This window comes from Leptolyngbya sp. Cla-17, assembly GCF_016807185.1.
GTDB lineage: Bacteria > Cyanobacteriota > Cyanobacteriia > Leptolyngbyales > Leptolyngbyaceae > ULC077BIN1.
This window is the reverse complement of sequence record NZ_JAEVYN010000001.1, coordinates 1,036,546-1,094,216: the sequence shown is the minus strand read 5'-3', so window position 1 is coordinate 1,094,216 and position 57,671 is coordinate 1,036,546. Positions and strand designations below refer to the sequence as shown.

The 57,671-nt window shown below is 46.9% G+C and carries 55 protein-coding genes and 1 pseudogene (2 of these 56 only partly in view); 28 read left to right on the top strand and 28 right to left on the bottom strand.

All coding sequences use genetic code 11. From position 1 onward, the window contains the following. The 5 genes from JOY44_RS04980 to JOY44_RS04960 form a co-directional block, all read right to left on the bottom strand. Positions 1–1,659: the 5' portion of a GTPase family protein gene (locus tag JOY44_RS04980; protein ID WP_171572596.1), read on the bottom strand. It extends 255 nt beyond the left edge of the window; 1,659 of the gene's 1,914 nt are visible here — the first part of the coding sequence; it begins with the start codon at positions 1,657–1,659; its stop codon lies off the left edge, out of view. A gap of 90 nt (positions 1,660–1,749) precedes the next feature. Then, positions 1,750–1,905 (bottom strand): hypothetical protein, encoded by a 156-nt coding sequence (locus JOY44_RS04975; RefSeq protein WP_171572595.1) that lies wholly within the window; start codon positions 1,903–1,905, stop codon positions 1,750–1,752. A gap of 97 nt (positions 1,906–2,002) precedes the next feature. Beyond that, positions 2,003–2,509, bottom strand: a complete 507-nt coding sequence (locus JOY44_RS04970) for a hypothetical protein (RefSeq protein WP_171572594.1) — start codon at positions 2,507–2,509, stop codon at positions 2,003–2,005. A gap of 161 nt (positions 2,510–2,670) precedes the next feature. Then, on the bottom strand, positions 2,671–4,464 hold the full coding sequence (locus JOY44_RS04965; RefSeq protein ID WP_171572593.1) for a putative bifunctional diguanylate cyclase/phosphodiesterase: 1,794 nt from the start codon (positions 4,462–4,464) through the stop codon (positions 2,671–2,673). A 14-nt stretch (positions 4,465–4,478) separates the two neighbouring features. Further along, a complete protein-coding gene (locus JOY44_RS04960; protein WP_171572592.1) occupies positions 4,479–7,520 on the bottom strand; it encodes a response regulator in 3,042 nt (1,013 codons plus the stop codon). A 497-nt stretch (positions 7,521–8,017) separates the two neighbouring features. Between JOY44_RS04960 and JOY44_RS04955 the strand changes: the two genes are divergently transcribed. Together JOY44_RS04955 and JOY44_RS04950 are read left to right on the top strand one after the other, a co-directional pair. Continuing rightward, positions 8,018–8,764, top strand: coding sequence for a DUF561 domain-containing protein (locus JOY44_RS04955; RefSeq protein ID WP_171572591.1), 747 nt, complete (start codon positions 8,018–8,020; stop codon positions 8,762–8,764). Positions 8,765–8,812: 48 nt separating this feature from the next. Further along, positions 8,813–9,013 carry a hypothetical protein gene (locus JOY44_RS04950; protein ID WP_171572590.1) on the top strand — a complete coding sequence of 67 codons (201 nt, stop codon included), beginning with the start codon at positions 8,813–8,815 and terminating at the stop codon, positions 9,011–9,013. 108 nt (positions 9,014–9,121) lie between these two features. On the opposite strand, the gene JOY44_RS31275 is transcribed toward JOY44_RS04950, so the two are convergent. The 6 genes and pseudogenes from JOY44_RS31275 to crtR all read right to left on the bottom strand — a co-directional run bounded on the left by JOY44_RS31275 (position 9,122) and on the right by crtR (position 13,281). After that, a complete protein-coding gene (locus JOY44_RS31275) occupies positions 9,122–9,646 on the bottom strand; it encodes a hypothetical protein (RefSeq protein WP_242541716.1) in 525 nt (174 codons plus the stop codon). An 87-nt stretch (positions 9,647–9,733) separates the two neighbouring features. After that, positions 9,734–9,830, bottom strand: a pseudogene (locus tag JOY44_RS31270) (transposase); the annotation flags it as partial. Positions 9,831–10,072: 242 nt separating this feature from the next. After that, positions 10,073–10,950 (bottom strand): IS630 family transposase gene (locus JOY44_RS04935; RefSeq protein WP_242541715.1). Its coding sequence is split into 2 segments (ribosomal slippage): positions 10,073–10,618 and positions 10,621–10,950, totalling 876 coding nucleotides; the frame shifts between segments, so codons are not numbered across the junction. Between the two features lie 66 nt (positions 10,951–11,016). Next, a complete protein-coding gene (locus JOY44_RS04930; protein WP_171572589.1) occupies positions 11,017–11,319 on the bottom strand; it encodes a transposase in 303 nt (100 codons plus the stop codon). Positions 11,320–11,339: 20 nt separating this feature from the next. Then, entirely contained in the window at positions 11,340–11,756 is a 417-nt protein-coding gene (locus tag JOY44_RS04925; protein WP_171572588.1) for a helix-turn-helix domain-containing protein, read from the bottom strand. Between the two features lie 514 nt (positions 11,757–12,270). Beyond that, the gene (gene crtR, locus JOY44_RS04920) at positions 12,271–13,281 is read right to left on the bottom strand and encodes a beta-carotene hydroxylase (RefSeq protein WP_171572587.1); all 1,011 of its coding nucleotides are present in this window, start codon (positions 13,279–13,281) and stop codon (positions 12,271–12,273) included. A gap of 248 nt (positions 13,282–13,529) precedes the next feature. Between crtR and JOY44_RS04915 the strand changes: the two genes are divergently transcribed. The 4 genes from JOY44_RS04915 to JOY44_RS04900 all read left to right on the top strand — a co-directional run bounded on the left by JOY44_RS04915 (position 13,530) and on the right by JOY44_RS04900 (position 18,902). Beyond that, on the top strand, positions 13,530–14,369 hold the full coding sequence (locus JOY44_RS04915; protein ID WP_171572586.1) for a COP23 domain-containing protein: 840 nt from the start codon (positions 13,530–13,532) through the stop codon (positions 14,367–14,369). A gap of 188 nt (positions 14,370–14,557) precedes the next feature. Next, positions 14,558–15,529, top strand: coding sequence for a LysR family transcriptional regulator (locus tag JOY44_RS04910; protein WP_171572585.1), 972 nt, complete (start codon positions 14,558–14,560; stop codon positions 15,527–15,529). Positions 15,530–15,542: 13 nt separating this feature from the next. Then, positions 15,543–16,610, top strand: a complete 1,068-nt coding sequence (locus tag JOY44_RS04905; protein ID WP_171572584.1) for an anthranilate phosphoribosyltransferase family protein — start codon at positions 15,543–15,545, stop codon at positions 16,608–16,610. Between the two features lie 279 nt (positions 16,611–16,889). Further along, entirely contained in the window at positions 16,890–18,902 is a 2,013-nt protein-coding gene (locus JOY44_RS04900; protein ID WP_171572583.1) for a PAS domain S-box protein, read from the top strand. Between the two features lie 3 nt (positions 18,903–18,905). Here the strand turns inward: JOY44_RS04900 and JOY44_RS04895 are convergent, their stop codons facing one another. Continuing rightward, a complete protein-coding gene (locus JOY44_RS04895) occupies positions 18,906–20,207 on the bottom strand; it encodes an ABC transporter substrate-binding protein (RefSeq protein WP_171572582.1) in 1,302 nt (433 codons plus the stop codon). A gap of 342 nt (positions 20,208–20,549) precedes the next feature. Here JOY44_RS04895 and eno point away from each other — a divergent pair, with 342 nt between their 5' ends. The 6 genes from eno (at position 20,550) to JOY44_RS04865 (ending at position 25,072) form a co-directional block, all read left to right on the top strand. Continuing rightward, complete coding sequence (gene eno, locus JOY44_RS04890) at positions 20,550–21,824, top strand: phosphopyruvate hydratase (RefSeq protein ID WP_171572581.1); 1,275 nt, start codon at positions 20,550–20,552, stop codon at positions 21,822–21,824. A gap of 109 nt (positions 21,825–21,933) precedes the next feature. Next, on the top strand, positions 21,934–22,785 hold the full coding sequence (locus tag JOY44_RS04885; RefSeq protein ID WP_171572580.1) for a LolA family protein: 852 nt from the start codon (positions 21,934–21,936) through the stop codon (positions 22,783–22,785). Between the two features lie 79 nt (positions 22,786–22,864). Next, positions 22,865–23,296, top strand: coding sequence for a lactoylglutathione lyase (gene gloA, locus JOY44_RS04880; RefSeq protein WP_171572579.1), 432 nt, complete (start codon positions 22,865–22,867; stop codon positions 23,294–23,296). A 108-nt stretch (positions 23,297–23,404) separates the two neighbouring features. Then, the gene (locus JOY44_RS04875) at positions 23,405–24,145 is read left to right on the top strand and encodes a GvpL/GvpF family gas vesicle protein (RefSeq protein ID WP_171572578.1); all 741 of its coding nucleotides are present in this window, start codon (positions 23,405–23,407) and stop codon (positions 24,143–24,145) included. Positions 24,146–24,225: 80 nt separating this feature from the next. Beyond that, positions 24,226–24,468, top strand: coding sequence for a gas vesicle protein GvpG (locus JOY44_RS04870; protein ID WP_171572577.1), 243 nt, complete (start codon positions 24,226–24,228; stop codon positions 24,466–24,468). A 127-nt stretch (positions 24,469–24,595) separates the two neighbouring features. After that, positions 24,596–25,072, top strand: coding sequence for an orange carotenoid protein N-terminal domain-containing protein (locus tag JOY44_RS04865; RefSeq protein ID WP_171572576.1), 477 nt, complete (start codon positions 24,596–24,598; stop codon positions 25,070–25,072). 115 nt (positions 25,073–25,187) lie between these two features. Here JOY44_RS04865 and JOY44_RS04860 read toward each other — a convergent pair whose 3' ends face one another. Next, positions 25,188–25,610: a DUF6335 family protein gene (locus JOY44_RS04860; protein WP_171572575.1), complete on the bottom strand. Its 423-nt coding sequence runs from the start codon at positions 25,608–25,610 to the stop codon at positions 25,188–25,190. 487 nt (positions 25,611–26,097) lie between these two features. Here JOY44_RS04860 and JOY44_RS04855 point away from each other — a divergent pair, with 487 nt between their 5' ends. The 3 genes from JOY44_RS04855 to JOY44_RS04845 all read left to right on the top strand — a co-directional run bounded on the left by JOY44_RS04855 (position 26,098) and on the right by JOY44_RS04845 (position 28,671). Continuing rightward, complete coding sequence (locus tag JOY44_RS04855) at positions 26,098–26,991, top strand: hypothetical protein (RefSeq protein ID WP_171572574.1); 894 nt, start codon at positions 26,098–26,100, stop codon at positions 26,989–26,991. 338 nt (positions 26,992–27,329) lie between these two features. Beyond that, the gene (locus tag JOY44_RS04850) at positions 27,330–27,878 is read left to right on the top strand and encodes a rhodanese-like domain-containing protein (RefSeq protein ID WP_171572573.1); all 549 of its coding nucleotides are present in this window, start codon (positions 27,330–27,332) and stop codon (positions 27,876–27,878) included. Positions 27,879–28,101: 223 nt separating this feature from the next. Then, positions 28,102–28,671 carry a DUF2267 domain-containing protein gene (locus JOY44_RS04845; protein WP_171572572.1) on the top strand — a complete coding sequence of 190 codons (570 nt, stop codon included), beginning with the start codon at positions 28,102–28,104 and terminating at the stop codon, positions 28,669–28,671. 178 nt (positions 28,672–28,849) lie between these two features. On the opposite strand, the gene JOY44_RS04840 is transcribed toward JOY44_RS04845, so the two are convergent. Then, positions 28,850–29,590, bottom strand: a complete 741-nt coding sequence (locus JOY44_RS04840; RefSeq protein ID WP_171572571.1) for a DUF2993 domain-containing protein — start codon at positions 29,588–29,590, stop codon at positions 28,850–28,852. 324 nt (positions 29,591–29,914) lie between these two features. Here JOY44_RS04840 and JOY44_RS04835 point away from each other — a divergent pair, with 324 nt between their 5' ends. The 3 genes from JOY44_RS04835 to JOY44_RS04825 all read left to right on the top strand — a co-directional run bounded on the left by JOY44_RS04835 (position 29,915) and on the right by JOY44_RS04825 (position 33,747). After that, positions 29,915–30,133 carry a hypothetical protein gene (locus tag JOY44_RS04835; RefSeq protein WP_171572570.1) on the top strand — a complete coding sequence of 73 codons (219 nt, stop codon included), beginning with the start codon at positions 29,915–29,917 and terminating at the stop codon, positions 30,131–30,133. A gap of 74 nt (positions 30,134–30,207) precedes the next feature. Beyond that, positions 30,208–30,933, top strand: coding sequence for an SRPBCC family protein (locus tag JOY44_RS04830; RefSeq protein ID WP_171572569.1), 726 nt, complete (start codon positions 30,208–30,210; stop codon positions 30,931–30,933). A gap of 546 nt (positions 30,934–31,479) precedes the next feature. Then, positions 31,480–33,747 carry an FdhF/YdeP family oxidoreductase gene (locus JOY44_RS04825; protein ID WP_171572568.1) on the top strand — a complete coding sequence of 756 codons (2,268 nt, stop codon included), beginning with the start codon at positions 31,480–31,482 and terminating at the stop codon, positions 33,745–33,747. Between the two features lie 71 nt (positions 33,748–33,818). Here JOY44_RS04825 and JOY44_RS04820 read toward each other — a convergent pair whose 3' ends face one another. Beyond that, on the bottom strand, positions 33,819–34,751 hold the full coding sequence (locus tag JOY44_RS04820) for a 50S ribosomal protein L11 methyltransferase (RefSeq protein WP_171572567.1): 933 nt from the start codon (positions 34,749–34,751) through the stop codon (positions 33,819–33,821). A gap of 116 nt (positions 34,752–34,867) precedes the next feature. Here JOY44_RS04820 and JOY44_RS04815 point away from each other — a divergent pair, with 116 nt between their 5' ends. The 3 genes from JOY44_RS04815 to JOY44_RS04805 all read left to right on the top strand — a co-directional run bounded on the left by JOY44_RS04815 (position 34,868) and on the right by JOY44_RS04805 (position 37,834). Continuing rightward, positions 34,868–35,251: a single-stranded DNA-binding protein gene (locus JOY44_RS04815; RefSeq protein WP_171573703.1), complete on the top strand. Its 384-nt coding sequence runs from the start codon at positions 34,868–34,870 to the stop codon at positions 35,249–35,251. A 59-nt stretch (positions 35,252–35,310) separates the two neighbouring features. Beyond that, entirely contained in the window at positions 35,311–36,270 is a 960-nt protein-coding gene (locus JOY44_RS04810) for a TPM domain-containing protein (protein ID WP_171572566.1), read from the top strand. A 73-nt stretch (positions 36,271–36,343) separates the two neighbouring features. Then, positions 36,344–37,834: a phosphoglucomutase/phosphomannomutase family protein gene (locus tag JOY44_RS04805; protein ID WP_197984961.1), complete on the top strand. Its 1,491-nt coding sequence runs from the start codon at positions 36,344–36,346 to the stop codon at positions 37,832–37,834. A gap of 160 nt (positions 37,835–37,994) precedes the next feature. Here JOY44_RS04805 and JOY44_RS04800 read toward each other — a convergent pair whose 3' ends face one another. Beyond that, a complete protein-coding gene (locus JOY44_RS04800) occupies positions 37,995–39,194 on the bottom strand; it encodes an AGE family epimerase/isomerase (RefSeq protein WP_171572565.1) in 1,200 nt (399 codons plus the stop codon). A 244-nt stretch (positions 39,195–39,438) separates the two neighbouring features. Here JOY44_RS04800 and JOY44_RS04795 point away from each other — a divergent pair, with 244 nt between their 5' ends. After that, a complete protein-coding gene (locus JOY44_RS04795; RefSeq protein ID WP_197984960.1) occupies positions 39,439–40,062 on the top strand; it encodes a PadR family transcriptional regulator in 624 nt (207 codons plus the stop codon). A gap of 120 nt (positions 40,063–40,182) precedes the next feature. Here the strand turns inward: JOY44_RS04795 and JOY44_RS04790 are convergent, their stop codons facing one another. Continuing rightward, entirely contained in the window at positions 40,183–40,476 is a 294-nt protein-coding gene (locus JOY44_RS04790; protein WP_171572564.1) for a hypothetical protein, read from the bottom strand. 190 nt (positions 40,477–40,666) lie between these two features. Between JOY44_RS04790 and JOY44_RS04785 the strand changes: the two genes are divergently transcribed. Further along, entirely contained in the window at positions 40,667–42,325 is a 1,659-nt protein-coding gene (locus JOY44_RS04785; RefSeq protein WP_242541714.1) for an ABC transporter substrate-binding protein, read from the top strand. A 121-nt stretch (positions 42,326–42,446) separates the two neighbouring features. Here the strand turns inward: JOY44_RS04785 and JOY44_RS04780 are convergent, their stop codons facing one another. The 6 genes from JOY44_RS04780 to petN form a co-directional block, all read right to left on the bottom strand. Beyond that, entirely contained in the window at positions 42,447–42,788 is a 342-nt protein-coding gene (locus tag JOY44_RS04780; RefSeq protein ID WP_171572563.1) for a type II toxin-antitoxin system RelE/ParE family toxin, read from the bottom strand. After that, positions 42,781–43,026 (bottom strand): hypothetical protein, encoded by a 246-nt coding sequence (locus JOY44_RS04775; RefSeq protein WP_171572562.1) that lies wholly within the window; start codon positions 43,024–43,026, stop codon positions 42,781–42,783. Before JOY44_RS04775 ends, JOY44_RS04780 begins: the two co-directional genes overlap by 8 nt. A gap of 13 nt (positions 43,027–43,039) precedes the next feature. Beyond that, the gene (locus tag JOY44_RS04770) at positions 43,040–45,997 is read right to left on the bottom strand and encodes a HEAT repeat domain-containing protein (RefSeq protein WP_203031934.1); all 2,958 of its coding nucleotides are present in this window, start codon (positions 45,995–45,997) and stop codon (positions 43,040–43,042) included. 294 nt (positions 45,998–46,291) lie between these two features. Further along, positions 46,292–47,479 (bottom strand): sulfate adenylyltransferase, encoded by a 1,188-nt coding sequence (gene sat, locus JOY44_RS04765; RefSeq protein WP_171572560.1) that lies wholly within the window; start codon positions 47,477–47,479, stop codon positions 46,292–46,294. Between the two features lie 50 nt (positions 47,480–47,529). Beyond that, entirely contained in the window at positions 47,530–47,688 is a 159-nt protein-coding gene (locus JOY44_RS04760) for a hypothetical protein (RefSeq protein ID WP_171572559.1), read from the bottom strand. A gap of 79 nt (positions 47,689–47,767) precedes the next feature. Then, positions 47,768–47,857, bottom strand: coding sequence for a cytochrome b6-f complex subunit PetN (petN, locus tag JOY44_RS04755; RefSeq protein WP_009555764.1), 90 nt, complete (start codon positions 47,855–47,857; stop codon positions 47,768–47,770). 139 nt (positions 47,858–47,996) lie between these two features. Here petN and JOY44_RS04750 point away from each other — a divergent pair, with 139 nt between their 5' ends. Then, on the top strand, positions 47,997–48,485 hold the full coding sequence (locus JOY44_RS04750; protein ID WP_242541713.1) for a hypothetical protein: 489 nt from the start codon (positions 47,997–47,999) through the stop codon (positions 48,483–48,485). A gap of 416 nt (positions 48,486–48,901) precedes the next feature. Here JOY44_RS04750 and JOY44_RS04745 read toward each other — a convergent pair whose 3' ends face one another. The 4 genes from JOY44_RS04745 to JOY44_RS04730 all read right to left on the bottom strand — a co-directional run bounded on the left by JOY44_RS04745 (position 48,902) and on the right by JOY44_RS04730 (position 53,145). After that, the gene (locus JOY44_RS04745; RefSeq protein ID WP_171572557.1) at positions 48,902–49,786 is read right to left on the bottom strand and encodes an endonuclease NucS domain-containing protein; all 885 of its coding nucleotides are present in this window, start codon (positions 49,784–49,786) and stop codon (positions 48,902–48,904) included. A gap of 38 nt (positions 49,787–49,824) precedes the next feature. After that, entirely contained in the window at positions 49,825–50,571 is a 747-nt protein-coding gene (locus tag JOY44_RS04740) for an NUDIX hydrolase (protein WP_171572556.1), read from the bottom strand. Beyond that, positions 50,517–51,131 (bottom strand): nicotinate-nucleotide adenylyltransferase, encoded by a 615-nt coding sequence (locus JOY44_RS04735; protein ID WP_171572555.1) that lies wholly within the window; start codon positions 51,129–51,131, stop codon positions 50,517–50,519. The genes JOY44_RS04740 and JOY44_RS04735 overlap by 55 nt, the downstream gene beginning before the upstream one ends. A 196-nt stretch (positions 51,132–51,327) precedes the next feature. Continuing rightward, the gene (locus JOY44_RS04730; protein ID WP_171572554.1) at positions 51,328–53,145 is read right to left on the bottom strand and encodes an ABC transporter ATP-binding protein; all 1,818 of its coding nucleotides are present in this window, start codon (positions 53,143–53,145) and stop codon (positions 51,328–51,330) included. Positions 53,146–54,153: 1,008 nt separating this feature from the next. On the opposite strand from JOY44_RS04730, the gene JOY44_RS04725 reads away from it, so the two are divergent. Both JOY44_RS04725 and JOY44_RS04720 read left to right on the top strand, forming a co-directional pair. Next, the gene (locus JOY44_RS04725) at positions 54,154–54,807 is read left to right on the top strand and encodes a hypothetical protein (protein ID WP_171572553.1); all 654 of its coding nucleotides are present in this window, start codon (positions 54,154–54,156) and stop codon (positions 54,805–54,807) included. Positions 54,808–54,887: 80 nt separating this feature from the next. Further along, positions 54,888–55,532, top strand: a complete 645-nt coding sequence (locus JOY44_RS04720; RefSeq protein WP_171572552.1) for a L,D-transpeptidase — start codon at positions 54,888–54,890, stop codon at positions 55,530–55,532. Positions 55,533–55,572: 40 nt separating this feature from the next. On the opposite strand, the gene JOY44_RS04715 is transcribed toward JOY44_RS04720, so the two are convergent. Further along, positions 55,573–56,526 (bottom strand): alpha/beta fold hydrolase, encoded by a 954-nt coding sequence (locus tag JOY44_RS04715; RefSeq protein ID WP_197984956.1) that lies wholly within the window; start codon positions 56,524–56,526, stop codon positions 55,573–55,575. A 319-nt stretch (positions 56,527–56,845) separates the two neighbouring features. Between JOY44_RS04715 and infC the strand changes: the two genes are divergently transcribed. Both infC and JOY44_RS04705 read left to right on the top strand, forming a co-directional pair. Beyond that, on the top strand, positions 56,846–57,373 hold the full coding sequence (infC, locus tag JOY44_RS04710; protein WP_197984955.1) for a translation initiation factor IF-3: 528 nt from the start codon (positions 56,846–56,848) through the stop codon (positions 57,371–57,373). Positions 57,374–57,496: 123 nt separating this feature from the next. Beyond that, on the top strand, positions 57,497–57,671 hold the 5' end (the start) of the coding sequence (locus tag JOY44_RS04705) for an Npt1/Npt2 family nucleotide transporter (protein ID WP_171572551.1). The gene runs 2,873 nt beyond the window's last position; 175 of the gene's 3,048 nt are visible here — the first part of the coding sequence; it begins with the start codon at positions 57,497–57,499; the stop codon falls past the right edge of the window.

Below are 57,671 nucleotides of genomic sequence, written 5' to 3'. Positions count from 1 at the left end.
GATCGGAATTTGCTCCGACAGTAAATAGGCGAGGTTGGGGGTGCCTGTGGTCAGAGTTGCCAAAAAGGTCAGGACGGGGCTTTTGAGTAGGGTTGTCAATCCTTGAGTAGTCGTCATTTGAAAGGTATAGCGATCGATGATTTTGGCGGCTGCAATAGTGCGGGCTTCTAAATTGCGGAGAAACCGGGCAAGACGAAGTTGCTTGGCAGGGGCGATCGCGTCTACCAAACCTAAGGACAACGCTTCTATGCCCCAAGCCGTTCGGTTTAGTTGAGCATTCCCCGTCACCACAGGCAGCACCCAGTTGCAATTATGCAGTTGAGCAGCACGGTATTGAGTTGCCTCCCGAATAGCTATTTCTTTGGGTAATTCGCCCAATTTCCAATCATAGGGCGGATTCCATTCGCGGATAGGGCGCAGCTTATCCACTTGAGTTACGGCGGCTATCGCGGGGAGATCGGGGATTGCTGCCTTCACATCCGTCAGAAAATCTACATCCATTTGCAAGGCTGGATCTAGGGCAGGAGTGACTAAGAGCAACACATCTGCTTGCATGGCGCGATCGAGGACTAAATCCCGAAAATCAGCGCGATTTGCTTGCTCATAACCTGGAGTATCCCAAAGGGTCAATGCGTCGCCTGTCGTTGATTGCCAGTGATAATCTTGAATTGCCTCGGTGCTGGGCAACAGGTCTACAGCCGCTTTGTCTTCCACAAACAGCGTATTGATTAAGCTGCTTTTACCTGCGCCGGTTCGCCCTACTAGCAGAATGTTGACTGGCTTTTGCTCAACTTTTTCTAGAGACTGCGTTTGGGAAAGAATCTCTTGCAAGGTTTGAGTTTTTGCGACCGGAATCGTGAGTGTAGGGGCAACGGATTCTAACCCTGGCAGTTTGCCACTATAGAGGGAGATCGCCTGATTGCTCAAATTTCGCAGTGCTGCTTGCTTCAAAAGCTGGCTTAAATTGACCAATAGCTGCTGGCTGGCTTGATTGCCATGGCGTTGGGTCGCTTGTTTAGCAATGGCTACTGCTGGGTTTAAAAACCACTGCGCCCAGTTCCAAACGCGTAATAGTTTCCTTGCAGAGGGTTCTAGCCTGCGATAAATCTCGTAGCCTTCCACTGCTTGCCCTACAGTCATTTGGTTCAATGCGGGCGAGAGCTTACCCATCCATTGATCCATGTCATCCACAGTGCCTCGAATCAGCGTGTAGGCTTGAGGAATATAGATATTGAGTAGGGGTCGTTTGACTTCTGGGTGATAAACCTGGGCGATCGCGGTGACCAATTCCTGGCAGCGCTGCCAAAAGGTTGACCAATCCTCCCATACGGGCGGATCGGTCTGCACAGCCTCCAAAATCTGCTGCAACGCGGTTTCTAGTTGTTGACCCGTGCCTTCAGTCAAGGTTGAAGCGTCACCTGATGCAGCTTTTAGTTCTTCTGTCACTGCCGCCATCACGGATTCTATCTGGTCGACAGCAGGACGAGTCCACTTCACTAGCAAAAATCGCCAGCCAACGAGCAGCAGGGTGAAGATTGCCCAAATCCAACTTAGCCCCCAGGTATGAATCTGAACGCCTGAGGCGATTAGCAAAAATCCAACGATTCCCGCGATCGGAAGTCCTAAAACTGCCCACTGCCAAAGCTTTAACCGTACCATTGGTTTATTTATGACTCGTCTGCTTCCCAGTCTAGGTGCGTTTGGTTAGGGCAGGAGTGAAAAATAACCGAAAGAGATTATTTTTGATATTTAGCGCTGAATAGTTTGCAAATCGATGTGGAAAGCTTGCAGATTTTTGAGGGAAGCTAGGTTGGAGGGAACTGCGCCAGAAACGATCGCTAAAGCTGATGTGATGGCGATCGCATGAATGATTGCAGAATACCGATTTAAGAGTGAATCAGACATGACAGTAAACCGACTTTAGGAACAGATTGTTGTCCTTAGTGTGGCTCTTATGCTGCCAATGAAGAGTGATGTTGCGGCTGTTCTGTGGTGATATGTATCACATTTCCTCATAGCCCTGAATATTCTCTAGCTCAAACTGCCGCAAAATCGCGGTCGATTGGCGCGTTAAGACTTCTGAACCTTTCACAACAATGAGATATTTGCCCGCACTAAGCCGATTGCGATAGGGCAGAGCATCACCACTACCAAAGGCAAGCCCCGCGCCACCGCCTACAAAAAAGCTACCCATTGCCCCAGATGCTGCGCCCAGCAAACCCCCAATCACATGATTGCCAATTTCTCCTGCCCAAGAAAAGGTATCGAGATTCGTAATTAAGCTGAAGGTAAATCCGGCTGCAAACCCAAAGGGAACCAACCAAAAGGACATCAGTTTTGCATAACGAGAGGCTTGCTCTTTAGGATCGATCAAGCCATATTCATCGGCACTTTTATAGCCCCGCCCTAAAATCGTGATGCCAGTCATCGGCAGCCCTTTTGCTTCTAAGGCAGAGTAAGCCGCTTCTGCTTGAATGCGATCGCTCAGCACAGCCACCAGGTAATTCATATTGCTCATCCCCTTCCTATTGCCATCCATCTCTTCTTTAGGATATCAGGAGAAGGACGAGTCGCGAGTCGCGAAGGCGTTTCTTGAAGGTTGGTAGGAGTCTAGAAAAAGTTGTGAGTTGTTTCTTCTACCTTCTTCTGCCTATCGCCTATCGTCTTGCCTCACCAATGACACCGTGATGTGATGAGTTCAACTACTTTCTCGGCGGTGAGGGGTCTAGAAAAGAAGTAGCCCTGCCCAAAATCGCAGTTGAGCGATCGCAGCTGAGCCAGTTGCTCTGGAGTTTCAATTCCTTCCGCCACTACCTGCATATTCATTGTTTGGGCGATCTTTACAATAATTGGAACCAACCCCAACTTTTCCTCGGTGCCGTCTAAAGACATCACGAAGGAGCGATCGATTTTGAGGTAGTCCATTGGAAAGGATTGCAGGTAACTCAGCGAAGAATAACCTGTACCAAAATCATCCATACTAAGCTGAATGTGCTGTTGCCGCAGTTTCAGCAATATATCTGCTGCTGAGCTGGGGTTATCCATAATGGCACTTTCGGTTACTTCCAGTTTTAGACAATTGGGAGACAGTCCGGTTTCGGCCAGAATGTGGGTAATCTGCTGCATCAAGTTAATTTGGGCAAATTGACGGGCAGACAGATTTACACTGACACTAAAGTTTGAATCAATCACTCCTTGTTTCTGCCAATTTCGGATCTGATGACAAGCTTCTTTGAGTACCCAATTGCCAATTTCGCTAATCAGCCCAGTTTCTTCAGCAACCGGAATAAAGGTAGAGGGTGGAATAAAACCGCGATCGGGATGGTTCCAGCGAATGAGTGCTTCTAGCCCAGCAATTTTGCCAGAATCGAGCGCCACAATGGGCTGGTAATTGAGGGACAATTCTTGTTGACTAATGGCTCGACGCAGGTCCGTTTCAATTTGCAGCAGTTGCAGCGCAGCCCGGGGCATGGTGGCTTCAAAGATGCGATGTTGAGCTTTGCCAGCGGCTTTGGCATGATACATCGCGGTGTCGGCATCGCGCAGCAAGTGTTCGGGTTTGTCGTAGTCGGATTTGCCAAAGGCGATACCAATGCTGGCATTGATAAAAACTTGATGATCTTGCAGGGTGAAGGGTTCGGTGAACGCAGCTAAAATTTGATCGGCAAACTGGATTGTGCTGTCTTTGTCGATAATTTGGGTTAGTAGAATCGCAAATTCGTCGCCGCCTAGTCGGGCTAACGTGTCAATTTGCCTGAGATGTTGTTTGAGTCGTTGGGCGATCGCCACGAGTAACTGATCGCCTGCAAAATGTCCTAAAGAATCATTGACGATCTTGAAGCGATCGCAATCTAAAAACAACACCGCAAACTGCAAATTGGGCTGTTTTTTTAGTTCGTTTAGCGCTTTATCTAAACAATCAACAAATGCAGCGCGATTTGCTAATTGGGTTAACGAATCGCACAGCGCCATCTTTAGCAACTGAGCATTCGCAATTTCAAGCTGTTGCGTTCGTTCAATCACCCGTTGTTCTAATTGAGCATTGAGTCGATGATTTTTGCGTTCTGCTGCTTGGAGCGCCAATTGATGCCTCACTCGCGCTAGCACCTCCTCAATGTGAAATGGCTTCGTCATATAATCTGCTCCACCCACTTTGAACGCCTTTACCTTATCGAAGGCATCATCTAAGGCGCTCAAAAAGATGACTGGAATTTCTGCGGTCTGAGGCATCCCCTTTAAACGGCTGCATACCGCATAGCCGTCCATATCCGGCATCATGATATCTAGCAAAATCAAATCGGGCATTCGTGCTTGAATCGCAGTCAGCGCTAGCTGACCATTAATCGCTTTACGAACCTGATATCCTTCACGGGTCAGCATGGTTGAAAGCAGGCGCACATTCTCGGCAGTGTCATCCACAACGAGGATATCAACGGATTCGGTATTGAAGTGGTTATGACTCATGTAATTCTTGCTGGTTAAGTCCTCAAATCCTGGGCGAGTTGGATGAAGTTCATGATCTGGTCAAATCGGAAATTGTTGACCAGGGTGGTGAGGGCATCAATGAATTCGGTGTGATCGGGGGGGATTTCTTCAATCAATTGCAAAGCAAGGATATCGCTCCCTTGAGCTGCTGAAGAGTACAGCTTTTCGAGCCAATCATCCGACATAATGGCTAACGACTGGGCATTTAAGGTGAAATTGGATGAAGGGGCTGAAAGATGGGGGGGCTGGGATTGGCTCGGTTTGTACAGGTATTTCACCCCTAGGTGCTCTGCCATTTTGGCAAGCACTTCTTCTCGCTGAAAGGGTTTGCGGACAAAATCATCGCAGCCGCTTGCGAGAATTTTTTGACGTTGCTCTTCAAACACGCTGGCGGTGAGGGCAATAATGATGGTTGATTGTCCGGTTGAATTTGATTTTATTTGCCTAGTTGCTTCTAACCCATTCATTATCGGCATTTGCATATCCATCCAAATGATTTGGGGGTGCCAGCTTTGCCAAAGCGCGATCGCGGCTTCTCCATTTTCTGCCTCCTGTGTATCAAATCCAATGCCTTTGAGTAGTCGAACCATAATCAATCGATTGATTGGGTCATCATCCACAATTAACATGCGATAGCGTGGCTGACCGGGGGCCAATGCCACAACCTGTTGATAGGAAGTGTCCTTTTGTTTTACTTGGTCTGCGTTGATTGCGATCGCTGGAATCTCAAACGCAAACTTAGTGCCCTGACCCGGTTGACTGTCTACCGTAATAGAGCCACCCATCAACTGCACAAATTTTTGGCTAATGGCTAACCCTAAACCCGTGCCCTCTGAAAATTTTGCTCCTGATTCAGTTTGCCCAAAGGGTTGAAATAATTGACCAATTTCTGCCGATGTCATTCCAAAACCCGTATCACGGACTGTGAAGACAAGGGAGTGTAGGTTTGGGAATGAGAGGTTGGGAGTTAGGTCTGCTGAACATTCTCCACGCTCCATAACTCCGACCTTGGGGGAAGCAAGATCTGTAGAGACGTTACGAGATCGCCAGTCGTGATCTCCCAAGCTGACTCGCACCTCAACAGATCCCGTAGCAGTAAATTTAATGGCATTATTGACTAGATTTATGAGTATCTGATTCAGCTTATTTTCATCGGCGTGGATATGACGAGGTACGGCGGCATCGCGATCGCACACCAGTTGCAGCCCCTTAGATTGAGCTTCCAGTTGAAATAGCGCTTCTAAATTATCGAGGAGCCGATAGAGATCGAAGTTGGTTTCGCTGAGCGTGATTCGACCTGCTTCAATTTTGGACATTTCCAAAACATTGTTGATCAGCGCAAGCAGATGCTCCCCACTATGGCTAATGATTTCAACATATTGGCGGTGTTCATCCATCAGCGAAGCGTCTCGACTCAGCAGTTGGGTAAACCCCAAAATGGCATTGAGTGGAGTGCGAAGTTCATGACTCATGTTGGCTAAGAATTCACTTTTTGCCCGATTTGCGGCATCGGCGGTTTCTTTCGCCCGTTGAAGTTCGGTTGCCTGTCGCTGGGTTTGGGCAAGCAGTTCTGCCTGCTGAACGGCAACTCCTAATTGAGAGCCAATTTGCAAGACAATTTTAGTTTCAGCAGAATCCCATTTGCGCGGGGCAGAGTTTTGGTAGGCAATCAGCGATCCCCATAGTTGATTGCCAGAGAAGATCGGCACGCTGAGATAAGCTTTCGCTTGAAATTCTTCTAATCGTTCAATATCCTGCGATCGCAGCCCCGCTTGATAAATATCGGCAATACAGTAATAGCTCACTCCCAGCGTATCCATACTGTCGTTTGCAGCTTGCAAATCAGCAATAGAACCTTTTTCAGTATCGACCAGAGGATTTGCTACGAGTGGAATCCATCCATCTGCAACTGATTCTGCAACGATATATTCCTGGCTGGCTGGGGTAGTGCGAAAAATAGCCACGCGATCGCACTGCAAGGCTTGCCGCAATTCTTCAGTAGTGGCACTAAAAATTTGTTCTAACTTGAGGGTTTGGCGCATTCGCTGAATGACACGGGAGATCGTCCGTTCTCGTTCAGCGCTTTTTCGCAGTCGCTCTTCTGTCTCTTTTCCCTTGGTAATATCAGTCAGCATTCCATCCCAAATGATGCTGTTATCGGGCTGCAACTCAGGACGAGAATTCCCTCGTAGCCATTTTATTTGTCCGTCAACCACAATCCGCCAGATAAAATCCCACGGCTGCAACGTCCGAGCAGATTCAATGATGGAACGGTTTAAGGGCGCGATATCGTCAGGGTGAGTTAAATCCCAGCCCGCCTCAAAATCTTGGATCAACGCATTTGGCTCCTTACCACAAAGCTCTCGGCAGCCAGAACTGACATACAAAAAGGACATTTCCTTCGTGGGCTTCAGTACAATCTGATAGATCATGCCGGGCACGTTTTCCGCCAGATTTTGATAGCGCGAGTTGCTCCCGTGGAGGGCATCCTCTGTTTGCTTTTGGTGAGTCATGTCGCTCAAAGTGCAGACAACACGATCAATTTCGCCATTGGGTGTAAGGTGCGGGTTGACATTAACCAAGAGCCAACGACAGTAGGAAAGCTGAGGGCAGACGACTCCTAAAACGCGATCGCAAATGGGTTGGCGCTGATCGATCGCCTGTTGAATGGGAAAATCCGTTGCCACCATAGGCTTTCCGTCTGCATCTAAAAATTCCCAGCCTGGATCAGTAGGGAGTTCAAAGTGCTTGGCTTCGGCACTGAGTCCTAGTAAATCGATGGCGATCGGGTTACACACTACAATTTCCGCATCCGCATTCAATAGCAGCACGCCCACTTGCATTGTCTGCACTAAGCGACAAAATTGTTCTTCACTTTTTCCCCATGCCCGTTGATACGTCTGACGCACCAGTAGAAACTGAGCGATCGCCACAGTCAACAAAATTGCAATGCTAAAGCCCACCGCAAGCGAAAAGGAGTTGAAAATACCCTGAGAAAAAGGCACAGTTTCTAGCAGATAAAGTGGGTTACCCATACCTTGTCGTAGTGAATGGTCATAGTAAAAGAAAATAACAGCAGCATTTACACTGAATAATCACTCGTACGGTTGGATGTCATATTGCCTAAAAGGATGCGGTGATTTAATAAGGAATCGGATGGGAAGTCCAACCTTGGAATGCCTATAGGCGCAAAAAATACTTCACCTGCTAAAAGGCAAATGATGGTAACGGGGAAGAAACAAGGATGCTCCACTTCCGATAGATTAACGTTTTAAGTCGTTGAAAGCAGCAAAAGCTTGATTTTGCCTTGATTCAAATCTGCGCCAAAATCGCAGATTAAACACAATCAAATATGGGTTGTACGGAGTTTGGCACTCGGAACGTCGCTCTTGAATGAAGTGCAGAGATTATTGCCCATCGCCTGCTTCGCACAGGGTATACCAACCCCCTACGCAATCCTGGTGAATTTTCGTTGGGTTTCCATCCATTTAGAGTGGCAAAATGGTCATACCGTAATTAACAGAGAATGACTATGACGAGACTCGTAACGCTAAATGCTGCCTTAGAGCAGGGGCGTGCCTTAAAGGTAATTAGTGGGTTAAACAATTTCGATCGCGATCGCGTTGCTGCGGTGGTCAATGCTGCTGATCAGGGCGGAGCGACCTTTGTAGACATCGCCGCCGATCCAGACTTGATTCGGATGGTAAAGCGCATCACTAGCCTGCCCGTGTGTGTCTCTGCGGTGGAGCCTGCCAAACTGGTTGCCGCCATGCAAGCCGGAGCCGATCTGGTAGAAATCGGCAACTTTGACAGCTTTTATGCTCAAGGCATTCGCTTTGAAGCAGCCGAAGTGCTGGAAATCACCCGTGAAACTCGCCGCTTACTCCCTTCCGTCACTCTCTCTGTGACCGTTCCTCACATTTTGGAACTGGATCAGCAGGTTCAACTTGCCGAAGCATTGGTGAAAGCGGGTGCCGATCTAATCCAAACGGAAGGCGGCACGAGTAGCGCTCCGGTTCATGCAGGAACCTTGGGCCTAATTGAAAAAGCGGCCCCAACGCTGGCGGCAGCCTATGAAATCTCTCGTGGGGTGAGCGTGCCTGTGCTCTGCGCCTCTGGTTTGTCGAGTGTGACGGTGCCCTTGGCGATCGCGGCAGGTGCTTCCGGCGTGGGCATCGGCTCTGCAATCAACAAACTGAGCAGCGAAGTGGAAATGATTGCAGTGGTTCGGAGTTTGGTCGAAGCTCTGGCAGTAAACCAAGTTCGCGATCGAGTTTAAATCAATGACGTAGGGACGCAAAGTTTTGCGTCCCTACCAGAAAACTATATGACTAACCCGCCGTCTCAATTTACCCCAGAAGAGTTGCAGCAGTGGCAATTAGCGATCGCAGAAGCCGATCGCCACAATATTTGGTGTCATTGCCGTCAGTGCGATGCCGAATGGGTGGCTTCTACACCAGTCAATTGTCCTGATTGCGGCAGCGATCGTGTGGAACGTATCTCTTGCTGGCAGTTTCCTGACGATTGAGTCATGAGCAGCACAGTTGAGCAGCGGCAATCAACCTTTGCATCATAAGCGATCGCTCTCGCTCGGCCGTTCCAACGCTGCGTTGGGCTGCTGTCGGCATACTCATTGCTATGTATTCAATTCATCTGGATGCCTGATCAGGGCACCATCACTGAAATAATACACTTCGTAGTCTGGAGACAACTCTCGGCATAGTTGGTGCCACAAACTCACCCCTTCCTGCCCAAAGAATTGAGCATCTTGCTCACTCCACAGCGATTTTCCACCTGGATCATCCCAATTTAAGCTGCCATCAAAAAGTTTTGCCCATGCATCTAGACGCCTAATCGTTTCCACCGTTAAAGGTAAGTTTTCAGGCGAAATATTGGCGATCTCATCGATTCCCCAAATCGGGTAACAGGTGTAATCAGCCATTAATTTAATTCTTTTAACGATAGGAATATCAGGATGTCTAAATAAGCCTCCTAATCGTTCGCTGTAATAAAAAATGTCATAAGTTAATGCTAATTCTTCACGTATTTTTTTCCAGAGTTCCAATCCCTCTCGATCAAATTCCTCATAAGCTTTTGAACTAGCAAATCTCGATATACGGCGGATTGCAGTGTTAAGAGGGACAGTAACAGCAGTGTGCAAACCAGTTGTGCAAATGTTGAGGATCTATCAAATCCATCGCTGTGGCAATGAGGGTATCTACCCTTTTCGAGGTTGTCGGCGAGAACTGTCTTAGGAAAGCCTTTAACTGTGACCACCAATGCTCAATCGGATTAAATTCGGGAGAGTAAGGAGACAGATACAGAACCTTCGCTCCAACCGCCTCAATTAAAGGTGCAATGGCTTTTATCCCTCTTGAATCACTTTCGGAAAAGCAAATTTAATCAAAAATGCTGAAGCTTCTATACGGCTTGAGTCTTAGCATACGCAGCTTATTTCCGATATTTCAAAACATTTGACAATGAAGCGTATATACCAGACAGCAGTCGGTGAAAGACTTTCAGCGTTTTGCCTGGATTTTACTTTAACTAGAGTGACATATGAGGGGTATAGCTACAGACAACAGTGTTAGGACACAGCATCTTTCAGGACCGACTCCATTGCTTGCCGTAAAGAACTAAAGCTAGACAAGCTGTTGCGAATACGACTTTTCAGCCAGGCCCAACACTTTTCAATCCGATTGAAATCTGGAGAATAAGCGGGTAAATATAACAACCGACACCCTACCGACTCCACCAATTGAGCAACCCGTCCCCCATGATGAAACGTGGCATTGTCGAGAATCAAAACCTTCCCAGGCTTAAGCGTTGGCAGCAAACACGTTTCTAGCCAGATTTCAAACACGACTCGATTACAAGAGCCGTTCACGGTAAAAGCAGCACTCAGTTGGTGCTCACAGTAAGCCGCAATCATATTGATTCGTTGAACCCGTCGCCCTGACTTGAGTGCTTCAAATCGCACACCGGGTTCACACCAACCATATCCATAATCCTCTCGCTCATCCATTCCCGATTCATCGATGTACACCCGGTCGGATAAAGACACTTTGGCTAGCTGCTCTAGGAACTCTGCTCGTTTGTGCTCATCGCGTTCAAGGTAGCCATAGGTCTTTTTTTTCGACTCAAGCCCAGTTTGTGTAACGCCCTGGAAATTGTGCGAACACTGAGTTGGTCTTGCCACAACTCGACCATTTGCGCTTGGGTTGTGCCCCCATGCTGCTTGGCAAATTTGGCAAACTTGTCCCAATCGGTGATTTTGCTGGTGGTTCGATGGGGACGAGTTGTTTTGGCTTGGTAGTCTCCAGTTTCCTTCTGTCGCTTCAGCCATAGATTGATCGTGTTGCGACTGAGTTGAAACACTTGGGCGGCTTCACTCTGCTTCATGCCGTCTAATTGGATGGCATTGATCACCTTTTGTCGCAAGTCGTAACTGTATGCTTTTGCCATAGATGCACTCACCCTCGTAGGATTGGGGATACCTCTCAGTCTATGTCCTATTGGTCCTGGCAATAGCTATACCTTGTGAGCAGGCAGGTTATCCATGACCACGACAGCCCCTTTCCACAGTTGAGGCACAAGACACTTTGAGACGTACACCTCAAAGACAACCGCGTCCATCGACTGATCTATCGTCATCACAGCCAGCACCTTTGAGACGGTAATCGCGCCCATGACACTCACCTTCTTGCCCCGATAAAAAGGTTTGAAGTCATACGCTCGTTCCCCAGGTGCAGCACGGGCATGGGTTCGCATGAGTCCCAGTAGAACACCCATCTCATCGAGAAACACTAAATCTTTGAGTTCTATACTCGTCACCTGTGCCCAGTACTCCTGTCTCAGGAGTTGGACTCGTTCGCTGGTGGCTTGGCTGGAGCGGAGCGTTTTTTTTTGCGCGGTAAATTGAGTCTCTGAAAGGTTCGGCACATAGTACTTTGGCTAACCCATAGCCCAGTCTCATCAAAGAGTAGCTCACAATATTCCGCTAAGGTCGCATCGCGCTGGTTCTCGAAGATCGCCACTAACTGGTCTTTGTGCTCCATCACAGGACTCACCGAACCACCCTGCTTATGGGGAACGACGTGACCTTCTGTGCGCTTCTGAATCATCCATCTCTCGACGCAACTCTTGCTGACAGCAAAGCGGGCAGCAACTTTTCGGATCGAGCTATCACCCTTCTCCATAGCACTTACAATCTTCTCTCGAAAGTCTATGGAATACGGCTTCATTTTTGACCCAAAGTTGTAATCCTTCATTGTCCTCTATCTGACTGCAATCCGCTGTATTCTTCGCATCACAAGTAACTTTGAGCTTGTCTATCCATACCCTGAGTTGCTCTTTTGTATGGGTTTTCAACTGCAACTCTTCTAAACTAATTAGACGATAGAAACCTGGAGCAGTGCTAACTGGATCAGTCATAAACGGCTTCTCTATCCTGTAACAGCCAGGATTCAGCACTAGCTCACTCCTCTTGTTATCTGTTTCTACTCTTTTCCCCATGAGTTATATTTTGCCTCTATCTTGATGCCGCAGAACTGCTTCCTATCAGCAACTCAAAACAACTTGCTTTAACTCTTAACAGGGTAATCAGGTCATACCTCGACCAACGGAGTAAAGCTGCTCAGCTACTAATTAAACTGAAATCCGCGTAACATTTAAAACAGTGAATAGGCAGAATTTTCCTGTCTATCATATGTGCGGCTACCTGCGATCGCCCTACCATTGCCCGTGTTCTAATTGACGCACTCAATATATTTAAATCGGCTTCAATTATTCGTCGATCGCGACACCGACCAGAGACTTTCGCTCATCTTCAGGCAATGTGGTCATTTCTACAGTATCTACCGCTGTTGCGATCGCCATTGTCTCCAAAGAAGACACTTCTAAAATCTCTTCAGGTTGGTGCGGTTTATGTAAACGAATTCCTAAAAACACATCGTAGACAAACCCGAATAAGTCTTTAGTGGTTTGTAAGATGCCTAAGGATTGGTGAGCACCTTTTTCATCTAGCAATGGTTTGGATTGATAGTAAGCGCGTTCGTAGTAGTACCAGGGAATTGAAGGCCAAAGGTGGTGGATCAGGTGATAGTTTTGCCCCATGATCAGCCAGTTCATCATGGAGTTGGGATACACCCGCGCATTTTTCCAACGATTGCGCTCTTGGAAAGGGCGATGAGGTAGATAGTCGAAAAATAACCCTAGGGCTAAACCAACGATCGCCAAGGGAACAAACCAAAAGTTAAAAATATAGCCAATAAAATCGTAGCGGCAGCCCAAGTAGATGATTACGGCAACTGCGAGTCGGGCGATCGCCCATTCTAAAAGTTCATATTTGCGCCAGAGTCGTCGCTTAAAAAAATAAATCTCGTGGTACATGAAGCGGGCATTAATCAGCCATAGTGGACCAAAGGTAGACACCACATGATCGGGGTCGTTTTCTGGGTCATTGACGTTAGCGTGATGCTGCATGTGTACCCGCGTAAAAACGGGGAAGGAGAAACCCAGCATTAAAGCGCTGCCATGTCCTAAAACGGCATTCACAATGCGATTGCGGTGGGCAACGTTATGACAGGCATCATGAATCACCGTGCCAACCATGTGTAAAGCAACGACGTTCATGACAAAACAGCACCAGTCAACCCAATGCCAATGAAAAAAGCCCACTGTAGAAACCACCACGATCGCGATCGCTACAAGGAACATGAGCAATGTAGGATTAAAATCGCCCGGCGCACCCATTAAGTCCCTTGGTGCCGTCAGGGGCTTGATTGCCTCCGACATCTATCTCTTACTCCTTTTAGCCACATGGCGTAGTATACGCTACCTAAACACTCAAAATAAAGTTTTGTAAAAGCTGCTCATAAAGATTGGTTAGGATTATTCAATAGAAGCCTTCTGCTATCTACAAATAAAGTGTTTAACCTTGCTTAAGCATAGGAACTTTTAACTGCTTACACCGTCTGTTTTTATATTGCCCTGTTGGATTGCCCTTATCAGTCAATTAAGCGTTCATTCTAGAGATACCTACAATGCTGACTCAAACTTGCAAAACCGTCATCGCAGTTTTAGGAATAGCGGTGCTATTGGGCGGTGAGGCTGCAACCGCAATCGCGACTCCCATACAAATTATCAGTCAACTGCCAACGGGCACCACTGGGCAACCTAGCACTTCAGACGATGTCATTGTAGACATTGAGAATTCACGCGGCGTTCCTGGCTCTTCTGGCAATCCTAATACAATCCCAACTGGAGCGCCTAGCGGCAGTCCAGCGAGTACCCTCAGCGGTACGCGCTTTAGCTGCCAGATTGTAAACGGGCAATATACCGTGATGTATCAGCCCCAAAGCCAACCCGGACAGACCTATCCATGGGCTGTTCCTAACGCGATGGGTGGTGGCTGGAATCCAACCAAGCGCTGTAGTGAAATTAGCCGACGGCTAGAACAGTATCGTCCCGATGGGTTGATAGACATGCAAACGGCTGTCGAAAATGGCTACAACACCGTTTGCGTAACGACTCAACGAGTTTCAGGCTGTCGGATTGTGCTGACGGTTCCCCCTGGACAAGATGCCACTGCGACCCGCGATCGCGTGTTTCAAAACCTGACTGTTGCCGACAGTGGGCAGCAAACCCAGGGTGTGAATACCTTTGTGAATGGCGGATCAGGTGGAGCAGGCGGCTGGATTGGCGAAGCTGCACGGATGCTTAATATTAATCTTCCTGGAATTGGGAATGCGCAAGCTACTAACTCTAACGCGATTAACTTGCGCCCCTTTCTTGATCGCGCTGATGGCGGCACGGGCACTTATTTAAGAAGATCTGCCATCACCAGTCCCGGACGACGCTTGAATCCCAATCGATTTCGGTAGTCTACCCATTTTCTAAGGTGTGTTTTGGCTGCGCTCAATGCACCTTAGAAGTTCTTAATTTGACGCTTCTGATTCATTAACTGTTCATGTTGATCCAATAAGCTGTATCAACTCTTACGGAAGTCGCTGGTAAGAATCCGATAAGGTCACTTTAGCTTCAAAAGTGTGACCTGAATTACACGGATTTCATGCGTTTAGAACAGTTGCAGGCATTTTTGGCGGTAGCGGAAACGGGTAGTTTTCAAAAAGCTGCTCAGCGCTGTGGCGTGACCCAATCTGCCATTAGCCGCCAAATTCAGGCGCTAGAGGCGGACTTGGGCGCACCCTTATTTCATCGCACGGCTCAGGCAAAGCTGACGATTTCGGGCGATTTGCTGTTGCCGCGCGCTAAAAAAATCTGTCAGGAATGGCAAAATGCGACGCAAGACGTGGCTCAACTGGTGGCAGGAAAACAGCCAGAACTTTGTGTAGCCGCGATTCATTCCATCTGTTCTCATCATTTGCCGCCCATTTTGCAGCAGTTTTGTCGAGATTATCCCGATGTGCAATTGCGTGTCACGGCATTAGGTAGCGATCGCTCCCTCAAAGTATTAAAAGATGGCTTGGTCGATTTGGCGATCGTCATGAACAATCGCTTTTTGACCATGAGTCCTGAAATGGTGGTGCAGGTGCTTTACGAAGAACCGATCAAAGTTTTGGTCGCCGCAGGGCATCCCCTTGCTGCTTATGCTGCGATTCCCTGGTCAGAGCTGACGCAGTATCATCAAGTTGTGTTTAAAGATGGCTACGGGATGCAGCGCATAGTGCAAGAACAGTTTGAACGGCGTGGCGCAACGCTCAAAGCAGCACTAGAATTGAATACTCCCGATGCATTTAGAGGGATTGTGCGGCAAGGCGAATTGGTAGCACTGTTACCTGAATCGGCTCTAGTGGATGCTTACACTGATCCTACGTTGGCAGTGCGTCCAATTGAGTCGGGCTATGTTGGCGTTGATACAGAGCCGTTGACCGATCCACCCCTAACTCGGCAAGTCGTCATGGTGACCACCCGCGATCGCCTGCAAATTCCACCCATTCAACATTTTTTCAGTTTAGTGATTGATCATCTTGCCCAGGCGGCAACTGTTTTACCTTTAGCATCTGTCGGTCGTGACGGTTAATTGAGAACGCACCATGAGCCATGCCTTTAGAGAACTCCTCCGCAAAATTGGCAGCGGTCCTCATACAGGACACAACCTGACGCGAACAGAAGCCCACGCTGCCACCAAAATGATGTTGTTGCAAGAGGCAACTCCTGCCCAGATTGGCGCGTTTATGATTGCTCATCGCATTCGCCGCCCGACTGGAGAAGAACTGGCGGGAATGCTAGATGCCTACGAAGAATTGGGACCCATATTGCAGGCGATCGCCACTTCTCGACCTGCATTGGTGTTTGGCATGCCCTATGACGGCAGAACGCGCACTATACCAATTGTTCTATTGACCGCTTTAGTTTTAGCGGCAGCAGGATGCCCAGTGGTGCTGCACGGCGGCGATCGCATGCCGACGAAGGAGGGTGATCCTCTAGTTCTTTTTTGGCAAGGATTGGGCATGGATTGGACGATGCCCTTGTCTCAGGTACAAACTACTTTTGAACAAACAGGCATTGGCTTTATCCATATCCCAACCCATTTCCCCCTAGCTCAGGGACTCGTTCCCTATCGAGAGCAAATTGGCAAACGACCTCCCTTTGCCACTATGGAGTTGATGTGGTGCCCTTATGCAGGCAATGCCCATGTCGTCTCTGGGTTTGTGCATCCTCCCACCGAGACCATGTTTCAAGATGCCTTTGCCCTGCGGCAAGTCAGCCAATTTACTACCGTCAAAGGGCTTGAGGGCAGTTGTGATTTGCCTAGAGAGCGAACCGCCATTATTGGTTTAGGCACTGTGAATGCGGCTGGTGAAGTGGAACTGGAACGCTTATGTTTGCCACCCCGCGAGTTTGGGTTTGAGGGAGCAAACGTCCCGTTGACTTCACCTGAAGCCGCGATCGCTGCCATGCAGTCTGTTTTAGCAGGACAACCATCCGAGCTAATGAAATCGGCGCTGTGGAATGGTGGCTTTTATTTGTGGCGCTGCGGCATTAGCCCTTCTATCCAAGCAGGCATCACTCAAACAGAAGTGCTATTAACCACCGGACAAGCCAAGCAAAAGCTGCAAGAGCTTCAGCAAAAAACCGCCGCGATCGCGCTGATTCGCTAACCCGCTGAGATCGGACAAATTCAATGCAATTGATTTGAATCAGTCAGGCTGTTGCGTGCCTTCTGGCAACAAGATGTCTCCCCATTTCCTTGGGTAGGGAATACTAGAGCCAGTGCAGCCTAGTAATATTAGCGAAATGTTTATTGATAGGCTAAGTGATTAGGAATCATCTCTAACCCGCCCTGAGCATTGCATTAGAAAACGTAATGCTCAGGCAGTTTGGGTTGAAAGAAACAAAACCTTTATTAGCCAGCAGCTACCATAAATTTCTTTTTAACTATGTCAACTCCCTCTTTAGAGCAAGAAATAAAAGCGTTACGTCAACAAAATGCTCAATTAAAACAGCAGCTTCACACCACAGCACGGGCGAATTTAAATGTGGTAGAGAACCCTAAATATTCTGAAACTGACGCTTCAACCGAACAATTAGAATCACAAATTGCGGAACGAACGCAAACTCTGCAAATGGTGATTGCTCAGTTACAGGCAGAAATTCGCGATCGCAATGAGGCAGAGATTGCCCTTGCGGCCAGCGAAGCAAAGTTTCGTAGCCTCGTTGAACATGCCAATGGGGTAATTTTTGAACTAGCCCTTGATGGCACTTTCACCTATCTTTCTCCCCATTTCACTGATGTCTGGGGGTTTGAAATTTCTGAAGTAATGTACCAATCCTTTGCCCATTGCATTTATCCAAAAGATCTACATGCCTGCCAGTCCTTTCTTAAAAAGATTGCAATTACGGGGAAGAAGCAGTCTGGGCTGGAGTTTCGAGCGCAGTGTAAAAACAGCAGCACACCTTGGATGATGAGCAATGCGTCTCCAATGTATGGCAGCAATGGGCAACTCGTTGGATTCCAAGGCATTGCTTTTGATATCAGTGAAGCAAAGCGTGACGAAGTCATTCGCAAGCAGGCTGAAGAGGCTCTGCGCCAAAGCGAACAGCGGTTTCGAGATGTGAGCGAAGCCGCTGGAGAATACCTATGGGAACTCAACGCCGAAGGTGTTTATACCTTTGTTACCGAAAAATCAAAACTAATCAAAGGGTATCACCCCTCCCAATTGATCGGGCGATCGCCATTTGAATTTATGCCCACCACCGATAGCGTTCGGATGCAAGCAATCCTAGAAAATGCTTGCACCCACAAAAAAAGTTTCACTCTAGAGCATCGCAACATCACCCCTGATGGGGAAATAGTTTGGGAGAAAGTGACTGGGCTGCCGCTTTTAAATGAGCAAGGTGAAATTGTCGGTTTTCGAGGGGCCGGGCAAAGCATCACGGAGCAAAAAGTTGCAGAAGAAGCTTTGCAGCGCAGTGAACAGGAACTTCGTCAAAAAGCTCAAGATCTAGAGCACGCCCTCAAAGAAATTCAACGTACCCAGTCTCAATTGATTCAAAGCGAAAAAATGTCTTCCCTAGGGCAGCTCGTTGCGGGTGTGGCTCACGAGATCAATAATCCAGTGAACTTTATTTTTGGCAATCTCTTCCACGCGAATAAATATGCTCAAGATTTGATCCGGCTGATTCAGGTTTACCAGCAGGCATACCCCAATCCGGTCAGCGCAGTGCAAGCCGAGGCAGCGGCGATCGATTTAGATTTTGTTTTAGCAGATTTACCCAAACTGCTATCGTCGATGCGAATTGGCGCTGAACGCATTCAAAAGATTGTTTCTTCCCTGCGAACTTTTTCCCGTATGGATGAAGCAGAGTTCAAAGCGGTCGATATTCATGACGGCATTGACAGCACGTTGATGATTTTGCAAAATCGGCTCAAAGGACGAAAGAATCGCCCGGATATTACCGTTACCAAGCACTATGGCCACTTGCCCTTAGTGGAATGTTACGCCGGACAACTCAATCAAGTGTTTATGAATCTGTTGAGCAATGCGATCGAGGCGATCGATGAACAAATCGAAAGCAGTGTGCCACGCTTTGTGAACGCTGCATTAGAAGAAGCGATCGGTTTAGGACAAAAAGCAAAAGACCTAGCCCAGATAGAACCTTTCTCGTCTCTTGCCTCTTGCTCCTTGCCTTTTATCACCATTCGCACCGAGCAAATCGGTTCAAATCGGATTCACATCTGCATTGCTGATAACGGCATGGGAATACCCGAATCTGTCCGTAAGCGCCTGTTTGACCCATTTTTCACCACAAAGCCTGTGGGTAAAGGAACCGGAATGGGTTTATCCATTAGCTATCAAATTGTGACAGAACGGCACCACGGATCGTTGCACTACAATTCGACACCAGGACAAGGATCTGAATTTGTGATTGAAATTCCCGTGAAGCAATAGGCGCTAAGACTGGCTATTCCATTCAGTCGTGGCATCGTTAATAGCTTGGTCAACTGTTTTTTGTTCCAACATTGCTGCTTGCAAATTATCGTAGATCACTTTTTGCAGCTTTTTCACGTTTTTCATCGCTGGAACTAGCACTTCTGCATCCTTCATTTGTTGAGCGCTGACGACTCTGGCTTTGTCAACCGGGGTGGCATTAGCCGGAGCCGTGTTGAAATAGGGATCTTGCAACGCTTTTACAGTGGAAGGCAAAACATTTGCAGCTTTCGCAAAAGTAAGCTGGTTTGCATCATTGGTGACATAAAGGGCAAACTTGAGCGCACCTTCCGCCACATCCGTGTCTTTGGGAATAACGAGATTCATCACTGCAACGTTTTTCTTACCAGTGTCGCCTGTGATTTGAGTGGATGAGGCTGAAGCTTTGGCGATCGTAGGAGCGTTGGTCGCAATGTTATTCAAAAATTCAGCGCCGGATGCTAAAACGGCAGTGTCTCCCCGTTGATAAAGATCGATCGCGTGGCGATGTCCCTCCGTTAGCACTTCTTTAGGAATCAATCCATTTTTGTATAAGTTCACCCAATACTCAAATGCTGCCTTACCTTGGGGCGTATTGAAGGCTGCTTTGCCGTCGGCATCCGTCAAATTCACACCCATCTGCACAAAGGATTCCAGCACCTCTCCGGAGTCGCCAGGCACCACAGTGGCAAAAAAGGCATATTTCCCAGTTTTATCCTTCAGCAGCTTGGCAGCGGTTGCCAACTCTGTATAAGTTGCGGGGGGCTTATCCATACCTGATCGCTTAAACAAATCGGTGTTGTAGATCGCTACGCGCGTTGTTAGGTACCAAGGCAACCCAAATGTTTTGCCATTGAGCGTACTGGCTTTCCAAATGTTCGGCAAATAGAGCTGTTTCACATCCTCCGGAACCTTTTCGTTCAACTCCATCCAGGCATTGCGCTCTGCTAACTGTGAGGCAAATCCAGGATTCAAATTCACCACATCGGGCGCGGTTTTAGCAGAAACGGCTGTGAGGATTTTGCGCTCCATATCCGCCCAAGGCACATCCACCCAACGCACAGTGTAAGCCGAATTTTCTTGCTCAAACTGGGCAATGAGCGTGTTGAAATAATCGGTGAATTCTGGCTGAAGCTGCATCGTCCAAAATTCAATTTCTTGCTTGCCGCTGGCTGTAGTTGCTTGTGGATTGTTTGCAGGAGTCCCTCCACAGCTAACTAACCAACTGAGCATCAATCCACAGAGGGCAAACAAAAAAGCTTTTTTCCAACGAGAAATCCGATTCATTGTGAGTGGGGAGTAGAGGGTGGGACGTGACGGCAAGGAACGGAATGTGCCAGGGAAACTATGCATCTAAGACCTACTAATGATAGCGGATGGATGGAGTGGTAAAGGAAGATACAGATGAGGGGTTTGAATTGATTCACCAGTCGTCACTCGTCCTTCGCCATTGCACCACTGGCTATTTCTCAGATCCCGTCTCCTATTCCCTGCTTAGGTGTGGCCTATGGCACGCTTACGACATCGCACCATGGGGTAGTATTCTCTAAGCAAAACCCGCTGCTGTTAAGTGTTTTTATCTAGAAGCCGGCGATCGCATAACCACTCGGATTGTAAGGAGGATTTCCTATGTATATTGAGGACATTATTGCCAGTGAAGTTTTGGACTCGCGGGGTAATCCTACGATTGAAGCGCGAGTGATATTGGAGGACGGAACGGAAGGATCGGCGATCGTGCCGTCTGGGGCTTCAACGGGTGAAAAAGAAGCGGTAGAACTGCGAGATGGCGATCCGAAACGTTATGGCGGCAAGGGCGTGTTGCAGGCAGTGGACAATGTAAACGAGAAAATCACGCCGGAGTTAGTGGGCATAGAAGCCACTGCCCAGCGCGAAATTGATATGCTGATGATTGAAATTGACGGCACCCCTAATAAAGCAGATCTGGGTGCAAACGCAATTTTGGCGGTTTCGATGGCGGTAGCAAAGGCGGCGGCAACTTATATGGGAATGCCGTTATACCGCTATTTGGGTGGGGTGAATGCATCGTTGCTGCCTGTCCCCTGCATGAATGTGATCAATGGGGGTGCCCATGCGGATAACACAGTCGATTTTCAGGAGTTTATGATTGCGCCGCACAATGCACCCAGCTTTGCAGAGTCGATTCGGATGGGGATAGAAACATTCCACGCGCTGAAGTCGATTTTGAAGGCAAAGGGCTACAGCACTGCTGTGGGAGATGAAGGGGGATTTGCACCGAATCTAAAGTCCAACGAAGAGGCGATGGAGGTGATTGTGGAGGCGATCGCCAAAGCAGGCTATAAACCGGGCGAAGATATTTCAATTTGCCTTGATCCGGCAACCAGCGAAATGTGGAAAGACGGCAAATATCGATTCTTCAAATCCACGCAGGAATCGAAAACCTCAGAAGAAATGGTCGCTCTGTGGGCATCTTGGGCAAGGCAATATCCAATCGTTTCACTGGAAGACGGCATGGGCGAAAACGACTGGGATGGCTGGAGCTTACTGACTAAGGAGATTGGAGGCACAGTGCAACTGGTGGGCGATGACCTGTTCTGCACCAATGCCAAGATCTTGGCAGAAGGCATTGAGGCAGGAATTGCTAACTCGGTATTGATCAAAGTGAACCAGATCGGCACCTTAACCGAAACACTGGACACCATTGAGCTAGCCCAAAAGAATCATTACAGCTACATGGTTTCCCATCGATCGGGCGAGTCGGAAGACACAACGATCGCCGATATTGCGGTTGCTACCGGAGCCGGACAAATTAAAACAGGGTCGGGCTGTCGCGGTGAACGCGTCTCTAAATTTAACCAACTGCTGAGAATTGAGCGGCAGCTTGGAAAATCAGCGCGGTTTGCGGGCAAATCGGCATTTGCTTGAACTTGTGAGACTCCGCAAAAAGACTGGGTAATCTGAAAGAACGAGATCGCGCTAGCAATCCCACAGAGCTTGTGCGATCTCGTTCAACTTATGAGTATGGATAAATTTTATGAAACAAATCATTAGTGCAGTTGTCGCAGTTGCTATTAGCTTAACCGGGGCTGGACTTTCGGGAATCAATGCAGACAATCGTTTTCTTCAGGCTGCGAAGGCAACCCCCAAACCTGAACCGACCTTACTTAGTCAACTGACCAGCAAGCTCGATCTAGCTTTGTTGGCAAAGGCAAGTGCAGTTTTTGTTCAGAGCGATCGCTATCGAACGGAATCAGAAATTCGTGTGAAAGCAACATCCGGTGGCACCAATGTGATTAGCCTTGCCAAAGTGACGACCCTAGTGCAAGCGCCTAACAAGTTCCGCGCTGAAATCACCTTCCCATCAGACAATGGAACCGAGGTGAAAAGCATTGTTATTTCCGACGGCAAGCAAGTGTGGATGTATCGCTCAGATTTGCAGCAATATGCCATCACTCCGGTTGAAAAATTTGATGAATTGAATGACTACTATTGGGTTGGCATATTGTCCTACTGGTATTCAACAGTGACACCAGACGTTCGCCAATTATTAGCCAGCGGCACTTTAGCTGATCCACAAGTGTTGAAAGAGATGGGTATGACCGATACCTCATCCCTGAAAGGAGCTAGCCAAATGTTAGACGGGCGATCGCTCTATAGCTATGAATTTACGGATAAAGAAGGGTTCACCATTTCAGCTTCTATAGAACCAACCACTGCAGAATTTAAGCAGATTCGCCTAAACGGCAAGTCGGATGGCTTTAATGTAGATATTGCCGAACGCATTCTCAGCCGCACTCCTAACCCCGCGATCGCGGCGAATGCCTTCAAATTCACAGCTCCAGCTAAAGCCAAACTGGTGAAATCCGTCGAGATCGGACCCCTATAAAAATTAATGGACAGGTTCCTCGCCCCTCGGTTCTCCCTTAAAACTGTCAAAATAAAAGCAAACTGATTAAGGAAGAACCATGCGACTACTTCACACAATGCTGCGGGTCGGCAATTTAGAGCAGTCCCTAAACTTTTATTGCACCTTTTTAGGCATGAAACTACTCCGCCAGAAAGAATATCCCGGCGGGAAATTTACCCTGGCATTCGTGGGCTATGGTGATGAATCGGAAAATTCTGTTCTGGAACTGACTTACAACTGGGGCAAAGAGGACTATACCTTAGGCGATGCCTATGGGCACATTGCGATTGGGGTCGATGATATTTATGCAACCTGCGAACAAATTCGCACCCAAGGCGGTAAAGTCACCCGTGACCCAGGACCGATGAAGCACGGTTCAACCGTGATTGCGTTTGTAGAAGACCCCGACGGATATAAGGTGGAATTGATTCAACTGAAAACCCACAGTGAGATGGAGTCTGAGAAAGCGGCTGAAATCGCTTCAGCTTAGGTGAGTCTATCCAAAACAAGTTCTAGATGGAAAGTTGAGGTGATCTACGAAAGCTTAAGGGAACTCTAGAAAGATAGCTCCTTCCTGTTCTTTCGCTGATGTGCCCCTATGACCCACGGATTATATCTTTACGGCATTTTTCCCATTCCAGGACCCCAAAACTTGCAGTTGGAAGGATTGGATCAACAGCCAATCCACGCCCATGAAATTGATGGCTTCACCTTTCTTTATTCTGAAACACAACAGAGCCGCTATTTAGCAAGTCGAAAAAACCTGCTAGGGCACGAACGGGTGCTGGAGCAAGCAATGCACGCTGGATACCGAACATTGCTGCCGCTACAATTTGGATTGATTATTGAAGATTGGGATGCGGTGACACAACAGTTGACTGCTCCTCATAGCGATCGCCTGCATCACCTCTTCACCCAGCTAGACGGACATCGAGAAGTGGGTGTAAAGCTGTTTTGGGAGCAGGAAAGCGAACTGCAACTACTGCTGGCAGAAAACACCGCTTTGCAAGCTCAGCGCGACAACTTGGAAGGAAAAACCCTAACCATGGATGAAGTCGTGTCTATTGGGCAGGCGATCGAGCGATCGCTCGACTCTCGCAAACGCACCATCATTGAAGCATTTCGTGCAGCGCTCAATCACCTCGCTGTCAATACGGTAGAAAATGACAGCCTCACCGAAGCCATGATTTATAATGCCGCCTATCTCATTCCTTGGGAAACTGAAGCTGCCTTCAGTGAACAAGTTGAAGCCCTTGATCGCCAGTTTGAAGGTCGCCTTAAAATTCGCTACAACAACTTCACTGCGCCGTTTAACTTTGCTCAGCTAAACAGGGACTAGGGAACAAAAAACCAACCCCAAACTCCTAAACCCAAAACTCGAAGCCTAAGCCTCATTTCCCTTCGCCCCTCGTATTTCCTATGCTCTTCCGCCTCCTTTTCGCTCCCGTTACTGGCATCACCTGGATTGCTGGACAACTTCAAGAACGAGTCGATTCTGAACTCAATGTCAAAGAAAATATGCAAAAGCAACTTTTGGCATTACAGCTGGCCTTTGATATGGGTGATGTCCCTGAAGCGGAATTTGATGAGCAGGAAGAAGAATTGCTGCTGGCGATTCAGGAACTAGAAGATTTGGAAAATTTGGAGCAGGAAGAAGAATAGAAAGACTATCGGTGCACGCTTTCTCTGTCTTTAGAAGCAGTTGTGATCTCTATCCTGCGCTGGGTTAAAGCCTTATCTATCCCTCGTAACCTAAGGAAGCTTACTGATAAGAACAAGAGGTTTTTCTATGACTTATGTTACTTCAAATGTTGCGCCTGAGCAGGTAAAAGCTTTCCAGGCTCTAGAAGTAGATCAACAATTGGCACTCTTCTATTTTGTTTACAAAAAAATGGGTGATACTGTTACGCCTGCGGCTCCAGGAGCTAGTAAGGCATCACCCGAAATTGCTGAAGGATTGTTGAATCAGGTCAAAGAGTTGCCTTTTGACGATCAGCTACAGCTTCAACGGGACTTAATCACAGGCAAAGATACTGTTATTACGCGTGAGTATGCGGCACTAAGCGATACAACGAAACTGTTATTTTGGTATTTGCTGGCTCAAGGAATGGACAACAATCAAATTATTCCAATGCCGTCTGATTACCAGCTTTCTGGTGAAGCTGATCAGCTATTAACCCAAATTCAAGGGTTGGGCTTTGAAAAGCAAATTGCCTTTTTCCGCGATATTGTTTCTCCTATGGGATTTGACTCAACAGGTGCTTAATAGCATTTGTGTTTGAGGTATTTGAACAATACAAACTGGTTTAGATAAGAATTGGGAGTGTGTTTGAACCTACACACTCCCAATTCTTATAATTCATCAATGACGCAAGGCACCATTACTGATTGGTCGAGCGATCGCCATAGTCTTCTGATGCTTCTGGGTCGAGTTCCCAACGGCGATCGTCTCGTTCTTCAAGAATTTCATTAGTTCGCAGAAAGGCTCTATCATCCATCTCTAGCCCGACTGCCGCTCCTAATTCATCCACAATATCCATGTCAGGCGTTGGCGCTGTGCCCCCAACCGCTTCATCACCTACAGCATCAGCATCTATGCTGGTTAGCATTGCATCGGCTTCATTAAAATCCTGTAGGCGATCGCGTAAAGTGTGACCACCAACACTAGATTCAGACTGATCATGAACCCCTGTCCCATAGGACTCTGTCATTTCTTGGGGCAAATCGCCATTTTCTTGTAGCGCCTGTTCATCAGTCACTTCGTCGGGATTATCTAAGAATTGATTGTCTACTTTATTGATCATTTTCTGGTTACCTTTGATTTGATTGAAACTTGCATAAAACTAATCTGTGTTCTGCTGTAGCACTCGTTTTCAATTATTTCAGCTACATCTAAACTGCATGATGTCTTAATTTGCTATAAGTTTAACCAGATTTTTAAGCAACAAAATCATTAGGTAGATAGATAATCTTTTTCGTCTATATGTCCAGAGCTAAAAAGCATACTTACCCTTTATTGAGTAAATCTAAAAACACCGCAGCAAAGTTTTTACATCTATGAATTTCTTTTGATTGATGTCTCTCTTTTGATGCCTATTCAACCTTTCTAACGACAGACACGTTAGTTGTAGGTATAACTTACAGTTTACATATCAACACTCAATCACCACAGATTGAGACCCGAAATCGAGTTTTTCTCAATGTTGAAAAGCGCATTGCGAGAAGCCATGCCCGAGGAATCCATGGTTCTCTTGTGCAGCTGCTAAACCTTTATAAATCTAGGAGACAATTATGAAAATCAAGTTCGATCGCACAAACCACCTGATCAATATCGCAAGATTCGCTAGCATCAGTGCTCTTGCAGTTTGTTCCACAGTCACACTGTTTCAGCCAGAAGCTGCCCATTCTCAACAGTCACCTTCTAATCCTTCAACAGTAGGAGATCTGAACGAGCAAAACGGTAATACTCCCAACAATTCAGAAAACCCAAGCACAATCAGACGGAACCCTTCAACTGACAAAAATGATAGCTTGACTGCTCCTAGTAACACTCTTCCTGGAAGAGGCAGCTATACTGCGCCCCGGAGCGGTAGTTCAACTAACAGCCTTTCTCCTAAAACACCTCAAGATGCTAAAAATCCATCTATGACTACCAGCGGTGATGCCGACTCTCAAGTAGGCGGTAGCCGACGCACTAGCCCAACCATTGGCGGTAGCGGTGATGGTGCTAATGGCAATATGCGCATGAATGGAACTACTCAGACTCAGCCAACCCGTACCAGCCAGGACTCTATGAGTCCATCTATGCGAACTGATGGCACTGCTGATGCCCCAGTAGGCGGTAGCCGACGCACTAGCCCAACCATTGGCGGTAGCGGTGATGGTGCTAATGGCAATATGCGCATGAATGGAACCACCCAGACTCAGCCAACCCGTACCAGCCAAGACTCTATGAGTCCATCTATGCGAACTGATGGCACTGCTGATGCCCCAGTAGGCGGTAGCCGACGCACCAGCCCAACTATTGGCGGTAGTGGTGATGGTGCTAACGGAAACATGCGTATGAATGGAAACACGAATTCAAATACAGATACTCGTGTAAATTCCACAACTGAGATGAACGGCACCATGAATAACTCAACTGGCACTTCAGGTACCTCAAATGCGGTGCCAGGACTCTGGTAACACCTGAGCGTTTGGTTAGTTAATTAGTTAACTGATTGAGCTACCAAAAATGCAAACTCTAATGTAGTTACACCTCATTATTCGTAACTAGTAAACCTGTCTTAAAAGGTGATGGGTTTACTAGTTAGACCCTATAGAGCTGTTCTGCAATCATTCTTCTAAAAATTCGATCATTAATTTGGTAGCGCACCAAACCTCACAGGCGAAACCTATTTATCTCTTAAGAAAGAGGTGTATGACTTCCGTTATTTATAAGGTTTAAATAACGACTCCAGTGGGCTAATTTGTGAGTTCCAATCAAAAAGTATAAACATGAATCTCGTTAAGGAGTTGACAGAATGAATAATGAAACAGGCGATGCTATTAAGCAACCGTTTGACGAAGCTCATGAGCGTGAAGAGAACACTCTTGAAAAAGCAAAAGTAGCGTTTAGTGATAAGCTTCCTATCTCAACGCCTGCTGCTGCCGTTTCTAGTAGTGAAGTTAGTGTTCACGAGCTTAAGTCACGCCTAAATTGGGGAGAACCCGGTTTGACAATTCTAGATGTTCGCGATCGCGATGTATTTGATGACTGTCGCATTTTGGGTGCAATGAACACACCTGTATCAATCTTGCCAGGTGCAGTGCAGTCTACGTTGCAATTCAAACGTGACATTTATATTTATGGCAGTAATGACGGAGAATCGACTACAGCCGCTAATATACTGCGCGAAGCTGGTTTCCATCAGGTGGCAGTGCTAAAAGGTGGTCTAGAAGCTTGGTTGAAAATAGATGGCTCTGTAGATGGGGTGAATACAAACACAGATCCCGGTCCAGATGCATACAATGTCTTTTCTAGACTTAAAGAGTTTGCTAATGAGCGCGCTAAAGAAAAAAGTGTGAGCTAACTTTATAAGTGCATTTCGTTAATTTAAGCGATGTGTTTAATATTCCTTGTTTTATGGCTTTTTGCATCTCAAAGTTATAGAACAAGGAATTTTTTTAGCACTTAAATTGAAACGCGATCGCAACTACAATCTTTCTTTTGATGGAAGCTTTTAAGTGAATTTTATCTTTAGATCTAGATATTCAATAAGTAACTATTTTGTTTATCCGTAAGGAGCGATCGCGATGTTAGAAAAAAAAGTAGATCAAACTTCGATTCCAAATGACCCAACTGAAGTAGAGGCAGAAAACTTAGCATCAGCAGTCAAACGTCCTGCCGATGCAGAAATCTCAGATGAACATCGTCCCTTTTTAGAGAAAGTGATGGTAAATGGCGGTCTCTCTGATCCGTATGATGCTAGAGACATTACCGAAGTGGTTTTTCGGGTAATGCGTGATTTGATGACCACAGAAGCCGCGGATAGGGTAGCTGATGAGCTACATGAAGAAGTTTTGGATACTACCGATAAAACACTTCAGATGGAAATCACAACGCTGTGGAAAGATACCAATCCACTGGTTGGATTTTTAAGTCGAGTACGTCCACCTTGGCAAGGACCTGGGATTTTCAAAATCACTTCTGACCGATTTTTGTTTAGAGTTGCAAACGAATCTGGAATGTCTCGGGCGGTCGATCGAGATAAGGTGATTAAAGCGATTTTCTCTGCTACGAAGGATGAGTTATCAGAAGAACGTATTGAAGAAGTAGCAAGTTGGTTACCGGACGTTGTGCGGAACCTTTGGGAGCAAGCATAGTTAATCGTCTGTAATTTGATTTACAGATTTATAAGGGCGTGGTGCTTGGACAATCACTTTAACGGCTCATTCCGAAAAGTGTTGAGTGCTACGCCCTTATTTAATGGGTTAATGAGCCAATAGAGTCAGGCTCATCATGAATTTAGAGTAGTATTTCTTCTAAGGTTCACACTTGGAGCTAGAAGGTCGGTATCTGTTCAATTTTAGTTTTGGCGTGAATGATTAGCCGTTGTGCTTGAATGTCAATCTTTTGAAGCCAAAGAGCCATTCCTGGCATGTCAAAATTGCTTAGATCCAAGAGCATAGTGAGCTGCTTTAAGATCGCTAAGCCTAGCTCTGGCGTTAATCCCTGTCCCGCCACAGACAGAATTTCTAGATTAACTTGCTGACCATTTTCTTTGATTTGTGGAATCACTGTAGCTGAAAGAGATTTAGCTTCGTTGTTCTCTCGCACTAAAAAATCGACGTTTAGCGAAAGGGTTCCTTGCTCAAGTAAGCGAACGTCTGCACGGTGAACTTTAATTGTGTGAGACTGCCCATCAACCTGTAATTTTAAATCCTGAAGTTTGTTGGCAATGTAGTCAGACTCTAAAGCTCGATTAAGATCACCCTCTGTTAAAACAATTTGAGCATCGGCATCGGCGGGTTGACTCAGTTCGATGTTGCCAAAAAAAGCGCTAAAGGGATTGATAGAAACCTGGTTTGTTTGAATTTCTAAGGACTCCATGCGTAGGTCTTGTTTTATGACCATTCCTTTGCCGCTAATTGCCACAGAGTCTACTTCTCCCTGAAGCAACTTACCTGGGTTTGTGCGAATATCAACATTAAAATCTTCTACCTCGTCTAGCTGGTTCGCAATTCCTATTTCTGCAACTTTACTGAGGGCTTGTTCTCCCAGATCGGGGCTATTAGATACCATTCTATCGTCTCCACAATTTGCTATTTTAAGCGAACTAGATTTAGGGATTTAGTTCTAATTCCCTTACTCATATGTGACTTAATGGAAAGAGATTGTTAATCTGTCTAAGGTGAGAGAAGCCACATTGTTGTGTATGTGAGAATATTTTGAGTAGGTAAGTTTTAGTTCAATAAAACAATATCAATCTGTTGCTTAACTACGTCTGACATTAACTTATTTAGTCTATAAACCACTCTTTATTAAATATCTATTTCGCCAAATGTTCAGAGATTGCATAAGTCATGCGATCGCAGATTTACTAAATTCAAATGGGAGGTTCAACCGATGGTAGCTTCAACTCAAATTACTTCTCTCCTTTTAAGTGCCCCACCCGATCCAACAACCTATCCCGATCTGCCCACACCTGATTACCCTGCTCCTGCCCCTATGCCCACGCCGGATGTGCCAAGTCCTTATCCAACACCGACTCCACAGCCCGATTCGCCGCCGATGTCAACGCCAGAAATGCCTCCTGAGATCATGCCTGGAGTTCCATCTATTTAGTCAGCATACGTTCATGACCGTTGTTCAACTAACAGTAAGCGGTCAACCCTAAATAACGATTGAAAGGAAGCACAATGGAAACACCATCAACGTCGAATAATCCTAACCAATCGGGACAAGCTGATAGCCGTAGTGATACCGAGCGATATGGCACGCTAATCGGCGGCGGAGCGCTGATTTTGATGGGGCTAAAGCAGCGTTCTTTGAGGGGCGCTTTATTAGCACTGGCCGGGGGTGGGTTAGCTTACCAGGCTGCAACGGCTCAAAAAAGTTTGTCGGATACGGTGTCAGAGACGGTTAGTCAGTCTCTAGAGTTGGGTAAAAGTAAGCAGGTCGAGAAGACAGTTACTATCTCGAACAAGACTCCAGCAGAACTTTATAGTGTTTGGCGAAATTTTGAGAATTTGCCAATGTTCATGAAACATCTCAAATCTGTACAGGTCATTGATGAAACTCGCTCTCATTGGGTTGCCAAGGCACCATTAGATAGCAGTGTGGAATGGGATGCCGAGATTGTTTCCGATCAAGAAAATCAACTGATTGCTTGGGCTTCGGTAGAGGGTGCCGATATCGATAATTCTGGCTTTGTTCGGTTTCAAGCAGCGCCAGAAGGTAGAGGCACCGAAGTGAAAGTGGTTCTGGAGTATACGCCGCCGGGTGGAACAATAGGAAATACCATCGCAAAAATCTTTGGCGAAGCACCAGAACAGCAAATTGGCGAAGAACTCCGCAACTTTAAGATGCTGATGGAGGCAGGCGAAATTGCAAGTACTGAGGGTCAATCATCAGGGCGTTCTTAAAATTGAATCGTCTTTGAGTTTGATGATGGCGCAGCCCCGCAGCTCACTATGCCCTCAGCAATGCCTAAAACTGTTCATAGTCTGCGAATGCCATCAAAATCTGTGTCTGTCTATGTTAGCTCGCGATACTTGGAGTCCCGGATGAGAGCCTGTTGCAAAATGGCAATTGCAAAATCAATCTTTTCTTGTAATTTCTAGCAGCAGGCTTAGCTGTAATAGGCTGCGTCGCAATCTGGTTGGGTTTTCAGTGCTCTGTCATAGGTGGCGATCTCCGTTTCCCTTTGCCCTAGGCTAAACGGCGTACACCACAGTTATCAAATGGGCACTCTTAAAAAGATTTAAACGTCTGCACCTTTACTAAAACGAACTAATTGCATTTACTCAATAGCTGAACTTTAGTTGAACTTTGATATGGCTAACTGTTGACATGAATGACAAAAATCAGGAATGTCCTCAAGGATGACGGTTTATTTGGCTAAATCTTTGTAGAATTCACGTTAGCCGCTCAAATAACTACCCTACTCAGCTTTTCATTGAGGCAAACGCATGGATTCCACGCAGCAGAATGTTCAGCCTGTACCTCCATTTAATGAGAAAAACGCAGAAACTCCAGCGATCGGGGGTGGTTTATCAATCATTGAATATTGGGCAAAACATACGCTTTCGCCTGAGGGTCCCAAACTATGGAAAACATTGCTGCATAAAAGTGCCTGCCTATCTTGTTCTTGGGGAACGGGTGGACAAAAAGGTGGCTTTACCAATGAGGAAGGTGAAAAGCTCCAGCGCTGCATGAAGAGTGTGGAATCGATTTCGGCGGAACTCAAACCTGCTGTCCCGATGCAGGTGTTTGAGCAGCAAAGTGTGGATCAGCTTCAGCGCTTAACCTCCATGGAAGCCGACCGACTGGGACGGTTAGGGTATCCAATGATTTTGCGAGAAAAGAAGTCTTACTATGAGCGAATTTCATGGGAAGAGGTCTATCAAATAGCCGAAGCAGCGTTTCGCAAATCGCCTGAGCGGGTTGCATCCTACAGTTCTGGGCGTTCTTCAAATGAGGCTGCATTTCTGCTGCAACTGATGATGCGGACCTTAGGCTCTAATAACTTGGCAGATTGCTCTGACCTATGCCACGCGCCCTCGACTACAGGGCTAAATAAGATGTTTGGCACACGCACCTCAATTGTTAGCCTGGAGAATTTGAAAAAGGCTGATTGTGTGGTGCTAGCGGGTTCAAACCCGTCTTATAATCAGCCCCGCTTGATGAACGAATTGATCAAGTTACGCGATCGCGGTGGCAAAGTGATTGTGATTAATCCAATCATGGAAATTGGCTTAGTCAAGTTTGGTTCTCCAGCATTTCCAGTCAAATCATTAGTTCCGGGTTCCGAAATTGCATCTCTATATCTACAACCTATTCCTGGTAGCGATACCGCACTGTTTGTAGGCATTCAAAAGTCTTTGTTGGAGCAAGGCTTTGTTCAAGAAAATTATTTGCGTGCCCATACAGAAGGTTGGGAAGCAGTAGTTGAGCAAGCAAGAGTAACCCCTTGGGAGACGATCGCGTCAACCTGTGGAGTGTCTCAACCAGAAATTGAGGCTGCCGCAACCATCATCGGCACATCTAAGGGCGTTGTGTTCGGATGGGCAATGGGCATCACGCAGCAGAAAAATAGCGTAGACAACGTTTACAGCATTGCGAATACGGCTTTGCTATCTGGCAATGTGGGCAAAGAAGGCGCAGGTGTGATGCCAGTGCGCGGACACTCCAACGTACAGGGATTTGGATCGATGGGGGTGACGGTGGATCTCAAAAAAGAGATTCAGCAAACCCTAGAAACCTTGTTGGGGCGATCGCTCAGTCCAGTGAAAGGCTACAACACGCGATCGCTGATTGAAGCGGCGGATGCTGGCAAGGTCGATACGCTTCTTTGTTTGGGTGGCAACTTATATGGGGCAAACCCAGACTCAGCTCAAGCGAAACGGGCATTAGGCAACATTGAAACAATCATCTACGTGGCGACAAAGCCAAACCTGGGGCATTTTCACGGATTGGCAAAGGTCAACACGATTGTGATTCCAGTCCTCAATCGATTTGAGAATCCTTATAAAACAACGGTGGAATCAGGCAATAATTTTGTCCGATTCAACGACCCCGGCGAAACCCATCTGACAGATGCCGATCTAATTTCTGAAGTGACGTTTTTAACAGAACTGGCGCATCGGATTCATGGCAACGATCCAGTTGATTGGCAGCAGTTACAAGACACGAAATATGTGCGGCAACTGATTGCCCAAACCATTCCCGGATTTGAAAAGATGGCAGCGATCGATGAAACCAATGAAGAATTTACCATTAGTGGACGGATTATCACGGAGCCACACTTTCCAACGCCTTCCGGCAAAGCAGCCATGTTCACTACTCCCTTACCCGCCCTATCTTTACCAGAGCTAAAAGATTTTGGAGTGCCTGAATCAACTCAAGGCATTGTGGTTGCCCTGATGACAGGACGTAGCTATTCTCAGCACAATACAGTGGTTTACAAAATTGATGATAAATATCGAGGGATGCCCCATCGCAACTGCATTTTGATGAGCCGAACCGATGCAGAACAAGCTGGATTGCAGGCACATCAGCGGGTTACAGTTCAAGGCAATGTTGGCAAACTAGAGCAAGTTGAAGTGATTTATGGCTCAGTTCGCCCCGGATCTGCGTTGATGTTTTATCCCGAAGTCAATGCCATTTTTCATCCAGAAATGGAGACGCGATCGGGCACTCCGGCCTATAAACGAGTGCCTGTCTTAGTTCATGCATAAGTACTATTTTGTAAAGGATGAAAAACAAATAATTGCTTGCTATGGTTTTAAGGCGTGGCAAAATCTATCTTCTATTGTGAATGGCGGCTAGACCAGGCGATCGCCACCCAATCTTCCGATCGCTCATATTCCAGCGCTTCAAACCCCACGGCTTGCAGTGCTGCGACAACTTCAGATTCCTGATCAGTGTTGAATCCAGCGGTAATCAGCAGTCCTTCTCGGCGCAAGGCTTTGCGGTAGTCAGCGGCAAGGGTGATGTGGATACGTCCCAGGATGTTGGCGGCGATCAAATCCAGGTTAGAGGCTTGAATAGTGGCAACTTCCTGGGTTAGCGTGTTGCTCATCCAATGTCCCAAGCTGCTGCCGTTGCCCAAGCTGCCGCATTGCACCGTGACTTGAGCCTCCACCTGATTGTCCTGAATCGTTGCCTGGGTCGCTTGCACCGCGATCGCGTCATTATCCAGCGCCAACACCTGCGCCCCTAGTTTCGCGATCGCCACGCTCAAAATTCCCGACCCACAGCCTAGATCCAGCGCTTTCATGCCAGGAGCTACGCGCCGTTCCAACAAGCGCAAACTCAGGATTGTCGCGGGATGTAAGCCACTGCCAAAAGCAAGACTCGGCTTCAGCCGCAACAGAATTTCATCAGAGCTGGATTGATAAGCATCAGTTGCGAGCACGACAAACCGCTGCCCAATGCGATGAATCGGGGAATTTTGGGATGCGGTGAGAGACTTAGTCTCCACAACAGCGGTCTCTAATTCTGTGGTTAAACCAGTTCGATGCAGCGGCGCGAGAAGTTCAGCGATCGCATCCACCCGCGTCCTTGATCGGCGATCGTGCGGCACATAAAAACACAGCCTAAACATCCAGCTAGCGGGAGCTGCTTGAGGCTGATAGTTAGTAATGGAGAGATTTTCTATACTCTCAGCTTCCGCCAGCAGAGTGCAAACCCAATCCACCGCTTCAGCAGTTGTATCCAGGCTCAACTCAATCCACGCCATGATGTAGCCGCACAATAGACCATTCCAATCCTACCGAAGACCTTTGATAAGCGCGAAAATAGAATGATTGATTGAAAATAACCATCTATGAATCAAGACCTATTGAATCAGGACCAATGGCAGCAGTGGCTAGAGGTTCAACAGCGCCAAGCCACTGCATGGAGCGCATTGCCGCATCGCTGGAACGGTTAGCCCCCGTCAGCCAGGCAGCGCCCAACTATCAAAAAACACTGGAAGAGTTTCGCAGCTTCGACTGGGCGATGATTGGGGCAACCATCGTGCAATCTGATCCCTCTGGAGCCGCGATCGTAGAATGGAATGGGCAGCAGTTCACCCGGCGATCGCCCACAAATAAATTTGGTGAGGCAATTTGGTTTAGCCGCAGCGTGGGCAAAGATGATGATGGCAACACGCGCTATGAACGCCTGATCACATTCAAAAAGGCGGGCGAAGTGGAACCCATTCCCGATCGCGTCAATCGGGCAATTTCCCATCTGTAACCTGGCATTTATTGCTTGAAAGCAGCAGTAGTTCTTCAATCCTGAGAGCACAACCGCAGATGATTAAACCAATAGTAGGGATTGGAATTGTTAATCTTATCGTTCTCAGTCAATCTGCGATCGCCCTTGCGGTTACTGTTCAAGATATCCTCAATCCGAGGCGGGTGAACAGTTGGGTTGCGGATACCGCCGATTTGCTCACGCCGCAAACAGAAGCAGAAATCAATCGTATCGCCACTGGGCTAGAAACAAAGAACGGCAGTGAGATTGCTGTGGTGACTGTGCCAACTACCAAGCCTTCTCAATCTTCAAAAGCGTTTGCCACAGAGTTGTTCAACACCTGGAAAATTGGCAAGCAAGGTAAAAACAATGGTGTGTTGTTTTTGATTTCCAAAAACGATCGCCGCACCGAAATTGAAACGGGCACCGGACTCACGACGCTGTTACCCAGTTCTAAGGTAGAAATAATTCTGACGCAAAAAGTCACACCGCAATACAAGCAAGGCAAGTTTGATCAGGGCACTTTGGCAGGAACCCTGGCGATCGCCCAAGCTTTAGACTCATCCCCTACGTCAAACAATTCCGCTCAAGCATCAGATGCCATGAACACCCGATGGAATCTACTCTTATGGCTTTTGGCGGGAGGATTTACAGTCGCCTTTTTCTTCCCTGTCCATGCCATCGTTTCTAAGATTGCGAAAGGGCTAAGAAGCCGGAACTTAGTTAAGCAAGGTCCCAGAACGTCTAACGACAGTTCCAGTAGTTCATCGGACTGGGATAGTTCCTACATTTCTTCCAGCAATAGTTCTTCCAGCTACAGTTCCAGCAATAGTCCTTCCAGCTCCAGTTCCAGCAATAGTCCTTCCAGCTCCAGTTCCAGCAATAGTCCTTCCAGTTACAGTTCCAGCGATAGTTCTTCCAGCGATAGTTCTTCCAGCTACAGTTCCAGCAGTGATAGCGGCAGCAGCGACTTTGGCGGTGGCAGTAGTGATGGCGGCGGGTCTGGCGGTAGCTGGTAAGGATTTGATGAGTTCATTGTTTAGGGGTGGATGATCGCCTGCGGTTGCGAATACACTCGTGAGGGGAATCCCAATGAAAAAAGTGCGAGGCAACGTGTTTATGACTCAATCCACTCCGACTGCGGCATTGATTGACGGCATCAAGTTTGGGACAGATGGTTGGCGGGGTGTGATTGCGGCAGAGTTTACGTTTGAGCGGGTGCGCTATGTGGCAGCGATCGCGGCACAAGTGCTAGCAGAAAACTATAGCAGCGAAACCAACAACAGCCGCACCGTCATCGTGGGCTACGATCGCCGCTTTTTGTCAGAAGAATTTGCGGCGGCAGTAGCGGAGTCCGTTCAACAAGCTGGATTTGATGTCCTGCTGTCGGATGGCTACGCACCCACTCCCGCTTTTAGCTGGGCAGCAAAACAGCAAAATGCCCTAGGCGCGTTGGTGATCACTGCGAGCCACAATCCTGGCAAATATTCTGGCTTGAAAGTCAAAGGAGCCTTTGGCGGCTCTGTTTCACCAGCGGTAACACAGCAAATTGAAGCGCGGTTGCCCCAAGGGTTTACTCCCGCTGCCAAGAGTGGCAGCCTCACCACCTTCAATCCCTGGACAAGCTACTGCGAAGGGCTACGAACGAAGGTGGATATTTCCATGATTCGGGATGCGATTCAAACCGGTGAACTGACGGTGTTTGCAGATGTGATGCATGGTGCCGCAGCAGGCGGCTTGGAGCAATTGCTGGGCATTGCCATTCGCGAAGTGAACAGCGATCGCGATCCGTTGTTTGGTGGTGGCGCACCCGAACCACTGCCCAAGTATATGGCTGAACTATTCCATCAGGTTCACAGCCATCGACAACAGCACCCAACTGGATTAGTAGTGGCGTTGGTGTTTGATGGCGACAGCGATCGCATTGCGGCAGTCGATGGACAGGGCAACTTCCTCAGCTCCCAAATTCTCATCCCAATTTTGATGGAGCATCTCGTTGTCCATCGCGGCTTTACGGGTGAATTCATCAAAACCATCAGCGGTTCAGATTTGATGCCCAAAGTGGCGGCGTTGCACAACTTGTCCGTCTATGAAACGCCGATTGGCTATAAATATATTGCCGATCGCATGTTAGAAACCCCGGTGTTAATTGGCGGCGAAGAATCTGGTGGCATTGGCTATGGCAACCATATCCCTGAACGGGATGCCCTGCTGTCGGCGTTGTATGTGTTAGAAGCGATCGTCAAGTTCAACGCCGACCTCAGCGACATTTACCACGACCTGCAAACCCGCGCCGATTTCTTCTCTAGCTACGATCGCATCGATTTACCATTGTCTGGGATGGAAGCACGGGCGCGACTGTTGAACCAATTAGAAAGCCAACCCCTGACCGAAATTGCTGGGCAAAAAGTAGTGGATGTATTGGCAATCGATGGTTACAAATTTCGATTGGAAGATGGACGCTGGCTGCTGATCCGCTTCAGCGGCACGGAACCCGTTTTGCGGCTTTACTCGGAAGCAAAAACCTTGGATCAGGTTCATGAGACTCTTGACTGGGCGAGGGAATGGGCAAATAACGCCTAGGCATTAAGGAATAAAAGCTAGAGACTGGCGATCGCCTCAAACACACCCATTCGGATGGATGAGGAATGGATGACTTTGCCAAATGGCGATCGCTATAACTTAGTGAATGGAGTAATCACCGTTCGCAATTTGGGAATAAAGCACTGCTGATTGACTAAACTCAATTGCTGATTGAATCAATTGTTTTTAATGCTTCAAACTGTTGCCAGCATAAATACAACGCTCGTGGCACATGAAAGCAGCCTTTCCATTTACCACCTTTCAAATCTAGTAACACTTCTCCACGACGGTTGAGATAGCCAAACCACTCGCCAAACTCTGGGTCAGCAAAGTGTGACCAGGTATAGTCATGAAGGGTTTGATACCACGTCCAGCAGGCTTCATTTCGGGTGAGGCGATAGCCCATTGCCAGCGCCACCAGTGCCTCTAAATGCACCCACCACAATTTTTGATCCCATTCCAATTGTTGGGGCGGATGCCCTTGAGAATCCATGAAGTAGTAGAGTCCGCCGTAGGTTTGATCCCAGGCAACGTTGAGAATATTCAAGATGACATCCACGGCTTGCTGAATAGTTGACAGATCATTGCGACGTTGAGCAATATCCATGATGAACCACATCGCCTCAATCCCATGCCCCGGGTTGAGCAACCGTCCCTCAAAACAATCCACCAGGGAGCCATCCGGGGCAACATTCTCGATCATCAAGCCACTTTCCTGATCCAAAAAATCAGTCATCACTTCCTGCACAGTGGCAGCCAAAACTTGTTCCAGTTGATCATCGGGCAGAAGCCACTCCATCTCTAGCGACAGGTTTGCTAAAATCATCGGCACTGCCAGAGCTTTCATTGGGCGAGTACCGGGATAGGCTTTGGTGTACTTGCCTTTGGGATTGTCTTTTCGGCGCAAAACATTGTCATATGCCTGAAGCGCAATGTCCTTTGCCCATCCCTCACCCGATGCTTGGGCATATTTGCTAAACGCCATTGCGGCGAAACAATCGGAAAAAATGTTGTAGGGCTGGATTAGAGGATTGCCGCCGCGATCGAGGGCAAAGTACCAGTTGCCCTCGCTATCTCTACCATGTTGAGCCAGAAATTGAGCGCCGTGAGTGGCGATGTTAAGCCAGTCTGCTCGGTTTTCTAGCTGATTATAGAAGGTGGAAAAAATCCACAGTTGGCGATTTTGCAGCCAGATGAATTTATCGGCGTCGTAAACTTTTCCGGCGCGATCGAGACAAGTAAAGTAGCCGCCAGATTGATGATCAAGCGAGTGATTTTGCCAAAAGGGGATGACATCGTTGAGCAAAGCATTTTTGTACTGATTCGCATATTCAGCCATCGCTGGAATGTTGTGCGCCATATTTTTTCACCTATAAATTTCCGTTGAGTGCAGAGATCTGTAGAGGCGTAACATTCGGCAGTCAGTCGGCAATTGAGTCGTCAAGTTGATTGCCTAAATGCCACACCCTGACGCAGATGCCATACCAACAGAAAATTTACAGCAACAACCCGTGTTTCGTCCTAATGTTGTCAATTACTGAGTTCAGTATAGCGATATATCGCGATATATCGCTATACTGAACTCAGTAATTGGATGACAAAAAATGAGAAGGTTTTGGAACGATGTGGCAATGCCAATCTGGGCAGAAGTTGGTTTTGAGCCAGTAGCAGTTAGCGATCGCTTTCACCACGGAAGACCCCGCGATCGCCCCTTCGGAAGACCTTACGGACGACATCGAGATGAGGATTTTTTAGGCGATCGCCCTGATGACACTCGCGTTCGACGTGGCGATGTCAAGTTCATTCTTTTGGAGTTGCTATCTCATCATCCTAGCCATGGCTATGACCTGATCAAAGAGATGGAAACTCGCCAAGGAGGATTTCGTCGTCTGAGTCCGGGTTCAGTCTATCCCACGCTGCAAATGCTTGAGGAAGGCGGCTTTTTGACCAGTGTGCCGGAAGGCGGCAAGCGCATTTACACAATTACCGATATGGGTCGGCAGCTTTTAGCTGATCGTAATCAACAAGATAACGGTTCTCCCAATCCTGCAAGAGAGGCAGCGGCAGGCAAGTCTCAAGCGTTTACTGAGTTACGAAACACGGCGACGGAATTGGCAACGGTGGTAGCTCAAGTAGCGCGGAGTGGAGATGTAGAGCAGATGAATCGAGTCCGCGACTTGCTAGACCAAGTGAAGCGGGATATTTATGCAATTTTGGCTGAGCGATGATTTTTACCTAAGAGCCAAAAGCCATTGGCTTTAACGATGCAGCACTGAGTTGAGGAGAGTTTCTATTACACGATCGCGGGATAGAGTACTAGTTTCATTATCGTAAAAAAATTTCTTGGCTTATTCCCAGGTTGCCACCAGCTTTAGCACAGGTGGAATTTCTTGATCGACAGCAAATTCTAACTGGGTTTCGCGCAGCCCAAGATAGCCCGATTCAGCAAAAGAAAGTAATAGGCGTTGAAGTGCTAGCCATACTTCGGGGTCATATTCCCAGTCGCCATGTCGCTTAGTGTGAACCGCGATCGCCTTCAGTGCCCAAAAATAACTGTTCCGCACCACCGAGCCGCTCTTTTTGAACTGCGGCACATCTTCATGATGAATAAACAATATCTGCTGTTGAATGCTGGCTCTCATGAACTGGATAAAATAGTAAATATGAACTAATCTAGTGTATCAAAGATTTCTAGGCAGGCGCTTTGATCCTGAAAAACCCTCTGATCTACACTGTACTCATTTTTTAGGAGGATAGTTTGCCAAACAAATTTGGCATCAGGACGTATCCTAAGTAAGGTTCTTTGATGGAATTTGGTGGAGAGGGGAAAACATGATTTGGCAAAAATGGCAGATGCAAAAATGGCGAGGCTGGCGGCTAGCGATCGCGTTTCTTGCCGCGATCGTGTTAACCAACTGCACCGCAGGCAATCAACCCTCCGTACCTAGTTCCAGTGGAACCCCCGCATCTTCCTCATCCGCCTTAGTCTATGGATCAGGCGGACAGCCAGTCAACTTGGAGCCAGGAAATATCACCGATGGCAACTCCTTGATTGTGCAAAACCAAATTTATAATCGCCTGATGGAGTTTAAACCCGGAACAACCGACCTCCAGCCAGCCTTAGCAACCGAGTGGAAAGCCTCTGCCGATGGCAAAACCTGGACATTCAAACTGCGGCAAGGGGTCAAGTTTCAAGATGGCACAGACTTCAATGCCGAAGCAGTCAAGTTTAATGTCGAGCGCTGGTGGGATGCCAGCAATCCCCAAGGCTACCGCAACGCAGGCAAAATTTATGAGGTATGGTCACAGGTCTTTGGTGGATTCAAAGGCACACCCAATTCCATCGTGCAATCCGTGACGGTTGTAGATTCGGCAACGGTGCAGTTTGGGCTAAAGCAGCCGTTTGCCGCCTTTCCCAACGCGATCGGCTCAGCCTTTTTTGGCATTGCCAGTCCGACAGCCGTTAAAAAAGCCGGAGCAAAATACGGCACTCCGGGCTCCTTAGCAGTGGGAACCGGACCCTTTGTGTTTAAAGAATGGCGCACGGGCGATCGCATTGTTTTAGAGAAAAATCCTAACTACTGGCGATCAGGGTTTCCCAAAGCCAACCAACTCGTCATCCGCTTTGTTGCCGATCCTGCTGCACGACTAGCTCAACTGCGTGCTGGACAGATCGATTTCACCGTGGATTTGGCACCAGATCAAAAGAAAGAAATTGATGGAGATGCAAATTTAACGGCGATCGCTCGTCCATCTTTTAATGTGGGCTATCTGGCGCTGAATCCTAGCTATAAGCCATTGTCGGATGTAAAGGTGCGGCAGGCGATCGCCTATGCTATTAACCGCCCCGCGATCGTTCAAGCGTTTTGGGGCAGCTTAGGCAAACACGACCCCCACTTTTTACCAGAGCCAGTTGCCTGGGCAAACGATTCTGCCCTTGCCGCCTATCCCTTTGATCCCCAAAAGGCCAAACAGTTACTGACGGAAGCAGGCTATCCCAACGGGTTTGATCTAGAACTGTGGTACATGCCCGTTTCCCGCCCCTATTTTCCTACGCCTAAACCTATTGCCGAAGCCTTTGCCGCCGACCTCAGCGCTGTTGGCATTCGCGTCAGCCTCAAAACAAAGGATTGGGCAGCCTATCTAGCAGAGCGGCGTAAGCCTCCTGGCTATCAATCATTCATGCTGGGCTGGACAGCGGACTATGGCGACCCCGATAGCTTCTACTTTCCTCACTATGCTCCTAGTGCCACCACCGACATCGGCAATTGGAAAAATGAAACAGTGTCTCAACTTTTGAATCAGGGACGAGCGCTTCAAACCCAAGCCGATAGAGCCAAGGTCTATGCTCAAGTAGATAAAATTTTGCACCAAGAAGTTCTTCGGTTGCCCATTGTTCACTCACAGCCGCTAGTGGCACAGCGCAAAGCGATCGCGGGGTGGGTTCCGAGTCCCCTCGGCGCTGAACCGTTTGAATCCATCAGCAAGTAGTGAGCAAGAAACGCAATCACTTACGATCGCTACTAAACTGGATGGCAGAGTACGTTTCTTGAAATTACAGAATCAACCATCATTGATCGCCCTTGGTATTCTGGGTGATACTTCATGTTAGTTATGATTCACTGATCGCCTCTCTAATTTCTGCTGCTGTTACATCTTCTTGATCTGATTTTGAGTAAATCAGTAACAGCAAAACAGCCGTGGAGGATTCAACCTGATAAATTAATCGATAGCCAGCGCTTTTTCCCTTTTGAATATCGCTGTTTTTAATGCGGATTTTGAGAACAGTGTAGCCGACTCCCGAAATTTGCTCTCCCGCAAAGTCACCTGCTTGAAGTTGCTCAAGAACTGGCTGCACATCGTCACGGATTTGACGATAGCGTTTGGCAAGCTTACGCAATCTTCGTTGAAATTCAGGTGCAGCCCGAACCACAATTGGAAGCTCGTCAGGCATCAATGTCATCCCACAATTGCTCAAGTGGAATTGTCTGACCGGCGCGCGTTTCCTGCCATGCTTGGCGCAGACCTGCTAAGACGCTCTCCTTCGATTCATCATCTGGATCATGGGGTGAAATAACCTGAGTTAAGGACTGCAAGATAAACTCTTCCAGAGAAAGATTGAGTGTCTCTGCTTGAAGCGTTAGCTGCTGTTCCAGTCCATCTGGAATTTGAATGGTTAGTGTTTTAGCCATAACTAATCTCCATTTAGGAAGGAATATCAAAAGCCAGGATGGTTAAAGTTAATTCGCGATCGCGATCGTCCGGGTAACAAACTGTAAATCGAAACCACGCTTTCTTTAAATTACTATTTCCTTCTCGAACAAAGTATTGATGCTGCTTAATTTCTTGAGGGATCTTTTGAACTACATCAGAAAATTTTTGATTTCGGCTAAATATCAATAGTGCAAGCTTTGTATCGCGCCAAGTAACGTATCTTTGAAGCAATTGATCAAGAGCCTTTGCTAAGCCATTTTCCCCATGCCATATTTTGCACTCTGCTATTAAAATCTTTTCTCCATTAATACGAACCAAAATATCTGTTTTTCCGCCTTTGTTATAGGCTTCTGCTTCTGCCACATTGCTGTACTTTGCATTAACAGCATGTATGAGAATGTGTCTGAGAGATTCTTCATCAAGACTCCTGATCTCTTTTGGGCTTGATTCAATATTTCGACCAGAATCAAAAATGGTCATTAAAATATTGTCGTAAAGCTGATCATTTGAAGTGATGGATGACTTTGTGAAACTTCCTCTCTTCCTTTCCCTTTCCTCTACTGACACCTGAGCTATTTCGTAGTTGTAGAACCCACAACGATTTTGAATTGTATTAATAGATTTAGCCACATACCAGAAATGGATATTCTTGTAGTATTGCCACAAAGTTAGTAGAGCTTGAGGATTACCAATATTTTCTAAAGCCTCAACTGTCTTCTCATGAATATCAGTAAAATCTAAATCATTTAGAAGATCAATCAAGCCTGGTACTGCTAAGTCGGAACCAATCTGACAAAGGGCACTAACAGCATTCAGTCGTACATAATAATCCGTGTGTCTAAGAACAGTTAATAGCCCGAATATTGCCATCTCAGAGCTAATTTCTACCAATGTTTTAGTGGTAGCATTACGAACTCTATAGTCCTCGTCACCAAGAGCTTTAAGTAAGTGTGGTACTGCAATATCGGAATTAATTTTCCCCAGAGCCTCGGCTGCTGCTTCACGTACACTCGGCTCCAAATCCTCTAAAGCTTCAATTAATTTTGGGACTGCAATTTCTAGACCGATTTCTCCTAATGTGCGAGCAATTCCTGTACGTGCCATCCAATCTAAAGACTCAAAATCATCTAAGAGCTTTAAAACGCAGTCTGGTGAACGCATCTTTTCAAACATTGCGTCCATAGCTGGACGTGTATGGTTTAAATAATTAATTTCAGCGGTTATCAAGAACTCCAAATGGGAATTTTTTTTACTAAGTTCATTGGTAATACAAGTAATAACTTCTTGTATTCCAGGATCTGGGTTCTCTCGAAAAGGGTATAGAAGTTTTAGAAATTCCTTTGAGAATTGTTCTGGAACTACTGAGCTAATAATATGAGCAATTCTCCAACGAGTATCGTGATTGGAATTTTCGAGAGTCTTGAATAACTTTGGAATAGCCGTATCGGAATCCATCGCTAACAGAGAGCAAATTCCTCTATAAGATCCGTCAAAATCTGAATTGTTGGTAACGAAGTCAAGCAATCCTAAAATTGCTGCATCTGTTCCAATTTTTTCCAATGCATTAAAAGCTGTTTGCCGTAATCCACCATCTAGCTCTTTTGCCAATTCAAGTAGTTTGGGTACTGCTAGACTAGACCCAGCTTTCCCTAATGCAAAGGCTGCACTTCTAAGACTACTTGAAGTTGAATCACGTAGAATATTTAGCAGTTTTGTCTCTGCTATGCTAGAGCGTGTCTCGCCTAATAATTCATTCTGTAAATTTTCATCTACTTTTTGATTTGAGACTAACATCACAGCTTGCTCCTGGAATCTCCACTTCACTCTTCCTGCTAATCTCGCTCCTAGCCTCAAATCAACTTGTAGAGATAAGTCTACTGTTTGCAAAGCTTGAGTTTCGTTATGGAGTAAACCCAGCATGAGTGCGATCACTTCTGTCCATTTCAAATAATTCAAATAATCTTGCTTCAGTTCGGCATGGCTGAGTGTGGGAAGCAAAGCTAATAGTTTTTCAGCCGCATAGTATTCCTGAAACAGTTGATGCAGGAACTCGATGTGGTCAAGATCTTTAACAACCAAAAGTTTAAATCTCAACAGGTCTTCCAGCCATGCTTTAGCATTTTGAGCCGGAGTTTCAACGCGACCTGTGAGGTAATCTTCTAAAACTTTCTCGGCTTTCGTTTTGGAGATAGTTAACCAGGAAGAAGTAGGTTTGCAAGGATCAGTGTGGGGATCTCCTTGAATCATGGTGAAGGCGAGATGCTGGAGCAATTCGGCGGTGAAACGGCGGGAATCACCTGAAGTGGGTAAGGTATGGGATGGTTTGAACTTCTCGTAGCGTCGGACAAATTCTTGGCGAAACAACTCACCTCGATTTTGCGGTAGTTGTCCATCGGGGCTGTCTTGCACCACATCGCAGAGAATTTTCAAGAGCAAGGGAGTTTCTGCCAGTTCTCGCAAGCGTTCTTTGAGTTGGCGCAATAGGCTCTCTGCTTGCCCAGGCAATCGGTTTTCGATAAACTGCCGCATCTGTGGTTCGGTCAGCGGCAGCATTTCCAGCTTTTTCTCAATGCCTAAATCTGCTCCCGCTCCCAGTTCTCGTGTGGTGAAGATACGAGGATTAGCGCAAAAGTCCTGGTCACGTTGAAATTCATCCAAGGCTGCCCACGCATCGCTGGTGGGCAACTCATTCAAGCCATCAAATAGAAGCAAAAACCGTCCGGCGAGTAGCAAATCTTCGATCGTCGCCTCATCCAATCGCACTCTTCGCAGTGACTTCTGAATCCAGTTCGCGACTGAACCATCTCGGCGATCGCGTAATTCAACCAAAACCGGAATGGTGAAATCTACTTGTCCGTTCTCGATGACTGCTAAAGCTTTTTGTGCTTCTTCACAACACAATCGTTGTAAGGCAGTCGATTTGCCGGAGCCAGGTTTGCCAACCAGCAAAACATGGTCAGATGCGAATCTCAACACTCCATCCAGCACCTCAAAGCGTTCTGGCGGCTCTTGCCGCTGCTGGGTCGGATCTTGTGATTGGCGAGAGATAACTGTTTGCACCTTCAACGGCAATTCAACTTGCGTGGGCGTATAGCGATCACCCCAATCTTGAGAATTAGGGTGAGGCAGCGATCGCAAGTAGCCCCGAAAATCCAGTTCAGCCATCAAAACTTGTGCAGGAGCGTTGCTTCGATGATAGGCGATCGCTCTGGCATCGGTAGATGACTCAACCTACGAGATAAGCTAGATTTCGTACTGATTTTCAGCAAAGACCTTCATCGCCCGTGCCAGTTCAGCCGCGACTTGAGGACGAGAAAATTGCGGCGGCGGTAGTTCTCCTCGGCGCAGCATCTCGCGAACCTTCGTTCCCGATAGATGAACCCGCTCCTCAGGCAGACTAGGGCTAGTTTTCGTTGTTGCCATGCCCTCCGTGCGTGTGCAATAGAAAGCGTGTTCAAACTTCAGCGGCAAAATACCCAATTCCTCAGGCTTAAACTCATCAAAAATATATTGAGCATCGTAGGTGCCATAGTAATCGCCCACACCCGCGTGGTCACGCCCCACAATAAAGTGAGTACAGCCATAGTTTTTTCGCACTAGAGCATGGAAAATTGCTTCACGCGGTCCGGCATAGCGCATAGCAGCGGGGTTAATTGCCAAAATCACGCGGTCTTTGGGAAAGTAATGTTCCAGCATGATTTCGTAGCAGCGCATTCGCACATCGGCAGGAATGTCATCTTCTTTCGTTGCGCCCACCAGCGGATGCAGAAATAACCCATCCACCACTTCCAACGCGCACTTAATAATGTATTCATGGGCGCGATGAATCGGGTTGCGAGTCTGAAAACCTACTACGGTTTTCCAGCCTTTTTCACGGAACAGCGATCGCGACTCAGCCGGATCGATCTGGTAAAGGGGAAGCTTGGAATGCGGATCGCGCTGCAACAGCCACACTGAACCTGCCAGATTCATCGCGCCCTGGTTATACACCACAGTCACCCCAGGATGCTTTTCTTCGTTGGTGCGATAGACATGCAGCGCTTCCTGCTTTTTGTCGTAGTGATATTTTTGCGTCAGTTGCAAGACTCCCACAAAGCGCCCTTTGGAATCATCCAACCGGACTAAGCTGCCTTCTTTCAACGGTGCCGCCACCTCTTCAGTCACCGAGAGCGTAATCGGAATCGACCAGGGTAAGCCATTGGCTAACCGCATGGTATTGACCACCGAAAGGTAGTCTGCTTCTTCCATAAAGCCTGTTAGCGGACTGAATCCCCCGATCGCAATCATCTCCAAATCAGACACGGTGCGCTCATCGACCTGCACCACTGGCAAATAATCCGCTTTATCCAAAAACTCTTGTCGTTGAGCGGTAGTGGCGATGCGATTGACCAATTGGCCGCCGTGAGCAGCAATACTGTCTTGTTGAATCATGATGAGGGGCTAGAAATGAGGGATTGGAAACTAAGTGGTTAGAAATGAAACTAACCTTTGCGGCGAGCAGGTCGATTAGCACGTTCTTCGGCGTCGCGTCGGCGGAGATCGCGCCATTCTGCCAGAGTCAGATAGGCTACGCCACCACTGACAGCTATCAACAATCCAAACGCTGCTAAAATCAGAACGCTAAAAACAGGATATTCCACAGTTGTATTGAAGAGTTGTTCTTAGACCAAAAAACTCAGGCTTCTGCCTATTTAGGCTTAATCACACTACAAAGTCACTTCAAAACCCGTTGCGTGCCCAAACAACCAACGAAATCGAAAAAGTGAAGACAACCAAAAGACCAACCCAGCCCAAGCTCAAAATATCCATAGGAATCTGTGAAACACTGTTACAAAACATCTTCAAAACTGATCATAGTCCAAAGTGGGAATCGCAGTGCAGCAAAACATCACGCACAAACGTAGATTAATTGAAGGATAGAAAAGAACAGTGGGACGGGAGCAATAAAATGATTGAGGTGAATGAAGCAGTCCGAGAAAACAAGCAGGAAATTGAAGGATCGCGTCTTAGTTGGATAGAGCGATGGGAATCACTAAGAGCGGGTGGCATCGGCGCGATCGCAGCCGGAATGCTGTTCACACTGTTCACACTGATTAATAGCAGGTGGTCCTTGGCTCCAACGAACTCATTGGCGCTGCATCCTGACAGTATTGGGGTAACCCTTGCAGTCAGTGGAGCCATTGCTGTTCTGTCGGGCTTTTTGTTTGCCGTCACCTATCGCTATGTGATTCGCCATGATCAAAACGTTCACCTTAAATCAGGAGCTGTTGCCGCCTTCGGCTTAGTGCGTGGATTGGCACAGCTTGATATAGGCTGGCAAAGCGGAGTTGCCCCCTTGCCATTACTTGCTGTGATGCTAGAAAGTTTAGTGCTATTTGCCGGAGTCAGAATGGCATTAGATTGGGCGATCGCTGAATCCAAGATCAAGCCCTTTTGATAGTGTTCAGATGTCCTTCGCCAAAATACTGCGCCATTCCGGGATACGACGATGTGTTATCCCTTATTTCCCAACAGTTCTTTAATGCATTGAGAAACGATTCGCTTCATGAATGAGAGCTGATGCATTCACTCAAAACTTACGTTGCTGCCTGGGCAGTTCCTTGTTCGGTGCGTTGCACCACACTAATAAAGACATTTTCCAGGGAATAGGGCACGGGGCGGAGCGATCGCAGATGAATGTCCATTCTCCATCCCCAGTCTAAAATTGATAGCATTGCTCCATCATTGCCTTTAACTAATTAACGCGATCGCAAAACGAAATATCCACTTACGTCCTAATAAATCTTCAATGTCTTGAATTAGCCCAATCCGATCTAATAAACCTTTTGAATTAAGTAAATAAAACCCGTTAATTTAATCGTTAGCTTTCTCTTCATCGCTTGATAGTTCAGCAGTTTCTTTTTGAGAATTATCGCCTTGAAAACCGCCTATCCATGTAGGTCCAGAACTTTTCACGCCTGTAGCGGTTGGAATATTTTTTCTTACCCATCGTAAAAATTCACTGACTCCAATACTGGAGGGAACTCGTACAGAGACAAATTTAGTATGTCCACTCGGAGTAATCTGATTAATCTGAATCTTAAAAAGCTTCGATCCTTTATCAGGATATTTTAACCGACTCGCCGCTAGTTCTTCTGGGCTGACATCAGATAAGCCAAGTTTGTGAGCATAGCGAACACGGACATAATGATAGAGAGTCTTGTTAACCTTCTCTTCCCGAATAGCTCGTTCGTCTATATCTTCTATTGAATTAGCGTCAGACGAATCAGTTTTAGGTGTATACAAATCAATTTCTGCTTTAAGGTTCCCCTCTAAGTCATGAATTTGAAAGTAATTTTTATCATTGTGGTCGGAAATTTTAGCAGTCAAAAATTCGATTTCTAGTTGATTATATTTTTGGTCAATTAAGTTGTGTCGGTGAAAGGTAGGTGCTACAGCAATGAGCCGAACTGGAATTTCATAATCTATTTCTGACGAAAAAGGTTTTTGACTGATTAAGTTGTCATAATATCGAGTTAGTTGTTGAACAATATAGCGATCAGCTTGATTTTTAAGCTCTAAAACGACTAACTTTTTAGAAGGCACGATAGCTAAAATATCGCAAATTTCACCTGCTATCATAGACTGGCGTTTGAACGCTTTAAAACCAAATAATTGCTCTAGATGAATCCAAACAAAGTCTTCCAAATCCGCTTCACTTTGAAAGCTTACTTTTGTTTTCGTTCGCTTGAATCGCATAAATTGATCTCCAATGACCAATGACTAATAACTATTCTCTAAATAAACACCAACGCCTTATCCTTGAGTGGTGCAAACGCTTCGGCATCAAAGCGATAGAGGCTGGCGGGTCGTCCGGCTCCACGAGAGACTTTGACCCTCGTATCGGCTAAGAAACCCAGTTTCAGCAGGCGCGATCGAAAGTTGGAATAATCCGAAAAGTTTTCGCCTAACACGGTGGTGTAAAGCTGATAGAGATCGCTGAGGGTGAAAAGCTCTGGCAGTACTTCAAAGGCAACGGGGCTATATTCCAGCTTATTTCGCAAACGACGATGACCATATTCCAACACCTGATTATGGTCAAAAGCGAGGGATGGTACTTGGCTCAAGGGATACCAAGCAATGCCGCTTACCCCATCGGCAATTAGTTCGGCCTCTGCGAAGCGCACCAGGGCAAAATAGCTCACCGCTAAATAGCGATCGCCATAGCTGTCTGCTGATTCACGCGGGTCACGTTGCGGTCCGCCAAAGGTGTAAAGCTGCTCTAAATAGAGATTATTGGCGCGAATTTTTTCTGCCAGAATGCGATAGGCCGCATCTTCTAACGATTCACCTTGCTGCACAAGCGTTCCTGGCAGGCTCCACTGATCCAAAAAAGGCGGTTCATCACGCATCACTAGTAGCACGAGCAAGCGATTTTGCTCAGTGTCTACGGAAAAGATCACATTATCGACTCCTACTTTGAAGTCGGCTAGCCTTGGGCTATCTGCCACTGGATTTGTTTTTCTGGGGACGCGTCCTGGCATTCGTATAGGTGCTCTCGGCGAATGTAATCTTCGATAGAAGCGGTGAGTCCGTCGGTATCTTTATGGTTACGGTAGGCAGTAGATGAAGTATCGGGACCCATCAGGTCAGCGATAGCCACCCTTGCGCCGCGCTGCTTCAATACCTCCAAAGCTGCCTCACTCAAAGGATAGCCCGGTCTTGGCACGACGAGCAGGTTCACTTCTCGTAATAAATCCTCAATCTGATACCAGTTCGGCAATTGGGCTACCAGATCGGAACCCACCACGAACGTAAAATTAACAGTACTCCAGCGCCGTTTGGCAATCTCTAAAGTATGAATCGTGCGTGGCTGGCTTAAGTCTGGGCAAAACTGCACATTGGGACGGGATCGCTGGAGATCCTGAATCAGCAGCTTTAGCATTTCCAGACGATGAGCCAAAGGGGTTTGATGCGTCTTAAGGGGATTATCAGATGCCCACACCGCTACGCCATCAAAGCGGTAAGACAACCATGCCAAAATTGCCTGGTGCCCAAGAGTGGGCGGGTCAGCACTGGTTCCAAAAAGAGCAATCGTTGACATAGGAGTGTGGGGTGCGATCGCGTAGATACTATTTATAGAGCAAAGAGTGAGGCAAAACTTATCAGAATTCAAGGCTTGGTCTTCGATCCTGGAGGTCAGGAACTTGAATCCATGCTACGAGCTTGGGTGCGTCCGGGCCTCTCCTTTCTATTCTTAAAATACAAGAGTGTGTTAAGCATCTCTGTATTGCAAGCACCTACGCCAACAATTCTCCCGTTTCTTGAAGCGAGTGTAATCGTTGATAAATGCCGCCGTGATTTAGCAGTTGGTCATGGCTACCCACTTCCACAATCCGCCCATGTTCCAACACCACGATTTTGTCAGCTTCCCGCACCGTGCTAAGGCGGTGAGCAATGATAATTAAAGTCCGGGTGCCCAGCAGCGATCGCATTGCCAATTGGATCGATCGCTCCGACTCGTAATCCAAACTAGAAGTTGCCTCATCAAACACCAGCACATCCGGGTTCATAATCAAGGCGCGGGCAATGCCCACCCGCTGCCGCTGTCCACCCGATAGGCGCACGCCTCGCTCCCCTACCGTGGTGTCATAGCCTCTAGGCATTTGACGAATAAAATCATCTGCTTGAGCAATGCGGCAGGCTTCCTTCACCTCCGCCACTGTTGCGTGAGGATTGCCATAGGTGAGGTTTTCCATCAATGTGCCGTTGAAGATGTCTACTTCCTGGTGGACGATCGCCAGTCGTTTGCGATACGCCGTAATATCCAGTCGTCGGACATCTTCCCCATCTATTAAAATGGCACCCCTCTCCGGTTCAAAATAGCGAAACAGCAGCTTGACCAAAGTGGATTTGCCAGACCCCGATCGCCCCACCAATGCCACCGTTTGATATGGCTCCACCAGCAGGTTGATATCTTGCAGCACCGGCCGACCTGGATTGTAGCTAAACGCAAGATGAGAAAATTCCACTTTGCCCGTAAAGCCATAAATTGGGGCAGATGCGGGATCAACCACCAAATTGCCAGCATCCTTTCCTGGCGGGATCTGCATAAACTCATGAAACCGAATCATCGAAGCATAGCGACGGGCAAATATCTCTGCCAGTTGACTAATGGGTTCCACTTCGGCATATGCCATGCTGGAAACCGTCAAAACGGTAATGAAATGCCCGATCGAAATCTGATTTTGAACGGCTGCCCACAAAGTAAACACCAGTACTAAAAACACACAGGTTTGGACAATAGTGCGTTCGTAGGTTCCCAAAATCACATAGCCTTTGTGAATTCGGTAATTCAACACCTTGAATTCGCGATCGATTCGTTGCTGCTGCCGTTTTAGCTCTTCAGATTCTGTAGCAAAGGCTTTCACGGTCTTGATGTTGGTAATAATCTCAGAAGTGCGGCTGTCCGTGTCCTCTGTATATTTGTCCAGCCTTTCTTCTTGATCGGCTAGGCTTTTTAAGCCAAACGCACTGAAGCTAATAATCCCTACAAAAGAAACCAGTACCAGCAGCGCGATTTTCCAGTCAATCAACCAAATCACCACAGAAATACCCACCACGCGAAATAGCTTAGGGATTAGCTGTCCCGTGATCTCTGGATAAGTCCAGGTGTGATTCGCTATGCCCTTTGCCACTCGCGAAGCAATTCGTCCTGGATTGTTTTCATCATAAAATTCTAGGGGTAGTGTCAGAATTTTCTCTAGGGATTTTCGGGTATAGTCTCGCCGTGCCCGAAATGCAGTATCCCAGTTAAACCAGGCACCTAGCCAAGGCTGAATGGGGGCACGCCCAACCGATACAATGCCAATCAGCACCACCAAAATAACCAAAGACAACGCCTGATTCTGCGGTTGCCCTGAGAGATTTGCCGCGATCGCCACGATTCCTTGCACCGGGCGATCGAGCGGTTGATTAGACAATACATTCAAAATTTGCCCAATCGCATAAGGCACAAATAAATCAATCATCTCAAATAGACTGATTGCTACAACGCTGAAAAGCGATATCAGCCAGTAATTACGGTAATAAAAAATGACATCTCGAAACTTTGCCATAACGCCTCCCTCGAACAAATCCTGACTCTATGCAGCCAGTTTTCCCGCGCAATACTTCTAGTTAACTCAGTGAGCCTTCAGTAATTTTCATTGCAATTTACGGCACAGCGTTTGATATCCGATTCAGACGCTGTATGAATGCCTATTGAGTAAACTTGCTTGCAGGCAAAAATTTACTCTTGAAAATATTGTCCAACTTTGCAATCAAGTTGACAGAATTGCCGCACTACAAAAGTAGCATCGTAATACAAATACAGCGGGAACGGTGGAATTTCGGAAATGTGTTGGCTGAATTTTGCTTGAGGGAGGCAAAACTGCTAATTTTTCGAATCCTAAAATATATTTTCATGAAGCTTTAATAAAGCCTCCGTAGGATTACTGGGCAGTGACCTTGCGATTTAGCTAATCTGCATTAGGAAATCAAAAAACCAGCTTGACAAGTTTTTTGAAACAGTGTGACAACTGCTGATGTCTTTTTAGGTTGTGATCGCCCGATTTCAATTTTCAATTCTTTGAATAAAACTATTAGTCCTAGCAGGTATAGCTGTCGCCGGGTGTGTTAGGACAGATTGGTGATGAACATCAACACCCGTGAGCTTTGTGAATTGACCCTTGTCCTAAGTCTTCCGTCCGTTGCTATAACCCTCTTGAATCACTTTCGGAAAAGCAAATTTAATCAAAAATGCTGAAGCTTCTATACGGCTTGAGTCTTAGCATACGCAGCTTATTTCCGATATTTCAAAACATTTGACAATGAAGCGTATATACCAGACAGCAGTCGGTGAAAGACTTTCAGCGTTTTGCCTGGATTTTACTTTAACTAGAGTGACATATGAGGGATAAATAGTTAGCTAAAAACAAATAGCCATCAGAAACAAACTCTGCTTGTTGTGCGTCTGCTTTAGTGAGTTCAGTTTTATGAGTCTGCTACTAGCCGAGATTTGACTAAGGTTTTTACAAAACTCCTTAGCGTTCCTCTCTAAAGTTTGATTTCTTGTGAGGCATTCTGTGTTAGCAAAACCCATATTCACAGGATTGAAAGCGGCGGGTGCGATCGCGGTAGGAGCAATCCCTCTTTGGTATCTGACCCCTAAACCGGCACAAGCGGTCACTTTAACCTACGACATGACCGTTGATATAGCTCAAGGAAATTACAAGGGCATCTATCAAGGCAGCTTCAGCTACGATAGCTCAAACCCACTGCAACCCTGCCAAGATGACCCCGCTTTCACTTGTGCAACAGTGCAGCAAAACAAACTATCGGTTTTATTCAATTTTCTAGGCAAAGCGTACTCAGAAAAGCAAGATCTAGATTATGAATTTGGCTTCCCAGCAGTTTACTTTCGAAATAATGCTCTTGTAGGTTTAAGCCTGGTTGTTATTCCGCCCACCTCAGATATCAGCTTCTCAATTCTGGGCAAGAGCTTTTACATTGGGTTTGAGACTTATCCAAATCCTATAACCAAACAAGGATTGGTTGGCTCAGTATCCTATAAATTGAAGCAACTGCCGCCTCCACCTGCACCCACGCCTCCACCTGCACCCACGCCTCCACCCTGTTCTGAGCGCTGCGAGAGCGTACCCGAACCATCTGAGGTGGCAGGTAGTGCTTTGGCGATCGCGCTCTTAGGGTTGGGGCTAAAACTGCGGCGAAATCGGTAGAGCCACTATGGGTTGAAGCCACGTTTGAAGTAACTCGAATATGATGAAAATAGGTTGTTTAAGATTTATGGCTTCTGACCATGCACCGTTTGTCTAAATTCATAGGGGATATTGCGACAATCGGCATAGTGGGTCTAGTGTCGCTGCCTCAAGTCACTTTTGCTGCCCTCCCCCCCGTTCAATCAGGTGATGCGATCGCCCTTCCCAATTCTCCCTTTGATGCGCCTTCGACCATTCCACCGCGAGATTTAGAGCCTGAGTTGCCTCCGACCAACCCAGAACTGAAACCGTTATACATTCAAGAGCCGTTTCAAAAACCAAATCAGGATCAACCGCTGCGTCTAGAGATCAAGCTAAGCCTTCGTCGTGTAACCCTGTATCGAGGCAGCGCAGTTGTCAAAAGCTACCCGATCGCGGTGGGTCGTGCGGGTTGGGAAACTCCTAAAGGCACTTTTCAGGTAAAACAGATGTTTCGCGATCCCGCTTGGATTCATCCCCTCAAAAAAGGAATTGTTATTCCAGGTGGCGATCCAGAGAACCCCCTAGGGCGTTATTGGATTGGGTTTTGGAGTAATGGAAAAAACTGGATTGGCTTCCACGGCACCGATAATCCCAAATCTGTCGGCACAGCAGCATCTCACGGCTGCATCCGTATGTACAACAAAGATATTGAAGAGCTTTTTAAGAAGGTCAATTTGGGAATTGAAGTGAAAGTTGTGAAATGAGAAAGCATGGGTTTAAGAGATCGGGTGTGGGTGTCGAAACTCAAAACTCATTTCTTTGCCCTTCTGTCCAAGAATTGATCCAGTTCAAAATTTCTTGATTGACGATCTCAGGACACTCGTCATGGGGGCAGTGCCCAGCATCTTCAATTTCTACTAGTTTTAAGTTTGGGTTATATTTCACAAACAATTTTGCTAGTTGGGGTGGCACCATCGTGTCTTTCAGTCCCCAAAACAGCAACATGGGGATCGTTAAGGTTGGCAATACCACTTTGGCTGCGTAGTCTCTACTGGGTTGGGCCGTCGATCGCACCATTGCTCGTAGCGCTTTTACCGCGTTGCGATCATAGGCAGGAGTAGAAAAAATATCCACTAACTCATCAGTAACTGCTGCCTTTCCAGCGTAAGCCTGTCGTGCCCAAAAAAGGCGAATCGCTTGTGGATGGCGCACTAACCAAAACAACCCATCAAAGATGAGTGGAGAAGTCGCGACCCATTTAGTTAAGGCAAGAGCAGGGCGGGAAAGCGGATTCAGCAAAGCGATCGCCTGCTTAATCCGCAGCGGCACTTCTAGCACCGATGCATCCGGTAAATTCAGCATCACAATTCCACTCACCATCTCTGGATGAGTCGCTGCCGCCGCCAAAGCTACTAAAGACCCAATCGAATTTCCAACTAAAATGACAGGCTGCTTCACAAACAATCGCCAAAAATCATACACTTGCTCCACCCATAGCTCAACGCCAAAGGAAGCCGTCACTTTTTCAGAGGCACCAAACCCCAATAAATCTAAGGCATAAACAGTGTGATGCTGCCCCAGTTCGGGTAAATTATGCCGCCAGTGCCCAATTGAGCCGCCAAAACCATGTAGTAAGAGCAATGGCGTTGAGCTAGAACCAGCAGAGCGCACACAGGTATAGCGCGTTTGCCATCCTCGCCAAATCCAATCTCGCTGATTGCCCAATCGTTGTTGCCAGGGAATGGAAGTCATCGCCATTGCTTTCTACCCAGTGTGTAAATGGATCCTAACAATCGCTTCATCTGTTTTCATCACAAAATTCTGTCTAAATCCAGGAAAATGCATAAAAAAGGAGCTAAAACTTATCTGCTTGGAAACTTCATGAACAATCTCTAAAAAATAAAGCGACTGAGCAAAATGTCAGATACAATCGTATGTTCAAGGATATAAGCAATAACCTTAATTCTTTAAACGAGCCATAGGTGTCTTAAATCTCTGCAAAAAGCCAGGTTGCAACCATACTACGCAGTAGTTTATTGTTGCTATCTCACTCCAATTATTCTCTTTAAAACTGCCTGTGACTGGAAATAGACCGACACGCGATCTCCCCACCATCAATGAACGGATTCGATTCCCTAAGATTCGAGTGATTGATTCAGACAACTCACAGTTGGGAATCATGACCCCTCGTGAAGCATTACAGCTTGCTGAGGAAAAGGAACTGGATTTGGTTTTGGTGACTGATAAAGCAGATCCCCCTGTTTGCCGAATTATCGACTATGGCAAATTTAAGTTTGAACAAGAGAAGAAGGCAAAAGAGGCTAAGAAGAAGCAGCATAACGTTGAAGTCAAAGAAGTGAAGATGCGGTACAAAATTGAGAAGCATGACTATGATGTGCGGATCAATCAGGCAAAGCGCTTTTTGCAAGATGGCGACAAAGTTAAGGCAACCGTTATGTTTCGGGGTCGCGAAATTCAGCATAGTGACATGGCAAGAGATTTGCTATCTCGTTTAGCCAATGATCTGCAAGAATTTGCTGAAGTTCAACAATTTCCTAAGCAGGAAGGGCGCAATATGATGATGCTATTGGCTCCTAAAAAGTAGCCAGCGATCGCGTTGCTCGGTTTCAATGACTAAAAATTCTGCAACAAAACGGAGTAGCATCTCTACAATAAAGACCATTCAGGGCACTTTAGTTGAAGTGGTGCTCCATTGTTGGCATAGTGAATGGGACTAATTGATCAATGGTTTTCTAAGGGTGGCTGGAGGCAAACTCTTTTACAGGGGTTTAACCTGCGGGCGGAAGAGGCTGAACGGACATTCTTGATGTTTGCTTTCTATGCCACCACGTCTATTGGTCTGGTTTGGTTAGAAGCCATTACAGCCGATCTGTTTCTGAGCG

Coding starts and splice junctions, on each gene's coding strand:
- JOY44_RS04975 (WP_171572595.1), bottom strand. CDS start 1,905: ATGTCTGATTCACTCTTAAATCGGTATTCTGCAATCATTCATGCGATC.
- JOY44_RS04970 (WP_171572594.1), bottom strand. CDS start 2,509: ATGAATTACCTGGTGGCTGTGCTGAGCGATCGCATTCAAGCAGAAGCG.
- JOY44_RS04965 (WP_171572593.1), bottom strand. CDS start 4,464: ATGAGTCATAACCACTTCAATACCGAATCCGTTGATATCCTCGTTGTG.
- JOY44_RS04960 (WP_171572592.1), bottom strand. CDS start 7,520: ATGGGTAACCCACTTTATCTGCTAGAAACTGTGCCTTTTTCTCAGGGT.
- JOY44_RS04955 (WP_171572591.1), top strand. CDS start 8,018: ATGACGAGACTCGTAACGCTAAATGCTGCCTTAGAGCAGGGGCGTGCC.
- JOY44_RS04950 (WP_171572590.1), top strand. CDS start 8,813: ATGACTAACCCGCCGTCTCAATTTACCCCAGAAGAGTTGCAGCAGTGG.
- JOY44_RS04925 (WP_171572588.1), bottom strand. CDS start 11,756: ATGAAGGATTACAACTTTGGGTCAAAAATGAAGCCGTATTCCATAGAC.
- crtR (WP_171572587.1), bottom strand. CDS start 13,281: ATGTCGGAGGCAATCAAGCCCCTGACGGCACCAAGGGACTTAATGGGT.
- JOY44_RS04915 (WP_171572586.1), top strand. CDS start 13,530: ATGCTGACTCAAACTTGCAAAACCGTCATCGCAGTTTTAGGAATAGCG.
- JOY44_RS04910 (WP_171572585.1), top strand. CDS start 14,558: ATGCGTTTAGAACAGTTGCAGGCATTTTTGGCGGTAGCGGAAACGGGT.
- JOY44_RS04905 (WP_171572584.1), top strand. CDS start 15,543: ATGAGCCATGCCTTTAGAGAACTCCTCCGCAAAATTGGCAGCGGTCCT.
- JOY44_RS04900 (WP_171572583.1), top strand. CDS start 16,890: ATGTCAACTCCCTCTTTAGAGCAAGAAATAAAAGCGTTACGTCAACAA.
- JOY44_RS04895 (WP_171572582.1), bottom strand. CDS start 20,207: ATGAATCGGATTTCTCGTTGGAAAAAAGCTTTTTTGTTTGCCCTCTGT.
- eno (WP_171572581.1), top strand. CDS start 20,550: ATGTATATTGAGGACATTATTGCCAGTGAAGTTTTGGACTCGCGGGGT.
- JOY44_RS04885 (WP_171572580.1), top strand. CDS start 21,934: ATGAAACAAATCATTAGTGCAGTTGTCGCAGTTGCTATTAGCTTAACC.
- gloA (WP_171572579.1), top strand. CDS start 22,865: ATGCGACTACTTCACACAATGCTGCGGGTCGGCAATTTAGAGCAGTCC.
- JOY44_RS04875 (WP_171572578.1), top strand. CDS start 23,405: ATGACCCACGGATTATATCTTTACGGCATTTTTCCCATTCCAGGACCC.
- JOY44_RS04870 (WP_171572577.1), top strand. CDS start 24,226: ATGCTCTTCCGCCTCCTTTTCGCTCCCGTTACTGGCATCACCTGGATT.
- JOY44_RS04865 (WP_171572576.1), top strand. CDS start 24,596: ATGACTTATGTTACTTCAAATGTTGCGCCTGAGCAGGTAAAAGCTTTC.
- JOY44_RS04860 (WP_171572575.1), bottom strand. CDS start 25,610: ATGATCAATAAAGTAGACAATCAATTCTTAGATAATCCCGACGAAGTG.
- JOY44_RS04855 (WP_171572574.1), top strand. CDS start 26,098: ATGAAAATCAAGTTCGATCGCACAAACCACCTGATCAATATCGCAAGA.
- JOY44_RS04850 (WP_171572573.1), top strand. CDS start 27,330: ATGAATAATGAAACAGGCGATGCTATTAAGCAACCGTTTGACGAAGCT.
- JOY44_RS04845 (WP_171572572.1), top strand. CDS start 28,102: ATGTTAGAAAAAAAAGTAGATCAAACTTCGATTCCAAATGACCCAACT.
- JOY44_RS04840 (WP_171572571.1), bottom strand. CDS start 29,590: ATGGTATCTAATAGCCCCGATCTGGGAGAACAAGCCCTCAGTAAAGTT.
- JOY44_RS04835 (WP_171572570.1), top strand. CDS start 29,915: ATGGTAGCTTCAACTCAAATTACTTCTCTCCTTTTAAGTGCCCCACCC.
- JOY44_RS04830 (WP_171572569.1), top strand. CDS start 30,208: ATGGAAACACCATCAACGTCGAATAATCCTAACCAATCGGGACAAGCT.
- JOY44_RS04825 (WP_171572568.1), top strand. CDS start 31,480: ATGGATTCCACGCAGCAGAATGTTCAGCCTGTACCTCCATTTAATGAG.
- JOY44_RS04820 (WP_171572567.1), bottom strand. CDS start 34,751: ATGGCGTGGATTGAGTTGAGCCTGGATACAACTGCTGAAGCGGTGGAT.
- JOY44_RS04815 (WP_171573703.1), top strand. CDS start 34,868: ATGGCAGCAGTGGCTAGAGGTTCAACAGCGCCAAGCCACTGCATGGAG.
- JOY44_RS04810 (WP_171572566.1), top strand. CDS start 35,311: ATGATTAAACCAATAGTAGGGATTGGAATTGTTAATCTTATCGTTCTC.
- JOY44_RS04805 (WP_197984961.1), top strand. CDS start 36,344: ATGAAAAAAGTGCGAGGCAACGTGTTTATGACTCAATCCACTCCGACT.
- JOY44_RS04800 (WP_171572565.1), bottom strand. CDS start 39,194: ATGGCGCACAACATTCCAGCGATGGCTGAATATGCGAATCAGTACAAA.
- JOY44_RS04795 (WP_197984960.1), top strand. CDS start 39,439: ATGAGAAGGTTTTGGAACGATGTGGCAATGCCAATCTGGGCAGAAGTT.
- JOY44_RS04790 (WP_171572564.1), bottom strand. CDS start 40,476: ATGAGAGCCAGCATTCAACAGCAGATATTGTTTATTCATCATGAAGAT.
- JOY44_RS04785 (WP_242541714.1), top strand. CDS start 40,667: ATGATTTGGCAAAAATGGCAGATGCAAAAATGGCGAGGCTGGCGGCTA.
- JOY44_RS04780 (WP_171572563.1), bottom strand. CDS start 42,788: ATGCCTGACGAGCTTCCAATTGTGGTTCGGGCTGCACCTGAATTTCAA.
- JOY44_RS04775 (WP_171572562.1), bottom strand. CDS start 43,026: ATGGCTAAAACACTAACCATTCAAATTCCAGATGGACTGGAACAGCAG.
- sat (WP_171572560.1), bottom strand. CDS start 47,479: ATGATTCAACAAGACAGTATTGCTGCTCACGGCGGCCAATTGGTCAAT.
- petN (WP_009555764.1), bottom strand. CDS start 47,857: ATGGATATTTTGAGCTTGGGCTGGGTTGGTCTTTTGGTTGTCTTCACT.
- JOY44_RS04750 (WP_242541713.1), top strand. CDS start 47,997: ATGATTGAGGTGAATGAAGCAGTCCGAGAAAACAAGCAGGAAATTGAA.
- JOY44_RS04745 (WP_171572557.1), bottom strand. CDS start 49,786: ATGCGATTCAAGCGAACGAAAACAAAAGTAAGCTTTCAAAGTGAAGCG.
- JOY44_RS04740 (WP_171572556.1), bottom strand. CDS start 50,571: ATGCCAGGACGCGTCCCCAGAAAAACAAATCCAGTGGCAGATAGCCCA.
- JOY44_RS04735 (WP_171572555.1), bottom strand. CDS start 51,131: ATGTCAACGATTGCTCTTTTTGGAACCAGTGCTGACCCGCCCACTCTT.
- JOY44_RS04730 (WP_171572554.1), bottom strand. CDS start 53,145: ATGGCAAAGTTTCGAGATGTCATTTTTTATTACCGTAATTACTGGCTG.
- JOY44_RS04720 (WP_171572552.1), top strand. CDS start 54,888: ATGCACCGTTTGTCTAAATTCATAGGGGATATTGCGACAATCGGCATA.
- JOY44_RS04715 (WP_197984956.1), bottom strand. CDS start 56,526: ATGGCGATGACTTCCATTCCCTGGCAACAACGATTGGGCAATCAGCGA.